This is a genomic window from Micromonospora globosa (assembly GCF_000717585.1).
Classification (GTDB): Bacteria; Actinomycetota; Actinomycetes; order Mycobacteriales; family Micromonosporaceae; genus Micromonospora; species Micromonospora aurantiaca.
In genome coordinates this window covers 1-54,087 of record NZ_JNZR01000012.1, presented here as the reverse complement: position 1 = coordinate 54,087, position 54,087 = coordinate 1, and the positions used below count along the sequence as shown (strand labels likewise).

The following is a 54,087-nucleotide window of genomic DNA, read 5'->3' as shown; positions in this document are numbered from 1 at the left end:
GTGCGCGCCAGCTCGGCGGCGAGCCGGTCCACGATGAGATCCGTCGGCGCCTCGGTCAGGACCCGGCGCGCGCGGCCCTCCGCTCCGCTCATCTTTGCTCCTTTGCACAGGTCGCCGGGCAGATCCGGGGAGTAGTCTCGGGCCACCATGACCGAAGAGCGCAGTCCCCGGGAACCTGAAACGAGTATGTCCGCCGCACTGGACGAGGCGGCAGGCACCTTGCTCGCCGTCTGGGAGGCGGCCCGGGAGCGCACCACCAGCCGGCTGTCGAGTGCCCAGCTACGCGCGATCATGGTCGTCGAGCAGTATGACGGCATCAACCTCCGCCGGCTCGCCACCCTGACCGACATGTTGCTCTCCTCCGCCAGCCGGCTGTGCGACCGGCTCGTCGCGGCCGGGATGCTGGAACGCGAGCCGGGCCGCTACGACCGGCGGGAGATCTCGCTGCACCTCACGCCCGCCGCCCTCCGGCTCCTCGCCGAGCTGCGTGCCGACCGGCGGCACCGGCTGGAGCGGATCCTGGCCGGGATGAGCCCGGAGGGCCGGGCCGCGCTGGTACGCGGCATGCGCGAGTTCGACGAGGTGGGCCGGCGAGGCGAGGCCCCGGTGGCGGAGGGCTGGCCGATGCTGCAACCGTCCGGGGAACGGATCGGCGACCCCGCCCGGCCGTCCGGTGAGCCGCCGGTGGCCCGTACCGCCTGACTCAGCCTGAACGGCCGTCCGGCGCGGCTTCGCGGGCGGCCCGCAGCCGGGTCACCACCCGGGGATGCTCGGTGAGCGCCCGTTCCAGCGTGCCGAGCACCTCGTCCAGCAGCGCCCGGCCGCCCCGGGAGGTCAGCGCCTCCTCCTGCCACCCGACGAAGTCGCGCAGCAGCCGGTCGTCGTCCACCCGCACGGCCGCGATCAGCGCGTCCACCAGGTGCGCGATGCCGGCGGCGACCTCCTCGGCGCTCTCCTGCGGCGGGTTCACCGCGGCGAGCGCGAGCCCGACCAGCTCACGCCGCCGGTGCAGTACCGCCACGTACGCGTCGTCGGGCGGGGGCGGCGGCGACCCGGTGTGCGCGGCCGACAACGGCCGTTCCAGCAGCGCCACCGCGTCCCGGGCGCTGGCGCCCCAGCCCGCCGCGCCGATAGCGGTGGCCCACCGGCCGTCCGGGCCGAAGCCGGGACCACCGGCGAGCACCGGCACACCGGCCGCGCGGCTGGCCTCCACCATCCGCGCCGCCCGGACCAGCCGGTTCGGCTGCACGCAGCTCAGCAGCACCGCGTCCGGGCCGGTCTGGTGCAGGTACGAGACCAGATGCCGGGCCGGCACGCTGGCGCCGAGGAACGTCACCCGCCAGCCGGCCGCCCGGACCACCTCGGTGACGATGCGGGCGGCCAGCGCGTGCCACTCGCCCTCCACGCAGGCCATCACCACGTGCCCGCGTCGCGGTGGGCCGACCGTCGCGCCCAGCGCGTCCACCACCTGCTCGCTGACGTGAGTGGCGGCGTGCTCCTGGGCGACGCTCCACGAGCCGGTAAGCCAGCGCCGGCCGACCTCCCGCTGCGCCACCGCGACCAGGTCGACCAGGACGTCCGCGACCGAGAAGCCGTCCGCCAGCAGGCCGCGCGCCAGCGCCACAGCGCCGGACCGGTCGGCGGCGTCCAGGTGGTCGAGGTACGCGGCGAGCGTCTCCGGCCCGATCCGGCGCCCGGCCGCGGGGGTGGGGCGGTCGGGCGGCGGTGGTGTCACCCGGCCGCCACGGCGAGCATGGCGATGTCGTCGTGGGGTTGCCCGTCCAGCCACTCGTCGACGAGCTGGAGCACCCGGTCCACGAGCGCGGCGGGCGGAAGCCCGGTGCCGGTGGCGAGCGCCTGACGCAACCGGGCGTCGCCGAACATGGCCGGCTCGGTCGGGCCGCCCCGGGCCTCGGTCACCCCGTCGGTGTACGCCAGCAGCAGGTCACCCGGGGCCAGCCGGACCTCTGCGTCGGCGAACCGGGCGTCGGTGAGCGCGCCCACCGGCATGCCGCCGACCCGGATCGTCTCGACGCCGCCGCCGGCACGGACGACGAGCGGAGCGGGGTGCCCGCCACCCGCCACCCGGATCAGCAGCCCGCCGTCCGGCTCACGGCGCAGCGCGCCGAGCAGGAGCGTGGTGAACTGGGCCCGGCGGGCCGCGTCGGGAGCGTCCAGCAGCGCCCGGTTGAGCAGCTCCAGCAGTTCCCGGGGACGCTGCTCGACCAGGCGCAGGGTCTGCAGCGACTGGCGGACCCGGCCGGTCAGCACGGCCGCACCGACGCCCTTGCCGCAGACGTCGCCGAGCGCGAACAGGCCGCCGTCGCCGGTGGGGAACAGGTCGTAGAAGTCGCCGCCGATGCGCAGGCTGTCCCCGGCGGCGCGGTAACCGCCGGCGAGCGTCATCCCGGGCAGGCGGGGCAGCGCCGGCGGGAGCAGGCTGTTCTGGAGCACCCGGGCCAGGTGCGCCTGCTCGCCGTACAGCTCGGCTGCGGCCAGCGCGGCGCCGGCCCGGCCGGCGAACTCCCGGGCCAGGCCGATCTCCCGCTTGTCGAAACCGGGCCGCTCCCGGCGGCGGGCCAGCACCAGCGCGCCGGCCGGGCCGCCCGCGCTGGGCATCGGGCTGATCAACACGGTGCCCGGGCGGCCGAACCCGGCGGGCAGCACCTCGGCCAGGTCGGCCAGCTCGGCGTCCAGCCAGGGACTCGGTTCGGTGAGGTCGCCTTCGAGCGCCTCGACCAGGCCGGGGACGGACTCCACCGTGTGCCAGCCGGCCAGGCCGGTGACCGGGCCGGGATCGCCGGTGGCGTACCGGATCCAGTGCGGCTGGTCCTCGGCGGGCGGAGGCGGGCGGTGCACCACGACTGCCGCGTCGGCCAGGTAGGGCACCGGCAGCGTCACGGCGGTACGCAGCGTCTGCTCGCGGTGCAGGGACAGCCCGAGCCGGCTGCCCGCCTCGGCGAGGAACGCGGTGCGCGACCGTTCGGCCAGCAGCGCGTCGGTGCGCGCGTGTTCCTCGGTGACGTCCCGGACGTACCAGGCGCTGCGGTCGTCGGCCAGGGGACGCCGCAGGCCGCGCAGCCGCCGGCCGTGGTGTTCGGTCTCGAACGCGTCCGATCCGGCGGCGGCCGCGTCGGCCAGCGCCGGTACCCGGCACGCGGCCAGGTCGACGCCGGGCGCCACCTCGGGGAGCAGGTCGGCGGCCATCGCGTTGACGAGCGTCACCACGCCTGCGTGGTCGACCGTCACGACGGCCTCGGCGAGCCCGTCCAGCAGTTCCCGGGCCAGACGGTCGTCAGCCGGTAGCGCGGCCTCGGCAACCCGCCGGGGCCGTCTCCGCGAGGCGTGTCCACCGCCGCTGACCGGCCCCGCGACACCGCCCCGGCGCGCGGCGGTCACCTCCGGTGGCCGGGCGCTTCGGTCGGTCGACCCCTGCGCATGCTGTCGGTGCACCCCTCGCTCGGCGGACTTGTTGCCCGGCGGCAAGCGTACCGAGCGCAGGCACGGAATGCCCGTCGAGGATCATCCCGGCTCAGGTGGTCCGGGCCAGCCAGCCCACCGGCCGGTCGACGATCCGGCGGACCACCGACCCGGCGCCGCCGACCGCCGCGGACTGCGCGCCGAGCACCGCCGGCCGCACAGTGACCGGCGCCCACCCGGCGGTGAGCACCCGGCGGGAGACCTCCGCCTCCACAGTCGGCCGCAGCCAGGGCGCGAGCCGGGCGTATCCGCCCCCGAGCACCACCGTGTCCAGGTCCAGCAGGTTCACCACGCCCGCCACCGCCACCCCGAGGGCGGTGCCGGCGTCGGTCAGGGCGGTCAGCGTGGCCGGGTCACCGGCCTCGGCCAGGTCGCCGAGCCGGGTGGCGGCGGTATCAGCCGGCAGTTCCGCGCCGGGCAGCCCGGCGGCGGCCAGGATCGCCTCCTGGCCCGCGTACCGCTCCAGGCAGCCCTGGCCGCCGCAGCGGCACGGCCGCCCCTGCGGCTGCACCGGGAAGTGACCGATCTCTCCGCTCCAGCCGCGCGCGCCCCGGTAGAGCGCGCCGTCGAGCACGATCCCGGCGCCGATGCCGATCTCGCCGGTGACGTGCAGGAAGCTGCGCGGGCCGGGCGGGCCGGCGTACAGCTCGCCGAGCGCGGCCAGGTTCGCCTCGTTGTCGACCACCAGCGGCGGCACCCCGTCGACCGGCTCGGCCAGCGGGTGCCCGGCCAGCAGCGCCGGCACGTCCACGTCACGCCAGCCCAGGTTCGGCGCGAGCCGGACCAGGCCGCCGTCGCCCACCAGGCCCGGCACGGCGAGCGCCGCGCCGGCCAGGGTCAGCCCGTCGCGTACGGCGGCAGCGCGCGCCTCGGCGGCGAGCGCGGCGAGCCGGGCGAGCGCGTCGGCGGGGGAGACCGGGCGCAGGTCGGCGCGGCGGACCAGGTGGTGCCGGACCGTGCCGGTCAGGTCGACGACGCAGGCCGCCAGGTAGTCGACGTTCACCTCCAGGCCGAGCCCGGCCGGGCCGTCGGAGGCGAGCACCAGGCCCCGGGCGGGACGGCCCGCACCGGTACGCGGCTCCGGCTCCGCCTCGGCGACCAGCCGGCCGGCGATCAGGTCGTCCACGACGGCGGAGACGGTGGCCCGGGTCAGGCCGGTGTCGGCGGCGATCCCGGCGCGCGAGGGCGGCCGGTCGGCGGCGGCGATCCGCCGCAGCACCACTGCGAGGTTCAACTCGCGCAGGCTGCCCTGCCGGACCGCCCCGGCGGTGCTGGCGCTTGTCACCTCTTGACACTGCCACATCGCCGCCATTTAATTCAACCGCTGAACAAATCGCGGACGACACCACCACCTGGAGGTCTGCCATGGCACCCCGCCCCACCCCCGCGGACAAGTTCTCCTTCGGTCTCTGGACGGTGGGCTGGCCGGCCCGTGACCCGTTCGGTGACGCCACCCGGCCCGAGCTGGACGCCGTCGAGGCGGTGCACCGGCTCGCCGAGCTGGGCGCGTACGGCATCACCTTCCACGACGACGACCTGGTCCCGTTCGGCGCGGACGCCGCCACCCGCGACGCCCGGCTGAGCCGCTTCCGCAAGGCCCTCGACGAGACCGGCCTGGTCGTGCCGATGGTCACCACCAACCTGTTCAACCACCCGGTGTTCAAGGACGGCGGCTTCACCAGCAACGACCGCGACGTCCGCCGGTACGCGCTGCGCAAGGTGCTGCGCAACATCGACCTGGCCGCCGAGATGGGCGCGAAGACGTTCGTCATGTGGGGCGGCCGGGAGGGCGCCGAGTACGACGTGGCGAAGGACGTCCAGGCCGCGCTGGACCGCTACCGCGAAGCCGTCGACCTGCTCTGCGAGTACGTCGTCGACAACGGCTACGACCTGCGCTTCGCCCTGGAGCCCAAGCCGAACGAGCCGCGCGGCGACATCCTGCTGCCCACGGTCGGCCACGCGCTCGGGTTCATCTCCACGCTGGCCCGCCCGGAGATGGTCGGGCTCAACCCGGAGGTCGGGCACGAGCAGATGGCCGGGCTGAACTTCGCCCACGGCATCGCCCAGGCGCTCTGGCAGGGCAAGCTGTTCCACATCGACCTCAACGGCCAGCGCGGCATCAAGTACGACCAGGACCTGGTCTTCGGCCACGGCGACCTGCTCAACGCGTTCGCCCTGGTCGACCTGCTGGAGCACGGCGGCCCGAACGGCGGCCCGGCCTACGACGGCCCGCGCCACTTCGACTACAAGCCGTCCCGCACCGAGGACATGACCGGCGTGTGGGCCTCCGCCGAGGCGAACATGCGGACGTACCTGCTGCTCAAGGAGCGGGCCGCGGCGTTCCGCGCCGACCCGGAGGTGGTCGAGGCGCTCGCCGCCGCCCGGGTGGCCGAGCTGGCCACCCCGACGCTCAACCCCGGTGAGGGCTACCGCGAGCTGCTGGCCGACCGGACCGCGTTCGAGGAGTTCGACCCGGAGGCCGCCGGGGCGAAGGGTTTCGGCTTCGTCCGGCTCAACCAGCTCGCCGTCGAGCACGTGCTCGGCGCGCGCTGAGGCGGGCCGCCATGCCGCTCGTCGCGGGGGTCGACTCGTCGACCCAGTCCTGCAAGGTGGTCGTCCGGGACGCGGAGACCGGCGCGCTGGTCCGGCAGGGCCGCGCGCCGCACCCGCCCGGCACCGAGGTCGACCCGTACGCCTGGTGGGAGGCCCTGCAGGCGGCGGTCGCCGAGGCCGGTGGCCTGGGCGACGTGGCCGCCATCTCGGTCGGCGGCCAGCAGCACGGCATGGTCTGCCTGGACACCTCCGGTGAGGTGGTCCGCCCGGCGCTGCTGTGGAACGACACCCGCTCCGCCGACGCGGCCCGGGAACTGGTCGAGGAGGCCGGCGGCGGGGAGACCGGCCGCCGGTTCTGGGCCGAGGCGACCGGCGCGGTGCCGGTGGCCAGCTTCACCGCGACGAAGCTGCGCTGGCTGGCCCGGCACGAGCCGGACAACGCCGACCGGGTCGCCGCCGTCTGCCTGCCGCACGACTGGCTCACCTGGCGGCTCGCAGGCGCGCCCGAGCTGGACGCGCTGCGTACCGACCGGGGCGACGCCAGCGGTACCGGCTACTGGTCGCCGCGTACCGGCGAGTACCGGCTGGACCTGCTGGAGCGGGCCTTCGGCCGGCGCCCGAAGGTGCCGGTCGTGCTCGGCCCCGCCGAGGTGGCCGGGCACCTCGACCCGGCGGTGTTCGGCGGCGGCGCGGCGTCCGGCGCGGCCGGTCCGTCCGGAGGCCCGGTGCTCCTCGGGCCGGGGACCGGGGACAACGCCGCCGCGGCGCTCGGCGCCGGGGCCAGCCCGGGCGACGTGGTCGTCTCGATCGGCACCTCCGGCACCGTCTTCGCGGTGGCGGACACGCCGGCCGCCGACTCCACCGGCGCGGTTGCCGGGTTCGCCGACGCCACCGGCCGGTACCTGCCGCTCGTGTGCACGCTCAACGCCGCCCGGGTGCTGGACGCCGCCGCGACGCTGCTCGGCGTCGACCTCGACCGGCTCGGCGAGCTGGCCCTGTCCGCCCCGCCCGGCGCGGACGGGCTGGTGCTGGTGCCGTACCTGGAAGGGGAGCGGACGCCGGACCGGCCGCACGCCAACGGCGAGCTGAAGGGCCTGACGCTGCGCACCTCGACCCCGGCGCACCTGGCCCGGGCCGCGGTGGAGGGCATGCTCTGCGGGCTGGCCGACGGCCTGGACGCGCTCATCGCACAGGGTGCCCGCGCCGACCGGATCATCCTGGTCGGCGGCGGCGCCCGGTCCGCGGCGGTGCGCCGGATCGCGCCGCAGGTCTTCGGCCGCCCGGTGGTGGTGCCGCCGCCGGGCGAGTACGTGGCCGACGGCGCGGCCCGGCAGGCCGCCTGGGTGGCGCTCGGCGGCGAGACCCCGCCCGCCTGGTCGATCGGCGACACCGAGGAGTACACCGGCGAGGCGGTGCCCGCCATCCGCGAGCGCTACGCCCACGCCCGGGGGTAAGGAAGGGCCCCTTCTTAACGCCTGCGGTAGAGGAGGGGCCCCTTCTTAACACGCGCCCCGGCCGGGGTCGGTGTCCCGGATCCGGCCCGCACCTGATTGGCTGCCCTGCATGAAGGGCACGAGGATCTCCCGGCGCGGGAACACGGCACACCGGTTGTACAGCGTCGTGGTCTTCGTGGTGCTCGCCTCGCTGGACAACGTGGCGATCGGCCTGGTGCCTCCGCTGTACGGGCCGATCTCCACCGCCCTCGACGTACCCCAGCGGATGCTCGGCCTGGTCACCGCCGTCAGCTTTCTGGTCAGCGCGGTGGCGGCGGTGGCCTGGGCCTACGTGGGGGACCGCACCAACCGCAAGCCGCTGCTCATGGTCGGCACGCTGCTCTGGGCGGCCGGCACCGGGGGCAGCGCGCTGGCCGGGGGGTACGCGACGTTCCTGGTCGCGCAGTTCGTCGGCGCGGTCGGGCTCGGCGCGGTGGGCTCGGTCGGCTTCTCGGTGGTCACCGACCTGATCTCGCCGCGCCGCCGGGGCCTGGTGATGAGCTTCTGGGGGCTGTCCCAGGGCGTCGGCACGCTGGCCGGGACGCTGCTCGGCGGCGTGCTCGGCGCGACCGACTGGCGGCGGCCGTTCCTGCTGCTGACCGGCGTGGGCCTGGCCGCCACAGTGGCGTACCTGTTCACCTACGACATCCGGCGCGGGCAGAGCGAACCGGAGCTGGCCGGGGCGATCGACGCCGGGAACGAGTACGACTACCGGATCAGCCGTGCCGACCTGCCCCGGATCCTGGCCCGCCGGACCAACCGCTGGCTGATCATGCAGGGGCTGACCGCCCAGGCCGCGTTCGGCTCGCTGGTATGGCTGCCGGTGCTGTTCAGCCAGCGGGCCGAGGCGCAGGGCTACTCACCGGCCACAGCCGTGGTGGTGGGCAGCGTCTTCGCCACCCTGTTCCAGCTCGGCGGCGTGCTGTCCATCGTGGGCGGTCTGGTGGGTGACGCGCTGCAACGGCGTACGCCCAGCGGCCGGGCCATGGTCGCGGCCGTCGGCATCCTCGCGGCGCTGCCGTTCTACCTGGTCCTGTTCTTCGTGCCGATCCGCATCGACGTGCCCGACGGCGCCGGTTCCGGCGCGGTGGTGACAGCCGTGCTGTCCAGCGTGCTGACCGAGCCGTCGGTGGGGCTGAGCCTGCTCACCGCCGTGGTGGCGCTGGCGCTGACGTCGGCGAACTCGCCGAACTGGTTCGCCCTGATCGCCGACGTCAACCCGCCCGAGCACCGGGGCACCGTCTACAGCCTGGGCAACCTGGTCAACGGCGTGGGCCGGGCGGCGGGCAACGGGCTGGTCGGCGTGGCGTTCGCAGGGCTGCGGGCGGCCTTCCCGCCGCCGCTGAACTACGCGGTCGGGCTGGCCGCGTTCCAGCTCTTTTTCATCCCGACCGGGATCATGTACTGGCTGGCCGCGCGTACGTCGCCGCGGGACATCGCGCAGGTGCACGACCTGCTGCACGCCCGCGCCGACCGCCTGGAGGAAGGAAGGGCCCCTTCTTAACGGTGAGTGTTAAGAAGGGGCCCCTGCTCTACCGGAGGCGTTAAGAAGGGGCCCTTCCTTACACCCGGAACCAGACCGTGACGTCCGTGGGGACCGCGTCGCCGTCCAGCGGCGCGCTCGACACCAGCACCTGCGCGCCGGCCGGCAACGGCGCCGGGTCGGCACCGAAGTTGGTCAGCACGGTGAGGTCGCCGTTGGTGAACGTGAGCACCTCGTCGCCGGAGGTCAGGAACCGCAGCGGGCCCCGGGCCAGCGCGTGCTCGCGGCGCAGCCGCAGCGCGGTCCGGTACAGCTCGTACGTCGAGCCGGGCACGCCGCGCTGCCGGTCCAGCGCGTACTCGGCCCACACCGGCGGCTGGGGCAGCCAGCTCGCGTCGGTCGGCCCGAAGCCGTACGACGGGGCGTCGGCCTCCCACGGGATCGGCACCCGGCAGCCGTCCCGGCCGCGCTCGGTGTGCCCGCTGCGCTTCCAGGTCGGGTCCTGGCGGGCCTCGTCGGGCAGCGTGGTGTGCTCCGGCAGCCCCAGTTCCTCACCCTGGTAGAGGTAGGCGGAGCCGGGCAGCGCGAGCATCAGCAGGCTGGCCGCCCGGGCCCGGCGCAGGCCCAGCGCGGCGTCCGGCTGCGGGTCGTCCACGCCGACGCCGTTGGCCCGGCCGCCGGCGGTGCCGAGCCCGAGCCGGGAGGCGTGCCGCACCACGTCGTGGTTGGACAGCACCCAGGTGGTGGGCGCGCCGACGGAGTCGGTGGCCTCCAGCGAGCGGGTGATCACCGCGTACTGGGCCGGCGCGGTCCACGCGGCCAGCAGGTACTCGAAGTTGAAGGCCTGGTGCATCTCGTCGGGGCGCACGTACCGGGCCAGGCGCTCGGCCGGCTCCACCCACGCCTCGGCGACCAGGATCCGCTCACCGGGGTACGAGTCGAGCACCCGCCGCCACTCCCGGTAGATCTCGTGCACGCCGTCCTGGTCCCACATCGGCGGGCGCGGCTTGTCCACCTCGCTGCCGGAGAGGATCTCCTGCGGCTCCTGCCAGTCGGCCAGGTCGGCCTGCTTGATCAGGCCGTGCGCCACGTCCACCCGGAAGCCGTCCACGCCCCGGTCCAGCCAGAAGCGCAGCACGTCGAGGAACTCCTCGCGCACCTCCGGGTTGTCCCAGTTGAGGTCGGGCTGGCCGGAGTCGAACAGGTGCAGGTACCACTGCCCGTCGGGCAGCCGGGTCCAGGCGGGGCCGCCGAACACGCTCACCCAGTCGTTCGGCGCCTCGGCGCCGTCCGGGCCCCTGCCGTCGCGGATGACGTAGCGCTGCCGTTCCGGGCTGCCCGGCGCGGCGGCGACTGCCGCGGTGAACCAGCGGTGCGCGGAGGAGGTGTGGTTGGGCACCAGGTCGACGATCACCCGCAGCCCGCGGGCCTTCGCCTCGGCGATCAGCTTGTCGGCGTCGGCGAGCGTGCCGAACAGCGGGTCGACGTCGCGGTAGTCGGACACGTCGTACCCGGCGTCGGCCTGCGGGGACGGGTAGAACGGGGACAGCCAGAGCGCGTCGACTCCCAGCTCGGCGAGGTGGTCGAGCCGGGACGTGATGCCCGGCAGGTCGCCGATCCCGTCGCCGTCGGAGTCGGCGAACGAGCGCGGGTAGACCTGGTAGATGACCGCCTCGGTCCACCAGCCGGTGCCCGGGGCCTGCTGCGTCGCGTCGGTGTTCAGCGCCTTACTCCTGTCTGGGTGGTGCGGGACGAGCGAGTTCTTCAGTGTGCCCGGGGCGGCGCTGTCGATTCGCGCACCACCAGGCGAGTGGGCAGGATCACCGGGGGCGGTGTCCCGTCGTCGGTGTCGGGGCCGCGCGGCGCGGGCACCAGGCCGGGGTACGGCTCGGCGGCCCGTACGCCGAGCGGGTCGAGCAGGATGCGGGCGGCGAGCAGCCCCTGCTCGGCGGCCGGCTGGGCGATCGTCGAGAGCCCGAGCACGCCGGCCAGGTCGTGGTCGTCGATGCCCATCACGCTGACGTCCTCCGGCACCCGCAGCCCGGCGTCGCGCAGCGCGGTGATCGCGCCCATCGCCATCTCGTCGCAGGCGGCGAAGATGGCCGTCGGCGGCTCGCCCCGGGCCAGCAGCTCGGTGGTGGCCCGGGTGCCCCCGTCGATGGTGAAGCGCGACTCGACGTCGAGGCTCGGGTCGGGCCGCAGCCCGGCGGCCCGCAACGCCTCCTGGTAGCCGCGCCGCCGGTCCAGGTGGGTGGTGAAGGCCAGTTCGTCGTCCGGGTCGCCGGAGATGTGCGCGATCCGGGTGTGGCCGAGGTCGAGCAGGTGGCGGGTGGCGGTCCGGGCAGCGGCCACGTCGTCGATCCGGACGCAGGGCCACCCGGGCACCTCGCTGCCGGAGCTGATCGTCACGCCCGGCAGGTCCAGCTTCGTCAGCGCGTGCACGTCGGCCGCGCGCAGCGGGGTCGCGACCAGGATGATCGCGTCCACCCGCTTGTGCAGGCTCGCCGTGCGCAGCACCCGCTGCCGGGTCTGCTCCCGGCCGCCGAGGTTGTAGAGCAGCAGGTCGTAGCCGCTGTCCTGGAGGAATTCCTCGACCGCCTCCACCACGGTGCCGAAGAACCATCTGGTGATCCGGGGCACCACCACCGCCACGGTGCCGGTCCGGCCGCCGGCCAGGCGGCTCGCGCTGGGCGACACCGCGTACTGGAGCTGTTCGGCGGCGGCGAGCACCCGGCGGCGGGTCGCGGCCGAGACCGTCGGCAGGCCCCGCAGCGCCCGGGAGACGGTGGCCGTGGAGACCCCGGCCAGACGGGCGACGTCGTCAATCCTGGTCATCGTGAGCTCCCCGCTGTGACCCGGACCCCGCCGCCGGCCGTGCCGGCGGCGGGGCGCCGGATCAACCCTTGACGCTGCCGGCGAGCAGACCTCGCACGAAGAAGCGCTGGAGGGACAGGAACACGATCAGCGGTACGACGATCGACACGAACGCGCCGGCCGTCAGCCGCTGCCACTCGTTGCCGCGGGTGCCGGCCAGCTCCGCGAGCCGGACTGTCATCGGGGCGGTCTCGTCGCCGCCGCCGGCGAAGATCAGCGCGACCAGCAGGTCGTTCCAGACCCAGAGGAACTGGAAGATGCCGAACGCCGCCAGCGCGGGCGTGATCAGCGGCAGCACGATGGTGCGGAAGATCTTCGGGTGGGTGGCCCCGTCGACCCGGGCCGCCTCCATCAGGTCGCCGGGGAGCTGCGAGATGAAGTTGTGCAGCAGGAACACGGCGAACGGAAGCGCGAAGCAGGTGTGCGCGAACCACACCTGGGCGAACTTCTGCTCGTCGACCAGGTCCCACGCGGGGAGGATCTGCACCCCGGCGATGGTGACGCCGGTGGAGAAGAACCGCAGCAGCGGCACAAGGGCCATCTGCAACGGCACGATCTGCAGCGCGAAGATCCCGATGTAGACCCAGTCCCGCCCCTTGAAGTTCATCCACGCCAGCGCGTACGCGGCGAGCGACGCGAAGGCCAGCGGGAAGAGCACCGAGGGGATGGTGATCGCCAGCGAGTTGATGAAGTAGCTGGCCAGCTGCCCGGACGAGCCGCGGCTGAACAGCACCTCCTGGTAGTTCTCCAGCGTGATCTGCGGGTTGCTGAAGAACGTCCACCACCCGGTGGTCTTGATCTCGTTCTCCGGCCGGATCGAGGAGATGAACAGGCCGAAGGTCGGGATCGTCCAGAGCACCGCGATCACGATCGACACGAGCGTGGCGGTACGGCTGTTCAGGCGCTTGCGCACCCGGGCGCCCCGGGTGGTCGGCTCGGTGGCCTGGGCGCCGACTCCGACGGTGGGCGTGGCGGTGGTCATCTCAGCCCTCCCGCTGCTTGCGCAGGTTGCGGATCTGGTAGATCACGATCGGGATCACCAGGACGAACAGGAACACCGCCAGCGCCGAGCCCTGACCGTTCTCCTGGTAGCGGAACGCCTGGTTGTACATCTCGGTCGCGATCACGTTCGTGTCGTAGTTGCCGTTCGTGGCGGTCCGGACGATGTCGAAGACCTTGAGCGTCGCGATGGACAGCGTCACCACCACGACGATCAGCGCCGGCCGGATGCTCGGCATGGTGATCCGCCAGAACATCTGCCACGGGGTGGTGCCGTCCAGCCGGGCCGCCTCGACGATGTCGGCCGGGATGGCCTTGATCGCGGCGGAGAGCACCACCATCGCGAAACCGGCCTGGATCCACACCATGATCACGATGAGCAGGAACGTGTTCAGCGGCGAGTCCAGCAGCCACTGCTTCGGCTCGCCGCCCAGGCTCACCACGATCTGGTTGAGCAGGCCGATCTGGTCGCCCTCGCCCCGGTAGGCGTAGACGAACTTCCAGATGATGGAGGCGCCGACGAACGAGATCGCCATCGGCAGGAAGATCAGGGACTTGGCCACGGCCTCGAACCGGGCCTTGTCCACCAGGACCGCGTAGATCAGGCCGAACCCGGTGGCCACCAGCGGCACCAGGAGCACCCAGATCAGCGTGTTGATCAGGACCCGGACGATCGAGTCCTCGGCGAACATCCAGCGGTAGTTGTCCAGGCCCACCCAGTTGTTGCTGCCGGAGTCCATGAAGGAGAGCAGCGTGGTGCGGATGGCGGGGACCACCAGCCCGATGGCGAGCAGCAGCAGCGTCGGCAACAGGAAGAAGAACGCGAACGTGCCCTCGCGCTGCTTGCGCCGGCGGGGCAGCGGCGCGCCGCTCGCGGAGGCCGCGACCAGCTGCGCCTCCCGGCGCCGGGCGAAGAACGACGGCACCACGTCGAGAAGCAGGAGCAGCCCGCCCACCACCGCGACGAAGGCGATCAGCCCGTACATGAGCATGAGGAACTTCGGCTGCTCCGCCGCGAAGTCGAACTCCATCGACCCTCCCTCAAGGGTTCGGCTAGCAGAGGTGGCCCGGTCCGCGTCCGCGGACCGGGCCACCTGCTAGATCACTTCCAGCTGCCCTCGATGTCGTTCAGGACGGCGGTGGTGTCCTTGCCGTTGATCCAGGCCACCATGCCCTTCCAGAAGGTGCCGGCGCCGACCGCGGCCGGCATCAGGTCCGAGCCGTCGAAGCGGAAGACCGTCTTCTCGTCCTGGAGGATGCCCACGGAGAGCTTGTCCACCGGGTTCGGGACGTTGTTCAGGTCCAGCTTCTTGTTCGCGGAGACCCAGTCACCGATCTTGGCGCGGCTGTTGGCGTACTCGCCGGAGGCCAGGTAGGTCTGCACCGCCTGGACCTCGGGACGGTCGGCGAAGGCCGCGACGAACTCGCCGCCGCCCAGCACCGGCTTGCCCTTCGACGGGTCGATGGCCGGGAAGTAGAACGCGAAGACGTCGCCGTCCTCGGCCACCTTGGTGCCCTCGGGCCACTGGTTGGCGTAGAAGGACGCCTGCCGGTGCAGCGCGCACTTGCCGGTGGTGATCGGCGTGCCCGCCTCCTGGAACGAGGTGGTGGCGATGCTCTTCACGCCGCCGAAGCCGCCGTTGACGTACTTCTCGTTCTTCAGGATGGTGCCGGCCCGGTTGAGCGCGTCGGCCACCTGCGGGTCGTTGAACGGGATCTCGTGGGTGGTCCACTTGTCGTAGACGTCCGGGCCACCGGTGCGCAGCAGCACGTCCTCGATCCAGTCGGTGGCCGGCCAGCCGGTGGCGTCACCGGACTCGATGCCGGCGCACCACGGCTTGGTGCCGCTGGCCGCGATCTGGTCGGAGAGCTTGATCAGGTCGTCCCACGTGGTGGGGACGGTCCAGCCCTTCTCCTTGAAGGTCTTCGGCGAGTACCACACGAAGGACTTCACGTTGGAGCCGAGCGGGGCGCCGTAGAACTGGCCGTTGACGGTGCTGTACTTCAGCCAGTCGGCGGAGTAGTTCTGCTCGGCCATGGCCTTGGTGTCGGCGCCGGCCGGCTTGAGCTTGCCCGAGTCGACGAACCGCTTCAGCAGACCCGGCTGCGGGATGAAGGCGAGGTCGGGGGCGTTGCCGCCGTCCACCCGCACCGGCAGCTGCGCCTCGAACTCGCCGGAGCCCTCGTGGTCGATCTCGATGCCGGTGCAGTCCTCGAACTCCTTCCAGGACTGCTGGAGGCGCTCGTCCTCGATGTCACGGATCGAGGAGTAGATGGTCACCTTCTTGCCGTCGTGACCGTCGTACTTCTCATATGCGCCGCACTCGGCCGAGCCCGCGTTGCTGCTCTTCTTGTCGTTGCCGGTGCCGCAGGCGGCGACGCCGAGCGCCAGCCCCAGGACGCCGGCGACCGCGAGCGCCTGGCGCGATCTGGCAAACGCCATGCCGATCTCCTTCCTTGCCGGCGCGTGGGGGGATCGAACCCGCGCCGGTCCGATGGTCGTCCTCACATGTAAGCGCTTGCATCGTGCCGGGTCCACCCCTGGCCGGACACGGCCCGGTAACAATCCCGAAACCCTGACCACCGGTGATGGGTGCGCTCCCACGAATCTTCCCGGGAACGGAACTTTCTGTCAGGATGTCCGCATCACATTGAAGACTTTCAACATTGGAGGCAGTGGATGCGTAAGCGATGGCTCGCCCTCGGGGCGAGCGCCGCGGTCCTGGCGGCGACCCTTGTACCGGCCGCGCCGGCGATGGCCGCCCCGACGTTCAAGGTCCCGTTCCCGTGCAACCAGTCCTGGTCCGGTCAGACCCGGACCAACCACAGCCCGGCCAACGCGATCGACTTCAACCGCACCGACGACCTGGGCGACCCGGTGGTCGCCAGCGCACCCGGCACTGTCGACGTGGTGACCAACCTCGGCGACACCAGCTACGGCAAGTACGTCCGGATCAACCACGGCGGCGGTCACACCACCTACTACGCCCACCTGAACGCCTTCAACGTCTCCGTCGGGCAGACCGTCGGCTACGGCCGGGTGATCGGGTACGTCGGCACGACCGGCGGCTCCACCGGCCCGCACCTGCACTACGAGCAGCGTCTCAACGGCAGCTCTGTGAAGATCAAGTTCAACGGCGTCCAGGCGCTCTACTGGGGCACCAAGACCTACACCAGTGACAACGGCTGCGGCGGGACGAACACCGGCGAGGGCACCGTCAACACGGCCGGCTCCCCGCTGACGGTCCGCTCCGGCCCCGGCACCGGCTACAGCTCGGTCGGCACGGTGGCCGACGGGGCGAAGGTGACCATCCAGTGCCAGACCAGCGGCACCAGCGTCACCGGCACCTACGGCACCAGCTCGATCTGGGACCGGATCGGCTCCGGCCGGTTCATCTCCGACGCCTACGTCTACACCGGGTACGACGGCTACATCCCGGGCGTACCCCGCTGCTGAACCCGGCGGGCGCGGGGGCGAGCGGCTCCCGCGCCCGTACCGGTCAGGAGTTCAGCCGCCACACCGCGAAGTTCAGCGCGGACGCGAACGTCACCCAGGCCCAGTACGGCAGCATCAGCAGCGTGGCCGGCCGGGAGACGCGCCGGAACAGGGCCACCGTCACCCCGATCGCCAGCCACATCAGCACGATCTCGGCGAACGCCAGCCCGTACGCCCCGGCGCCGAAGAACAGCGGGGTCCAGATCGCGTTCAGCACGAGCTGCACGACCCAGGCCCAGAGCGCGAGGCCGAAACCGACCCGCCGCCAGACCAGCCAGCCGGCGATCGCGATGAGCACGTAGAGCACGGTCCAGACCGGGCCGAACAGCCACGACGGCGGCGCCCAGGCGGGCTGCTCCAGGCCCTGGTACTCGGCGGAGGTGCCCTGGACACCCAGCCCGCCGATCGCGGCGGCGGCGAAGGTGGCGGCGCCGAAGCCGAGCAACGCCAACCACTGGCGGGCTCCGGCGGTGCGCCGGGTGACACTCTGCGACATCTCCATGGCCGAGATGTTTCCGCTCGACGGGCCCGGCAAACGCCCGGGCGCCGCCGGACCCGGACGCGGAAAAGCCGGAGTCACCCGGCCCGGACGTTCCGGTCCGGCAGGACGGAACACCCGGGCCCGGCGACCCCGGCGGGTACGAGAACCGCTGTTACGTGTTGAAGATGCTGACGCCACCCGGGCCGACCAGCAGGCCGACGACGATGAGGACGATGCCCCAGAGGATCTGCCGGCGGAACAGGGCGAGAATTCCGGCGACCACCAGTACGACTGCGAGAATCCAGAGAATCAGCTCCATGTCGGCTGGATACCCGTGCGCCCGATACCGGAAACCTCCCGCTCAGTCGAGCTGATCACCGCCCAGGTGGAAGACGCTGTACGCCTGTTTGATCACCGGGTGGGCCACGTTGCGGACCCGGACCCCGCCCGGTGTGGTGCCGCGCTCGGTGCCGTGGTGGGCGTGCCCGTGCAGCGCCAGCGCGGTAGGTGCGGAGTCGATCGCCTGACCGAGCTGGTAGCAGCCGAGGAACGGGTAGATCTCCAGCGGCTCGCCGGCGAGCGTGTCCGGTACGGGGGAGTAGTGGGTGAGCGCGACGAGCGCGTCGCAGTCCAGCGAGAGCAGCGCGTCGGTGAGCGCGTCGGCGCTCTCCCTGGTGGTCCGCACGAACGCCTTCATCTCCGGCTCGCCGAAGTCGCTGGCGCACCGCCCGGCGAACCCGCCGCCGAACCCCTTCACGCCTGCGACCCCGAGCCGTCCGCCGGGGGTGTCCACCACGACGCCGGTGCCCTCCAGCACCGTGATCCCGGCGTCCTCCAGCACCTTCACCACCTGTGGCACCTCGTCGCACTGGTGGTCGTGGTTGCCGAGCACGGTGATCACCGGTACGCCGAGGTCGCCGAACTCCCGGGCCACGCACCGCGCCTCGGCCTCGGTGCCGTGCCGGGTCAGGTCACCGGCGAGCAGGAGCACGTCGGCGCAGCCGGGCAACTCCTCCAGCGCGGGGCGGAACCGGCCCACCACGTCCTCGTCCAGATGCACGTCGCCCACGGCGGCGATCCGGATCACCATCGAACCTCCCTCACGGCAACTCCTCGACCTGGGTGGGCGCCTGCGTGCGGATCACCCCGATGTCGCTCGTCACGTGGGTGTCCGGGAAGCGCTCGGCCACCCGCCGCAGGATCTCCTCCCGCCGGTGCGGGCTCTCCACCTCGCCGTAGAGCACCAGCCCGTTCTCCCGCCGCACCACCGTGATGCCCTGCTCGGCCACGGTCGGGTCCTCGGCCAGCATGCTCTGGATCTCCGCCTCGACGTACTCGTCGGGGGGAACGTCGCCGGACAGTCCGGTCACAGGGTCTCCCTTCCTCCGGGCGCGCCGCCGGGCAGCACGTCCAGCCGGTCGAGCAGCACCAGGAACGCCTCCGCGTACGGCGAGTGCTGCGTCTCCTTCCGTACCCGTTCCCAGTCGATCTGTTCCCGCAGCGAGCGGGCCAGCGGCAGGGCGCGGGCGAAGTCGCAGTAGTGCTGGGAGAAGCTGAGCAACTTGTGCACCATGAGCTGGCTGGCCGAGAGCACCGGCATGTGGATCGCGTCGACCGGGCGCACGATCGTGTCGGCGAACGTCTCCTCGGTCACCGGCGTCTCCACCGGCCGGTGGATCAGGTCCACCATCCGGTCCTCGTCGTAGACCTTGACCAGCCAGTCCTCCGGCGGGCGCTCGGCGGTGAAGCCGGCCTCGACCAGCGCCTCCAGCGCCCGGTCGACGTCCACCTCGCGGAGCAGGAAGTCCACGTCGTGGTCGCTGGAGTGACCGCCGTGCGCGTACACCGCGAAGCTGCCACCGAGCGCGAACGGGATCTCGGACTGTTTGAGCACGGCGGCGACCTTCTTCAGCGTGTGCACCAGGGTCTCGTCCCCGCGCTCGGCCATCTGCGGCTCCCTCGTCGTCATGTGGGCGGTGGGACCACGATGCGTACCCGGCGGACGCTCCGGTCACACCTGTTGCGGCGCGATCGGCCCGCCAGGGCAGGAAAGCGACATACGGGCCGGTGTGAGCATCGGTCGGATAACCTCGGGAGGGTGGCCAGCTCACTGCGGACGCGGCGGGGCAGGGCCCGACTGCGCACCGTCGCCCTGATCGGCATCGACGGCTCAGGTAAGACCACCCAGGCCCACCGGCTCGCCCAGGCGCTCACCGCGGCCGGCCGTCCCGCCACGTACCACCGCAACGCCGGTGGCCGCCGCTGGCTCGGCCGTATCGCCCAGCGGGTCGGCCGTCCGGACGCGCAGCGGCTCGTCGGGCGCGACGGCCTGCTCGTGGTCGAGTCGGTGCTGCGATGGTTGGCCATCGCGCTCGCGCTGCTCAGCTGCCTGGTGACCGGGCGTACCGCGGTGATGGACAGGTGGTCCGCCTGCCAGTACGCCAGCATCCGGGCACACGGCGGGCAGCGGTGGGAGCGGCTGGCCCGGGCCGGGTACCGGATCTTCCCGGCGCCCCGGGTGACGTTCCTGCTCACCGTCGACCCCGCCGAGGCGTACCGGCGGATCGAGCGGCGCGGCACCGACCACGAGACCATGGAGTGGCTGACCGCCGCGGCCGCCGCGTACCGGGACCTGCCGGAGTACGGCAGCTTCGTGGTGGTGGACGGCAACGGCCCGCCGGAGGAGGTGGCCCGCCGGATCCGGGCGCACCTGAGCGAGTGGCTGCCCGACGACCCGTCAGCCGGTCCCGGCCCGGCTCCGGCCGGCCCGGCTCCGGCCGGCCCGCGCCGCCCGGTCGGTGGCGCCGGGCGGGACGGGCCGGTGCCGGTTCAGGCCCGCCCGTAGACCGGGATGCTCGCGCCGCTGGTGGGCGCGGACTCGGGGGAGGCCAGGAAGCGGATCACCTCGGCGATCTCGGCCGGCGGCACCCAGCGCCCGTGGTCGGCGTCGGGCTGGGCGGCGCGGTTGGCCGGGGTGTCGATGACGCTCGGCAGCACGGTGTTGCACCGCACGCCGCGCTGCCGGTACTCGACCGCGACCGTCTCGGCGAACGCCCGCACCGCGGCCTTCGCGGTGGCGTAGCCGGAGGCGCCGGGGAACGGCGTGACCGCCGCCCGGGCCGAGACGCAGACCAACGCGCCGTCGCCGGACGCCATGAGGTGCGGCAACGCCGCGTGGGTGACCAGGTACGTCGGGCGCAGGTTGAGCCGCAGCATCCGCTCGAAGTCCTCGACCGGGGTCTCGTGGACCAGGGCGCCGGCGGCGTACCCGCCGACGAGGTTGACCACCGCGCGCAGCGGCGCGGCCGGTTCGGCGGTCGCGGCCTCGACCGCCCGCGCGGCCCCCTCGGGCGTCAGCAGGTCGGCCACGACGCGGACCGGGCCGTCGTCCGTCCCGGGCTCCCGCTGGGGTACGACCACCCGCCAGCCCGCGTCGAGGAAGGCGGCGGTGACCGCGCCGCCGAGCCCACCCGTGCCTCCGGTCACCAGCACCGTGCGTTCCGTCATGGACACACGCTAGCCAACCGCCCCGCCGACGGACCGGTGGGCCGTCCGGCCCGTCCGGTCGAGGCCGACCAGGCAGGCCCTGCCGCGCGACGGCGGACCGGCACGTCGGGCGGCAGGAGTGACTCGACCGGAGCGGATGAGGCGGCGGGGCTGCGACAATGGGATCCTTGGCCCGGGGGCGGGCACGGAAGACGGTAAATTTCCCGATACGCGGTGTCATGGTTGACGCTCACGCCGTGTGAAAGTAAGTTTCATCCGTGGCGAAGAGTTCGAAGATTTCTGCGAGTCACGAGCCCGGTGGACTGATCGTCCACATCAGCGGCCTGCTGCCCTCGCTGTCCCCGGCCGAACAGCGGGTGGCCCGGCTGGTCGTCGCCGATCCGGCGGACGCGGCCCGGCGTACGATCACCGACCTCGCCACCGCCGCCGAGACGTCCGAGGCGACAGTGATCCGCTTCTGCCGCTCGGTCGGCATGGACGGCTACCCCCAGCTGCGGATCCGGCTCGCCGCCGAGGCCGCCCGCCGGATCGAGCCGCCGGACGCGCGGGTGGTCGGCGGCGACATCCCGCCGGGTGCCGACCTCGCCCAGATCATCGCCACGATCGCGTTCAACGACGCCCGGGCCGTGGAGGAGACCGCCGAGCAGCTCGACCCGGCGGTCTGCGAGCGAGTGGTCGAGGCGATCGGCGCGGCCGGCCGGATCGACGTCTACGGCGCGGGTGCCAGCGGCTTCGTCGCCTCCGACTTCCAGCAGAAGCTGCACCGCATCGGCCGCATCGCGTTCTACTTCCCGGACGTGCACACCGCGCTCACCTCCGCCGCCCTGCTGGGCCGCGGCGACGTGGCGGTCGGCATCTCGCACACCGGCACCACGTCCGACGTCATCGAGGTGCTGGAGCAGGCCCGGGCGCGCGGTGCCACGACAGTGGCGCTGACCAACTTCCCGCGCTCGCCGATCACCGAGGTCGCGGACCACGTGCTCACCACTGCCGCCCGGGAGACGACATACCGCTCCGGCGCGACCGCCAGCCGGCTGGCCCAGCTCACAGTGGTCGACTGCCTCTTCGTCGGTGTGGCCGCCCGCAGCCGGGCCCGGACGAAGAAGGCCCTGGAGGCCACCGCCGAGGCGGTCCAGTCGCACCGGGTCGGCCCCGGGCGGAGGCGGGGATGACGGCGGGTCGGGTGGAGCGGGACGGCGTGGCGGCGGTGCGACCGGTGGTGCGCGTCGGCGCGCCGACCGAGCGGCGCAACCCGCACAGCGTCGACCTCGACCTGATGTCCACCCGGGACGTGCTCACCGTGATCAACGAGGCGGACCGGCGAGTGCCGGCCGCGGTCGCCGCGGTGCTGGACGAGATCGCCGAGACGGTCGACCTGGCCGTGGCCGCGCTGCGCGACGGGCACCGTGTGCACTACTTCGGGGCCGGCACCTCCGGTCGCCTCGGCGTGCTGGACGCGGCCGAACTGGCGCCGACGTTCAACTCGCCGCGGCACTGGTTCTGCTCGCACCTCGCCGGCGGCCCGGACGCGATGTGGCGGGCCGTCGAGGACGCCGAGGACGACGAGCGCGGTGGCGCCGCCGACGCCGCCGAGTGCGTACGCCACGGCGACCTCGTGGTGGGCCTGGCGGCCAGCGGGCGCACCCCGTACGTCCTCGGGGCGCTCGCCGCGTCCCGGGCGCAGGGGGCCGGTACGGTGCTGCTCTGCGCGAATCCGGAGGCCGAGGCCGCCGCGTCGGTGGACGTCTTCATCGGGGTGGACACCGGACCGGAGGTGGTCACCGGGTCGACCCGGATGAAGGCCGGCACGGCGCAGAAGCTGGTGCTCAACACGTTCTCCACGGCCGTGATGGTGCGTCTGGGCCGGGTCTACTCGAACCTGATGATCGACATGGTGGCCACCAACGCCAAACTGCGCGGCCGCATGATCTCGATCCTCATGGAGGCCACCGGCTGTGCCGAGGAGGTGTGCCGGGTCGCCCTGCGGGAGGCCGACGGCGACCTCAAGACCGCGCTCGTCGCGCTCGTCTCCGGCGCCGAGGTGCCGGCCGCCCGGGCCGCGCTGGCCCGCTCCGCCCACCAGGTACGCGGCGCGCTCGAACTGCTCGCCTCCTGACCGTTCGGCCCGCCCGTACCGCCGATCCACCCGCCCGGCGCATCCGCCAGGCGGGTGCGACGCGTATCACGTGCGGGGAGGGGACGACTCCTCCCGCACGGATTGTTCAACGAGGCGGAGGGTAATCCTTGAGCATGGCTGAACCGACCGGTCCGCAGGCGCGTATCTCGCAGTGACCAGGATCGCAACGACTCGGTGACGCGGCTCGCTGTGTTCATGGAACAGGCAATGGTGCCATTCCATGGGCGAACGGCGATTTCGCAGCTCCGGTGTGCGCCGAAAACGGCGCCCGCGAGCCGCCCGAACCGGGCCGGTAACAGGAAACATGGACCGGGCTCTCAGCTACTACTCAGGCATTCGTGACAGTTTCGACTCACGACATGGAATCCCCGACGCGTCACATCTGTTGTGTAGGTGTCAGCACCTACGGGCACAGCGGAGGTTACGGGGAGGGCTGATGAACGTGGGGATGGCAAGGAACCGGGCAACCGGCGCGAGCGAGGGGACCGTGGCAATCGTGGACAAGAACATCGGCATGCGTACCGACGAGGTCGCCGAGGAGCGGGACCTGGTCGGCGTCTACCTGCACGAGATCTCCCGGACGCCGCTGCTCGACGCCGCCCGGGAGGTCGACCTCTCCAAGGCGATCGAGGCGGGCCTCTACGCCGAGCACCTGCTCGACGAGGATCGGATCCCCGACGGCGTCGACCGGGAGGACCTGGAGCGGCTGGTCGTCGAGGGTGAGCGCGCGAAGGACCTGTTCATCCGCGCGAACCTGCGGCTGGTCGTGTCGATCGCCCGGCGTTACGTGCGCTCCGGGATGCCCATGCTGGACCTGATCCAGGAGGGCAACACCGGCCTGGTCCGGGCGGTCGAGAAGTTCGACTACGAGCGGGGCTTCAAGTTCTCCACCTACGCGACCTGGTGGATCCGCCAGGCGATCAGCCGGGCGATCGCCCAGCAGGAGCGGACCGTACGGCTGCCCGTGCACCTGGTCGAGGACGTCAACCGGATGCGCAACGTGGCCCGGCAGCTCACCCGTGAGCTGGGCGGCGACCCGGAGCCGGAGCAGATCGCGACCGCGCTCGGCGTGACCGTCGAGCGGGTCAACGAACTGGTCCGCTGGTCGCAGGACACCGTCTCGCTGGACACCCCGGTGGGCGACGACGGCGACACCAACCTCGGCGACCTGGTCGCCGACAGCGACGCGCCGTCGCCGGAGGAGATCGTGCTCACCGGCCTGGAGCGGCAGCGGATCGAGGGTCTGCTCAACCACCTCGACGACCGTTCCGCCGGCATCATGCGGGCCCGGTACGGCCTGGAGGACGGGCGGGAGCACTCGCTGACCGAGGTCGCGTCGCGGTTCTCGCTGTCCCGCGAGCGCATCCGGCAGCTGGAGATCCAGGCACTGGGCCGGCTGCGTGAGCTGGCTCGCGCGGAAGGGCTCCAGGCGGCCTGACCTGGTAACAATGAACGGCGAACGGCCGGCGTCCGACAGGGGGACGCCGGCCGTTCGCCGTCTTCGCGGTAGCTCAGACCCGGCCGTAGCCGGCGATCGACATGATGTTCATGCCGCGCTTGCTGACGTTGCGCCCGGCGCTGGGCGCGTCGATGATCTGGCCGTTGCCGACGTAGAGCGCCACGTGCCCGAGCCCGGAGTAGAAGACCAGGTCACCCGGTTGCAGCTCGCTACGGCTGATCCGGGTGGTGGCGCTCCACTGCCGGGCCGCGCTGTGCGGCAGCGACTTGCCGACCGTCCGCCACGCCGCAAGCGTCAGGCCGGAGCAGTCGTAGCTGCCGGGGCCGTCCTGGCCGTAGCCGTAGGGCTTGCCGACGGCGCCGTAGGCGAACCGCACCACAGTGCCGGCGTCACCGGAGACGGCCGGCGGCTTGCCCGCCGAACTGGGGTTGCCGGGCGCCTCGTTGGCCCGCCCGTACGCCTTGCGCCGCATCTCGTAGAGGTCGGACAGGTCCGCCTCGATCCGCGTCTTCGCGGACTTGAGCTGCTTGGCCTGCGCCGCCTCCCGGGCGAGCGTGACGTCCAGCGCGGTCTTCTGGTCGATCAGCCGCTGCTGGTCGGCCGTGAAGCTGTTGATGGTGCGCTGCCGCTGGCGGGTGAGCTGGTCGAGCGTGCCCAGCCGCTCCGGCAGCGTGGCCTGGCCGCCCGGGTCCAGCAGGGCCGCCGCGGTGCGCATGCCGCCGGTCTTGTACGCCGTCGCGGCCAGCACGCCCACGTCGGCGCGGCTGCGTTCGGCCTGTTCCTGCAGCGGCCCGATCCGGGCCTCCAACTTGGCCGCGGTGGCCTTGTTGGTCTTGATGTCCTCGTTGAGCTTGTTGTAGGACTCGACGATTCGCTCCAGCTCAGTCGAGGACTTCTCGATCTGCTTCGTCAGCTCGGCGGGGGTCGGCTCGGCCCGGGCCACCTGCGCCGGGGCGAGCAACGCGGCCGAGAGGCCGGCCACCGCCAGCGAGCGGAGCAGCATCCGTAAGGACGACAAGAGCGGAAAGCTCCTCTCCCACCGGTCGCCGGGCGCGTTCGCGACCCGGCGACACCGGCCCGGGGCCGTCCGGGTGGACGGCTGTCGACCGGGCCGACCTGGACAACCTAACCCGTGATCGCAGTAGTCGGGAGTTCAAGCAGGGGCGAAAGTTGGCAAAGTGGCGGAAAGTGATGAGGGGGAACCGGTGGGTGGATGAGGCGACTCGCCCGATTCGTCGTTCTGGGCGGATGTCGCCAGGCAACGCCAGGCAAAGTCACGACAAAGACGGAAATCGTTCTCTGTTTCCGGCGGGCAGGGCCGGGCCGATGACCCCCGCGACCGCCGAAACCCCGAGGTCAGGTGGCGCGAGGCCAACACAATGAAGCCCGGACGGGAAATCCCACCACGGGATCCCTGCTCCCGGGAGGCCGCCGTGCAGACCGACCGCTCCGCCGCCCAGCCGCCCCGCTCGCCGCGACCGGCCGCACCCAGGCTGCTCTACGCCCGGCCCGGCATCGTCGTCACCGCCGAGCGTTTCACCGTCGGCCGCAACAGCTGGCCGGTGGCCGAGATCACCCAGCTCCGGACCGACCGCGGGCCGCACGACCGGCTCGCGATCCGGGCGGTCGCCGTGTCCGCCGCGATGATCGCCGCGGTGGGCCTGCTGCTCGGCTTCACCGGCGGCCTGCACCGGCTCACCGCCGGGGCGTACCTCATGCTCGGCGCGGTCGGGCTGGTGCCGCTGCTGCTCGTGCTGATCGGCGACCGCGTGCGGCCCCCTTCGCACGAGCTGTGGGGACGGGTGCGCGGCACCGAGGTGCTGCTGTTCAGCAGCGACGACGAGCGGCAGTTCGGCCAGGTCGCCCGCGCGCTGGGGCGGGCCCGGGAGGCGGCGCGGCTGGGCGGCTGGGCCGACCCGCCGGCGGCCGAGCCGTGGCGGCCGGCCCGGTGAGACGCGGTCAGCCCGCGACCGGCTCCGGCGTACGCGACCGCGTCTCGGCGGCCACCCAGTGGCTCACCCGCCGCTCGGCGTAGAACGAGACGAACGGCACGGTGCCGGCGAGCATCACCAGCAGCATCCGCTTCAGCGGCCAGTTCGCCCGGCGCGACAGGTCGAACGTGAGCGCCAGATAGAGCATGTACAGCCAGCCGTGCGCCACGCCGACCACGGCCACCACGCTCGGGTTGTCGAAGCCGTACTTCAGCGGCATGCCGATCAGGACCAGCACCACGAGCGCCACGCCCACGATCCAGGCGATCACGCGGTACCGGGTAAAGGCTCCGCCCACCGTCGTCCGTCCTTCCGCACCGGCCTCAGCCGGGATAGTCGCCGGGCCGGGCGCCCGGATTGGCGTTCAACCAGGATAGGTAGCTGTTGTACGCGGCCAGCTCGGCGTCGTCCGCCCCGTCGGCCGGGGCGGCAGGCGCCCGCACGACGCGCACCGGCCGACGTACCGCCGGGGTGCCGGCGGTCACCGACGGCGCGGGACCGGCCGACGGCGCGGGTCGGTCCGACGCCGCCGGGTCCGCCGACGACGCCGGGTCCGCCGACGACGCCGGGTCGGCGGCGCGCAGCGTCTGGCGGACCTCACGCCACCAGACGAAGATCACGAAACCGGCGAAGACCGGCCACTCGATCGCGTAACCGAAGCTGATCGCGTTCCCCCCGGCGGCGCGGGTGACCTGCCACCAGCCCATGCCGAGGCAACCCGCCACGAGCACGACCATGGCCACGTGGCGGACGATCCACGCCGGTGTCCAGAGCCGATTCATGCCAACGAGAGTACCGGGGCCGCCGGTCGTCTCCGACACGGCGTCGTAGTCCGGGCGGGGTTTGGTGACACGCCCGCTGGGCATCCGAACAGGTGCCAACCCGAACGAGACGAGGGGGCGACGATGACCGAATCGGTACGCCGGGACGCGAGCCCGGAACAGCGGGTCGCGGAGTGGGACGGCGACCACGCCCGTACCGTCGACGCGGACGGCGAGCAACTCGGGGTGGACCCGGTGGAGCTGGGTGACGACGACCTGGTCCGGGAGATGCAGAGCCTGCACCGCACCCGGCTGGACACGCTGCGGCACGCCACCGACTCGGCGCTCGCCAACCACCTGCGGCGCACCGCCGAACTGGAGACGGAGTACCTGGCCCGGCACCCCGGCCGGGAGGTCGACCCGAGCCGGCTGCGGGACGCCTGATGGCCAGCCACGCCGAGCGCGGCATGTCCGCGCCGCCGGAGGTGGTGTTCAACACGGCCACCGATCCGGACCGCTCCTCGGCCTGGCTGCCCGAGCGGCTGCGCAGCTCCGGCACCTGCCGGGTCGAGGTCGTCGACGCCGACGACATGCGGGCCCGGTGGAGTGCCGCGGACTGGTCCGCCGAGATCGACGTGGAGCCGGCCGGCGCGGGCGGTGCCCGGGTGCGGCTGGACCTGGCCGGGCCGGACCACGACCTGGCCGACGAGATCCTGGCCAACCTCGACCGCGAGGTGGCCGACAACCTGACCGCCGGTTGAGCCCGGCCCGCACGACGAGCACGAGGAGGCCGGGTTGACCGGGAGTGGCCTGAAGCAGAAGGTGGCGCGCCTGCGCCAGGCGTACGCACCGCACGAGCACCGGCCGCTGGAGGGCTACCTGAAGGCGATGGGCACGTACGCCGGTGTCACAGCCGCGCTCGTCGGCCTGGTCCGCGCGACCGGCCGGCCGGTGCCCGAGCGGCCCACGCCCGCGGACGTGGTGCTGCTCTCGATCGCCACGCACAAGCTCAGCCGGCTGCTGTCCAAGGACGCGATCACCAGCCCGCTGCGCGCGCCGTTCACCCGCTACGACCACCCGATCGGCAGCGGCGAGGTGATGGAGCAGGTCCGCGACGAGGGCAGCCCGACCCGGCACGCGCTCGGCGAGCTGGTGAGCTGCCCGTTCTGCCTGGCGGTCTGGGTGGCCACCGGGCTCACCGGCGGCCTGGTGCTGGCGCCCCGGCTGACCCGGCTGGTCGCCACCGCGCTGACCGCGGTGGCCGCCTCCGACTTCCTCCAGATGGGGTACGCGGTCGCCCAGCAGGCGGCCGAGGGCGGTCGCCACGAGGCGTGACCCGAGGACACGAAAGGGGGCCGGCGCGCGCCGGCCCCCTTTTCCGTGTCTCCCACAGTCAGGTGGGGGTGGTGCCGTGGTCCTCGCCGGCCCAGCCGCGCGACGCCTCCGGCTCCCGCTCGTCCTCGTCCTCCCCGGTGACGACGTCCCGGTCCACAGCGGTGCGCTCGTGCTCGTTGGCGAAGTCCGGCTCCGGCAGCGTGTCGACGCCCTCCGGGGGCTGGCCGAGCGCCGCCAGGTGCTCGTGGTCGGGGTTGCGATCGGTCATCTCGCGTCCTCTCGGTCTTCCGGGGGGTCAGGCGACCGTGCCGCCCAGCAGATCCGCCGCCTCGTCCGCCGCGTACTCGCCCTGGGGGAGTGCGGCGATCCGGGTGAGCAGCTCCGCGGGGAGTTCGGCGGCCACCGCCCGGCGGTAGATGTCCGCCTGGGTGATCCGCTCCTGGCCGTGGTAGATGTCGTCGAGCAGGTCGTCGAGCGGCCTGGTGTCGGGCTGCTCGGTCACGGGCGCGTCATCGGTCACGCCGACCACCTACCCGGCACCGAACCGGTCAAACTCGCCCCAACCCCGCTCAGGCCGGTGCCGGGAGCGTGGCCCGGCGGGCCCGCACGGCCTGGGCGAGGTGGTCGAGGACCTCGGCGGTGGCGTCCCAGCCGATGCAGGCGTCGGTGACCGACTGGCCGTACGCCAGCTCCCGGGTCGGGTCCAGGTCCTGCCGGCCCGGCACCAGGAAGCTCTCCAGCATGATGCCGGCGATCCCGCGCTGGCCGGCGGCGAGCTGCGCGGCCACGTCGGCGGCGACGAGCGGCTGGTTGCGGTGGTCCTTGCCGCTGTTGGCGTGGCTGGCGTCGACCACCACCCGCTCCGGCAGGCCCGCGGCCCGCAGCAGTTCCAGCGCCCCGGCCACCGACTCCGCGTCGTAGTTCGGCCGGCCGCCCCCGCCACGCAGCACGAGGTGCCCGTCCGCGTTGCCCCGGGTGTGCATGATCGCCGGGGTGCCGGAGACGTCGATGCCGGGGAAGACGTGCGGCACCCCGGCGGCCCGGATCGCGTCCACGGCGGTGGCGATGCTGCCGTCCGGGCGGTTCTTCATGCCGATCGGCATGGACAGCCCGGAGGCGAGCTGCCGGTGCACCTGGCTCTCCACCGTCCGCGCGCCGATCGCGCCCCAGGCCACCGTGTCCGCGATGTACTGCGGGGTGATCGGGTCGAGGAACTCGCAGCCCACCGGCAGGCCCAGCCGCAGCACGTCGAGCAGGAGCGCCCGCGCGGTACGCAGACCCGTGTTCACGTCGCCGGAGCCGTCCAGCGCCGGGTCGTTGATCAGACCCTTCCAGCCCACCGTCGAGCGCGGCTTCTCGAAGTAGACACGCATCACCACGAGCAGGTCGTCGGCGACCCGGGCGGCGGCCTCGCGCAGCCGGCCCGCGTACTCCAGGGCGGCGGCCGGGTCGTGCACGGAGCAGGGGCCGACGACGACGAGCAGCCGGTCGTCGTCGCGGTCCAGCACCCGGCCGACGGCACGGCGGCCCGCCACGACGGCCTCGGCCAGCGGGGTCTCGAGCGGCAGGTGGTGGTGCAGCAGGGCCGGGGTGGTCAGCGGCACCACACGGTCGATGCGCTGGTCGATGACCCGATGGGCGTCCTGGGACGTGGTCACGGTGGGGATTCCTTCCGCCGACCGTGCCCCCGTGCCGGGTCCGGGGGATCGAGCCGGCTGCTCGCATACGAAAGGGCAGGGAAATCGATCCCTGCCCGCCGGCTCGAAGAGGTGGTGACGTCAGCTCATGGTCGAGTCACCGGCTCCTCCAGCCGGCTGCCTAAACCATCGATACGACCGCGTCACGTCGGCCAGCGTACCCGACGCGCGGCGGAAAGCCCGCTGTCGTTCCGAAGTGCGGAACGCGGGGTATGTGATCGGCATGACCACGAGCCACGACCCGAGTGACCAGGAACGGATCGAGTCCCGAGCGCACCTGCTGCCGGAGGAGGCGGCGGCCGGCAGCGACGACGCGGAGGCGCAGGCCGACGCGATCCTCACCGAGTCCGACATCCGCGAGGCGGACCAGAACGCCGCCCCCGACACGGTGCTGGAGCACCGCACGTCCGAGCAGACCGTCACCCCCGTCGAGCCGCCCGACTGAGCCCGGCGCCCCGGGCCCGGCGGGAACCCCGGTAGCTGTCGTCCCGCAGCCGGGCCAGCGGGCCGGTCAGACGCAACCCCGGCGGCACGTTGCCGATCGGGTCGAACGCGAGCGCGGCGTCCTCGGCGGCGCCGCGCTCGTCGTCGAGGCGTACCTCGCCGAACGGCCGCCACCGGCCCACCGCCGAGGCGACCGCCAGCACCAGCCGGGGCTCGTCGCCGGCCACCGCCGCGCCGGCCTCGGCCAGGCCGCGACCCAGGTCGGGTGACTCCGGGTCGGCCAGCACGGCCAGGAACAGCCGCCGCCCGCCGGCCCGGAACGGCATGATCGACGTGTACGTCCCGGTGAAGCGCCGCCGGGGCAGCGGCAGGTTCCGCAGCACCGGCGCGGCGGCGCTGGAACTCCACAGCAGGTCCACCGGCGGCTCCGGATCGCGGTGCAGCCGTACCGCCACGCCCAGCACGTCCGGCCAGCCACCCGGCGTCGGCACGCCCTTGGACAGGCGGATCGTGGCCGGCCACCGGCCCGGCAGGTCGAGCAGCGGCACCCCGGTCGGCGGTCCCGGCGTACCCCAGATCCGGGTCTCGCCGGCGAACGTGCGCCCGGCCGGGTGCAGCAGCCGGGCGTGCCGGAGCCGGGCCAGCGCGGCGGCGGCGCGCTCGACGGCGGAGGGTGTGGTGGCGGCCATGCCCGCACGGGTACCCCGGCGCGCACCGACGATGCTCCGGCGCGCGTGTCACCTTTCCGCCTCCGAGATCGGATAGCGTCGTCTCATGCCCGACAGCGGTTTCCCCTGGCCGATCGAGACGACCCGACTGGACAACGGCCTGCGTGTGGTGGTGAGCGAGGACCGCACCGCCCCGGCCGTGGCGGTCAACCTCTGGTACGACGTGGGCTCACGCCACGAACCGGCGGGACAGACCGGCTTCGCCCACCTCTTCGAGCACCTCATGTTCGAGGGCTCGGTGAACGTGGCGAAGACCGAGCACATGAAGCTGATTCAGGGCGCGGGCGGCTCGCTCAACGCGACCACCAACCCGGACCGGACCAACTACTTCGAGACGGTCCCGGCCGAGCACCTGGAACTGGCGCTCTGGCTGGAGGCCGACCGGATGGGCGGGCTGGTGCCGGCGCTGACCCAGGAGACGCTGGACAACCAGCGTGACGTGGTGAAGAACGAGCGCCGTCAGCGCTACGAGAACGTGCCGTACGGCGACGCGTGGCTGCGGCTGCTGCCGCTGCTCTACCCGCCGGGCCACCCGTACCACCACGCGACGATCGGGTCGATGGCCGACCTGAACGCCGCCGACCTGGCCACCTTCCAGGAGTTCCACAGCACGTACTACGCGCCGAACAACGCGGTCCTCACAGTGGTCGGCGACACAGAGGCGGCGGAGGTGTTCGCGCTCGCCGACAAGTACTTCGGCGGTCTCACCGCGCGCGCCGACATCCCGGCCGCGCCGGACGGCCGCACCGTGCCGGCCACCGGCCGCCCGGCGGTGGAGACGGTCACCGCCGACGTGCCCGCCCCCCGCGTCTACGTCGCGCACCGCACCCACCCGTTCGGCACCCAGGGGTACGACGTGACCACGGTGCTGGGCACCGTGCTCGGCAGCGGCCGGGGCAGCCGCCTCTACCAGCGCCTGGCCGACGGTGAGCGGATCGCCCAGCCGGACCTGGTCGGCGCGTACGGGGTGGACCTCGCGCACGCGCCCGCCCCGCTGATCGCCACCGCCACGGCCCGTCCCGGGGTGAGCGCCGAGCGGCTGCGCGACGGGCTCGCCGAGGTGGTCGACGAGCTGGCCACCGTGCCGGTGACCGCCGCCGAGCTGGACCGCGCCAAGGCGCTGCTGAGCACCATGTGGTGGCGGCAGATGTCCACCGTCGACGGTCGGGCGGACACGCTCGGCCGCTACGCCACCCAGTTCGGCGACCCGGCCCGCGCGGCCGACCGGCTGCCGGCCTGGCTCGCGGTGACCGCGGAGCAGATCGCCGAGCAGGCCGCCGACTTGCTCGGCGCCGCCGACCGGGTGATCCTGACCTACCTGCCCGAGGAGAACTGATGTCGCTGATCGCCACCCGTCCCGGCCCCGGCGCCGCCCGCGCCTACCGGTTCCCGCAGGTGGTCCGGCGGACGGTGGCCGGCGGTCAGGTGGTCGCCGCGCACCTGCCCGGGCAGAACCTCGCCGTCGCGTTGCTGCTGCTCGACGGCGGCGCGGGCCGGGAGCCGGTCGGCAAGGAGGGCCTCGGCGCGGTGCTGGCCAAGGCGCTGGAGGAGGGCACCGCGCAGCGGGACGCCACCGCGTACGCGCTGGCCATCGAGGCGCTCGGCACCGAGCTGGCGACCGGGCTCGACTGGGACTCGTTCCAGGTGAGCGTGCAGGTGCCGGTGGACCGGCTGACCGCCGCGGTGGAGCTGCTGGCCGAGGCGGTCCGTACGCCCCGGCTCGACCCGGCCGACGTACTGCGCGTACGCGACGACGAGGCGACCGCGCTGCGGATGGACTGGGCCAACCCCGGCCCGCGTGCCGACGCGGTGCTGCGGGCCGAGCTGTTCGGCGCGGAGCACCGGTGGGGCCGCCCGCTCTACGGCGACCCGGACAGCGTGGCCGCGCTGGAGGTGGACGACGTCACCGTCTTCCACTCGGAGTGGTTCATCCGCCCCGGCACGCTCGTCGTCGCCGGCGACCTGGAGCGGATCGACCTGGACGCGCTCGCCGCGACGGCGTTCGCCGGCGCCGGCGGCGGCCCGGTGGAACGCGGCGGCCCGATCGACGTGCCGCTGGCCGGGCAGCGCCGGGTCATCCTGGTCGACCGGCCCGGCTCGGTGCAGTCCACGCTGCGGCTCGGCCACCCGTCCCCGCATCGCGCCCACCCCGACCACGTGCCGATGACGCTCGCCGGCACCGTGCTCGGCGGCGCGTTCACGTCCCGGCTCAACCACCTGATCCGGGAGGTACGCGGCTACACGTACGGGATCCGCGGCGACTTCGCCTCGTCCCGGCGGTTCGGCCGGTTCGCGGTCAGCTCCGGTGTGCAGACCGCGGTGACCGCCCCGGCGCTCGTCGAGTCGGTGGGCGAGATCTCGCGTACCCAGCTCACCGGTGTCAGCGAGGACGAGCTGGAGGTGGCGCGTTCCTGGCGGGCCGGGCAGCTCTCGGTCGAGTTGCAGAGCCCCCGGGCCATCGCCGCGGCCCTGACCACGCTGGTCGTGCACGACCTGCCGGACGACTACCACGCGCGGCTGCGGGAGCAACTGCTCGCGGCGACGGTCGAGGACGTCTCCGCGGCGGCCGCCACCTATCTGCACCCGGAGTCGCTGACGATGGTGATCGAGGGGGACGCGGCGGTCATCCGGGACGAGCTGGTCGCCAGCGGTCTCGGCGAGGTGGTCGACCACACGTGACCGGGCGGGGCGGCGGGCCTGTGATTCCCGTCGCCCCGCATCCGCGCGGTGGGAAACGTTTCCCACCCGCACCGCCCGGCTGGGTAGCCTCGCGGGCATGAGGATCGGCATTGTGGGAGCCACCGGTCAGGTCGGTGGCGTCATGCGGCAGGTGCTGGCGGAGCGCGAGTTCCCGGCGGAGCAGGTGCGCCTGTTCGCCTCGGCCCGGTCGGCCGGGCGCACGCTGCCCTGGCGCGACGGCGAGGTCACCGTGGAGGACGCGGCCGCCGCGGACTACCGCGGCCTGGACATCGTGCTCTTCTCGGCGGGCAAGGGGACCGCGAAGGAGCTGGCTCCCCGGGTCGCCGAGGCGGGCGCCGTGGTGATCGACAACTCCTCGGCGTTCCGGATGGACCCGCAGGTGCCGCTGGTGGTGGCCGAGGTCAACCCGCACGCGATCGCGGACCGCCCGAAGGGCATCGTGGCCAACCCGAACTGCACCACGATGGCCGCCATGCCGGTGCTGCGCCCGCTGCACGACGAGGCCGGACTGGTCAGCCTCGTCGTCGCCACCTACCAGGCGGTCTCCGGCGCCGGCCTGGCCGGTGTGGCGGAACTGGACGAGCAGGTCCGCAAGGTGGCCGAGGACGCCGCCGGGCTCGCCTTCGACGGCCGGGCGGTGGAGTTCCCGGCGCCGCGCTCGTTCGCCCGTCCGATCGCCTTCAACGTGCTCCCGCTGGCCGGCTCGATCGTCGACGACGGCTCCTTCGAGACGGACGAGGAGCAGAAGCTGCGCAACGAGAGCCGCAAGATCCTGGAGATCCCCGGGCTGAAGGTCTCCGGCACGTGCGTGCGGGTGCCGGTCTTCACCGGCCACTCGCTGCAGATCAACGCCCGGTTCGCCCGGCCGATCGACCCGGCCCGGGCCCGTGAGCTGCTCGACGGCGCGCCCGGCGTGGCGCTGCGCGACGTGCCGACGCCGCTGGAGGCGGCCGGCCAGGACCCGACGTACGTCGGCCGGATCCGGGCCGACGAGACAGTCGAGCACGGGCTCGCGCTGTTCTGCGCCAACGACAACCTGCGCAAGGGCGCGGCGCTGAACGCCGTGCAGCTCGCCGAGCTGGTCGCCGCCGAGCGCTGACCCGCCAGGGCGTCCGTGCCGGGCCACCCGGCACGGACGCCTGCTCAGCGGGTATGCCCGCCGGGTCGCCGGCCGCCCCGCGCAGGCAGGGCGGGGGTACCGATGACCTGCGGTTCTTCGAGGCCGAACGCGTCCGGGCCCTGCTCGGCGTGCTCGCGTACGCGATCGCCGGTCTGGTGGGCGTGCTGCTGAGCGTGCCGGCGGCGCTCGTGGTGCTCCTGCTGCTGCCGATCTTCTACGGGCTGTCCAGCAACGGCGCCTACGACCTGCGCCGACGGCTGCGCCACCGGCGGTGAGGCACGCGTTACCCCGCCTGGGCTGGCGGGTAGACCGCGGTGCCGACAGCGAGAGGGGAGCACCATGACAACGGTCGGAGAGTTCATGACGACCCGGTTGGTGACGATGGACGGCAACGACACGCTCATGGCCGCCGCGCAGGAGATGCGCGACAGTGCCATCGGCGACGTGGTGGTGACCGACGGCGACAACGTGGTCGGCATCGTGACGGACCGGGACATCACGGTGCGGGGCGTGGCCGAGAACATGGACCCCACCGCGACCCGGCTCAACCAGGTCACCAGCAAGGACGTGGTGACCGTCAGCCAGTACGACGACGCCGTGGCCGCCGCGGACCTGATGCGCACGTACGCGGTCCGTCGCCTCCCGGTGATCGACGACGGCCGGCTGGTCGGCCTGATCTCCATGGGTGACCTGGCGGTGGAGCGGGAACCCCAGTCGGTGCTCGCGGACATCAGCGCCGACGAGCCCAACAACTAGACCTGCCTGCCGCGGTGACGCCGGCTCCCGGTTCGGGGGCCGGCGTCGCGCGTCCGTGCCGTGGCGCCGCGCTCACCCGGTTCGGGCGAGGTTGACCCCGGATCGGGTGGGGACACGAGCCTCGACAGGTAGACCGCGGATCGCGGGAGGAGTGGCCCGGATGGTGGACATGACCACGAGATTCTTCGAGGACCTGGATCGGCGGGGGTTCGAGCCACTGCTGGTCAAGACATCCGGAACGCTCCGCTTCGACCTGCACGAGGGCCCGCACACCACGCACTGGCTGCTGGAGATCGATCACGGCAACCTGCGGGTCCGGCAGGAGGACGGCGAGGCGGACACGGTGGTCGGTACCGAGCCGCGCCTGTTCGCCGAGCTGGTCGGCGGTGAGGAGAACGCCGTCGCGGCGCTGCTGCGGGGCGACATGACAGTCGTCGGCGACCTGCGGCTCGTGTTGCAGGTCGAGCGGGTCTTCCCCGGTCCGCCGGACTCCCGGGGACCGCACCACACGTTCGGCGGGAGGGGTGCCTGATGCCCGGCAGCAACTCCGTCCGGATCCTGGACGGCAACACGTTCGTGGTGTGCGAGGACACCGGCGACATCGAGGCCACACCGAGCGAGCCGACCGGATTGTTCTCGCTCGACACGCGGTACCTGTCGAAATGGGTGCTCACGATCAACGGCGAGCGGCTCAACGCGCTGTCCTACGACGACCTCCAGTACTACGAGGCCCGGTTCTTCCTGGTGCCCGGCATGGCCACGCACTACATCGACGCGAAGCTGTCGGTCATCCGGGAGCGGGCGATCGGCGGCAGCTTCCGCGAGACGCTGACCATCCTCAACCACGACGAGAAGCCGGTCGACCTGGAGATCCGGATGGACGCCGGATCGGACTTCGCCGACCTGTTCCAGGTCAAGGACGAGATCCTGAACAAGAAGGGCGAACACTACGCCGAGGCCGAGTCGGACCGGCTGCGCCTGGGCTACCGGCGGGGCAACTTCCGGCGCGAGACGCTCGTCTCCGCCAACCAGCCGGCCCGCTACGACCAGCGCGGTTTCGCCTGGAGCATCCGGCTGGAACCCAACGAGCAGTGGGAAGCGGTCATCGACGTGCAGACGTTCGCGATCGGCCCCGGCGGCCGGGACCTGCGGATGGGGCTGCGCGCGCACGGCACCGAGCGGCTCGCGCTCCAGCACGACCTGGAGGAGTGGATCAGCCGGGCACCGAAGCTGAACAGCGAGCACGAGGAACTCGCCGCGACGTACCGGCGGAGCCTCGTCGACCTCGCGGCGCTGCGCTTCTCGCCGCTGTCGCTCGGCGGGCAGACGCTGCCCGCGGCCGGCCTGCCCTGGTTCATGACCATGTTCGGCCGGGACAGCATTCTCACCTGCCTCCAAGTGCTGCCGTTCGCGCCGGAGATGTCGAAGACCACGCTGCGGATCCTCGGCGCGCTCCAGGGCACCCGGTTCGACGACTTCCGGGACGAGGATCCGGGCCGGATCCTGCACGAGATGCGGTACGGCGAGACCGCCGCGTTCGAGGAGCAGCCGCACTCGCCGTACTACGGCTCGGTGGACGCGACGCCGCTGTTCGTGGTGCTGCTCGACGAGTACGAGCGGTGGAGCGGCGACGGCGCGCTGGTGAAGGAGCTGGAACGGGAGTGCCGGGCGGCGTTGAAGTGGGTCGACGACTACGCCGACCTGCTCGGCAACGGCTACATCTGGTACGAGCGGCGCAACACCGACACCGGCCTGGAGAACCAGTGCTGGAAGGACTCGTGGGACTCCATCTCGTACGCCGACGGCACGTTGCCGCCGTTCCCCCGGGCCACCTGCGAGGTGCAGGGGTACGCGTACGACGCGAAGATGCGGGCCGCCCGGATGGCCCGGTTGTTCTGGGACGACCCCGCGTACGCCGATCAACTGGAACGCGAGGCGGCGGAGCTGAAGCGGCGCTTCAACAACGACTGGTGGGTCGCCGACCGCGGCTTCTACGCGCTCGCGCTGGACCCGGACGGGCGTCAGTGCGACGTGCTCAGCTCCAACATGGGCCACCTGCTGTGGAGCGGGATCGTGGACGACGAGCGGGCGGCGAAGGTCGCCGAGCATCTGGTCGGTCCCCGGCTCTGGTCCGGCTGGGGGGTGCGGACGCTGGCCGAGGGCGAGGTCCGCTACAACCCGATCGGCTACCACAACGGCACGATCTGGCCGTTCGACAACTCGTTCGTCGCCTGGGGTCTGCGCCGGTACGGCTTCGCCGAGGAGGCCGCCACGGTGGCCAACGGCATCCTCGACGCGGCCACCTACTTCGACGGCCGGCTGCCGGAGGCGTTCGGCGGCTACCCGCGCGAGCTGACCAAGTTCCCGGTGGAGTACCCGACCGCGTGCAGCCCGCAGGCCTGGTCCACAGGGGCGCCGCTGCTGCTGTTGCGCACCATGCTCGGTCTGGAGCCGCACGAGCAGCACCTGGCTGTCGACCCGCGGCTGCCGGTGGGCATGGGACGGATCGAGGTGCTGGACATCCCTGGTCGCTGGGGCCGGGTGGACGCGTTCGCCCGAGGTCGGCTCAACATCGAGGAACTGGCCGACTGAGCCGGCTCAGTGCCCGGGCGGCGACGCCGTGTGCGCCTCGTTCGGCGGGAGCAGGCAGAACTCGTTGCCCTCCGGGTCGGCCAGCACGGTCCAGCGCGGCAGCTCGCGGACGACTGTCGCGCCCGCCTCCAGCACCGCGGCCCGCTCCTCGGCGTCGCCGACCAGGTCGAGGTGGATCCGGCCGGGCTCCGGCAGCACGTCGGCGGGGCTGATCCACAGGTCCGGACGCCGCCCGTGCGGATCGCGCAGCAGCACCGCCTCGGTCGGCGCGAGCGTGCCCTCGGCGAGCTTCACCCGGTCCGCCTCGACCACCGGCAGCCCGGTGACCGCGCTCCAGAACGGGGCCAGCAGGTAGGGGTCGCGGCAGTGGATGACGATCGCGGCGAGATCGGGCATGCCTCGAACCTAGTCGCCCGCGACGGCGGGCAGGACGCTGTCCAGGAACGCGGCGGCAGCCGCGCGCAGGTCGGGCCGGGCCAGGTCGAGCGCGTGCCCGCCGTGGGTGAGCCACAGGTGCGCCGGGTGCCCGGCGGCGAGCAGCCGGCCGGCCAGCTCGACCGGCTGGGCGGCCGGCACCGCCGCGTCGTCGCGGCCCTGGACCAGCAGCACCGGCACGCCGGAGCCGAGGTGGGTGGCGACCGTCGCGTCGACGGTGGCCGGGTCACCGGCGGCCGGCGGATGGCCCAGCAGGTCCGTCCACGGGTCGTCGCCGGGGGCGCGCCGGCGCCGCTGCTCCGGGTCGAGCGGGTCGACGGGGGCCCAGTACGCGAGCACGCCCGCCACGTCGCCGGGCCGGTCCACCCCGCGCAGGCCGAGCTGGAGGGCCAGCATCCCGCCGGCCGAGTCACCGGCCACCAGCAGCGGCAGGCCGCCCGCCGCGGCCCGGGCGGCCCGGGCCGCGGCGCGGACGTCGTCGAGCTGAGCGGGCCAGCGCGCCTGGTGGGAGAACCGGTACGTGCCCTCGACCACGCGCAGCCCGAGCGACGCGAGCGCGGCCCCGTCCTCCTCGGCGCGGGCCCGCCAGCCTCCGCCGTGGATCCAGAGCAGCACCGCGCGTTCGGTCATGACGCCATCGTCGCCGGGCCCGGGCCGGTGCGCGACCCGGGTCTGCCGAGGGCAGATCGGCCCTACGGTCGCGTAACCTACTCGGGGTAAAGTTTCGACATGTCGGAACTCGTGTACCCCCCTGTGATCACCGCCGCGAAGACGATGTTCCGGCTCCTCGACCTGCGCCTGGACGTGTCCGGCAGCGAGCACGTGCCGCACACCGGCGGTGCGGTGCTCGCGTCCAACCACGTGAGCTACCTCGACTTCATCTTCTGCGGCTACGGCGCGCACCCGGCCAAGCGGCTGGTCCGGTTCATGGCCAAGGACAGCGTCTTCCGGCACCGCGTCTCCGGTCCGCTGATGCGCGGCATGAAGCACATCCCGGTCAACCGGGCCGCCGGCGCCGGGTCGTACGCCGCCGCTGTCGGCGCGCTGCGCCGGGGCGAGGTGGTCGGCGTCTTCCCGGAGGCGACGATCAGCCGCTCCTTCACCGTCAAGGACCTGAAGAACGGCGCGGCCCGGATGTCGCAGGAGGCGGACGTGCCGCTGCTGCCGGTCGCGCTCTGGGGCACCCAGCGGCTGTGGACCAAGGGCCGCCCGCGCACGCTGACCCGCCGGCACACGCCGATCACCATCATCGTCGGCGAGCCGATGGACCCGTCCGCCTACCCGGACGCCACGGCCATGACCGCCGACCTGCGTACCCGCCTGTCGGCGCTCGTCGACCGGGCCCAGCGGGAGTACCCGGACAAGCCGTCCGGCCCGGACGACACCTGGTGGCAGCCGGCCCACCTGGGCGGCAGCGCGCCGACCCCGGAGGAGGCGGTCGAGCTGGACCGGTCCGAGCGCCGCACCCGCAGCGCCTCCTGACCGCGCCCGCGCGCCCGGCCGGCCGCTCGTGACGGGGGACCGTCAGCAGGCGGAGCCGGGCTGGCCATGGGCCGGGAAGCCGGACCACGCCCACGGCGACGCCTCGTCCTCCGGCGGACGGTAGTAGTCGTCGCGGGACAGGAACTCCACCGGCAGCGAGCCCGGCAGCGTCACGGTGCCCAGCGTCGGGCCGGGGGAGGCGGCCGCCCGGACGGCGAGGACGTCCCGTTCCGGCGGGGACAGGTCCACCAGTTCGGCGTTGGCGAGCCGGAAACCGGCCACCGAGCGGCGTACCTGCCGGGCCAGGGCGGCCACCTGACCGACCGGGCCGGTCAGCGCCAGCGCCGGCTGCCGGATGGTGCGCAGCGCGTCGCACACGATGCGCAGCTCGCCGATGCCGTCGCCCACCTCGGCCAGCTCCAGCCGGGACGGCCACTGCCAGCGGATCTGCCCGCTGACCAGGCGGGACAGCCGGACCGGACGCCGGTGCCGGGCGGCCGCCCGGCTGTCCCGCCCGGAGACCACCGACAGGTCCGAGCCGGTGCAGACGTACGCCAGCCGGCGCTCGGTCACGGTGATCGTCGCCGGGGCGGGCAGCGACCAGCAGCGGACGTCCTCGGTCGGGCCGAGCAGGTGACCGGCGACGCGCAGGACGTGCTGACCGAGCAGGCGTTCGCCCGGCTCGGGCACCAGCTCGTAACGCCGGTCGAGCACGGGACGGGTGGGGTCGTCGTCGGCGTCGAACCGATGCGGTCCGACGAAGAAGGGTGTGGCGTCCTCCGGCACGGTACGACCTCCCGATGACGGTTGGCGGTACCGGTGAGCCTGCCCGATTCCTGGGGTGACTGTCATGACACCTGTTAGGGGGTCGGCCGGTCGGCCGAAGCCTGCGACCGGTAGATGCCGATATCTTCCGGTCGGACGAGTCCGTCCTCGATCGCCCGGGCGAGCAGCGCCGCCTTCGTGGCGGCCGGACGGCCCGCTCGGGTGTACTTGATCCGCGCACGGTCGACGTACTGCTTCACCGTGTGCTCACTGATCTGCATCCGGCGCGCCACCGACGCCTTCGACATCGACTGGAACCACAGCAGCAGCGCTTCGCGCTCCTTGTCCGACAGGGACGGACGATCCGGGCGGGCGTCACCGACCATCGCGCCGGCCAGCGCCGGCGGGACGTACGGCCGGTCGCTCGCCGCCGCCAGCACCGTCGCCACGCAGTGCTCGCGCCCCTCGTGCTTGGCCAGGAACGCGACCGCCCCGGCGTCCAGCGCGGCGAGCATGGTCTGCGGGTCGCTGTGCTCGGAGTAGACCACCACCCGGCGCCCGGCCGCGCTCAGCTCGGCCAGCTTGTCCAGCACCATCCGGCCGTGCAGGCGCAGGTCGAGCAGCACCACCTCGGCGTCCGGCGCGGCCCGCAGGACCTCGTCCGGGTCGTCGCCGGTGGCCAGCACCCGCAACCGCGGTTCGCCGGCCAGCCAGGCGCGCACCCCGTCGATCACCACCGGATGGTCGTCCACGATCGCCACCCCGATCGGGGTTCCGGCGTTCACGTCCGCCGCCAGCGGGTCTGCGTCCATCTGATCTCCCCGTCCCGCTCGTGCAGGTGTTCCACCGGCCCGTCCCCGCCGGTCGCCGGCTCGTCCGGGCCGTCGTGATCCGGTGTCACCAGGCTGACCACCACCTCGTCCGGGCCCGCCACCACTGTGAGCCGCGCCCAGCCCTCGGCCGCGGCGAGCGCTGCGGTGAGCGGGTCGGCCAGCCCGCGCCGGATCTCCACCGGCAGCTCCGGTGGGGTACCGACCGACACCAGGTCGATCGGCAGTCCGTTGCGCTCGGCCAGGTCGGCCGCCGCGCGCAGTTCGTGCAGCAGCGCGTCCGGCACGTCGTCCGACTCGGCGATCAGCCGGCGCAGCCGGGCCGCGGCCAGCACCGCGCGTCGCCGTACCGCCGGGTCGGCCGGGTCGGCGTCGCCCGCCGCCAGTTCGGCCAGCACCTCCTCGGCGGTGCCGCTGACCAGTGCGAGCCGCGCCTGCCGTTCGGTGCGGGCCCGCTCGGCCGCCTCCTGCTCCGCCGCCACGGCCAGCGTCGCCGCCGCGGTCGCGGCCCGGTCCCGGGCCTGCGCGGTGATCGCCGCCGCGCCGACGAAGACCGCCACCGGCAGGGTGGAGGTGCCGTAGACGTACATCGCGGTCCGGCTCAGGTCGGCCGGGGCGGTCGCCCCGTACAGCACCACCGCGACCAGCGCGATCGTGCCGTGCGCGGCGAGCATGAGCAGCAGCCAGCGCACCGGCCGCTGCCAGAGCACCAGCAGGAAGAACCAGGCCAGGCCGCCCCACACCCAGTTGGCGGTGCTGAACAGGAACCGCTCGCCGGCGCCCGCGACCACCGCCGCGTCGACCACCAGCAGCGCCAGTGCCGGCGGCCCGGCTGCCGGCAGCCCGCCGCGCAGCAGGCGTACCCCGGTTCCGACCCCGACCAGCGCGGTCACCAGCCAGCCCGCCGCCACCACGGCCGGGGCCGCCATCCCCTGCCCGGCCCGCAGCACGGCCGGCAACGCGACAGCCAGGTGCCAGGCCGCGGCGATGACGATCGCGGCGACCCGCGCGCCCCGGTCCGACGCGTCGGCCACCGCGTGCGCCTCGGGCGGGGCGGCTGCCGCCCCGGAGTGCGCAGCCGCCCGCGGCCGGGGCAGCGGGCGCAGCGCGGGGGCGGCCGTCACCGCCGTGCCCGACTCACTCGACATCGGACCACTCCAGCCGAATCCGGGTGCCGGTGCCAGGGGCGGAAGTCACCACCGCCCGGCCGCCCACAGTGCTCATCCGCCCGTGGATCGACTCGCGCAGCCCGTACCGGTGGGCCGGGACCGTGGATGGGTCGAAACCGGGACCGTCGTCGACCACCTCGACCACGACGGTGCCGCCCTCGCGGGCCAGGCGCAGCGACGCGGCTGCCCCCGGCGCGTGCCGCGCCACGTTCGCCAGCGCGGCGGCGGCGCTGTCGGCGAGCGCCGTGGCGACCTCCGCCGGCAGCCGGCACGGCGCAAGCGTGGCGGTCACCGCCGTCCCGGCCAGCACCTCGCGCAGCCGTTCGTCCAGGTCGGCCTCGCCGGCCGCGGTGGTGGTCCGCGCACCCGCCAGGGCGGAGAGGGTACGCAGATCGTCCGCGCACCGCTCGCGCAACGTCGCCGAGTCGGGCACCGCGCCGAGGCCGACCATGGTGAGCGTGCCCAGCACGGTGTCGTGCAGGTCGCGGTTCTGCCGCCGTTCGGCCTCGCGGGCGGCGCGCGCCACCACCGCCTCGTGGGACAACCGCTGGTAGTCGGCGAACGCGGCGTCGGCGCGGGCGATCCGGCGGCGCATCACCGCTGTCATCACCGCCGCGCTGCCGGTCTGCACCAGCAGCGTCCCGGCGTGCGCCCGCGCCTCGACCGGGTTGCCGGCCAGCGTGGTGCCGGTGACGTACGCGGCGGTGACCAGCAGGCCGGCCGGCACGGACCAGTGGGCCGGGGCGGTGGCCTGCGCGTTGATGACTGTCGAGCTGGCCAGCACCGCGATCCAGCTCGCCTCGCCCGGCAGCACCTCCGGCGCGACGAGCCACGGGACGGCGAGCGCGGCGGCGGTGGTCAGCGCCACGTCACCGGCGACCAGCGCGCCGCCGATGCCGTGCCGGAACGCGCGGAACGCGTACCAGACCGACCAGGCGGTCAGCACGACGACCGCGGGGATCAGCAGCGCCACCCGCACCGGCGGCGTACGCACCGCCAGCGCGACCACCGCGCCGACCAGGCCGCAGGTGAGCCGCAGCAGCGCCGGCAGGGTGGTGAAGATCAGGCTGAACGCGTCACCCGCCGGGCGGGCCAGCGGGGCCCGTGACAGAGGCATGGCGGCAGCGACCGGCATCGGGGGGATGTCCTTCCGGCAGCGACCCGGCCGGGTCCGCGCGGCATAGATTGACGCTGGAGAATAACATGGTTTGTCGCAACTGGTCACCCTTGGTGCTTGACGAGTTTCGCTCCGGCGTAAAGCAGCCGGCTCTCCGGCCCGTCGGTCAGCGGCGCGCGGCGGCGAGCAGGTGGGCGCTGGCACCGAGGATCGCGGCGTCCCGCTCGAACGTCTCGGCGCAGGCCACCGCGTCGGCGAACAACCGCTCGTGCGGCCCGGTGCCGAGCGCGTTCAGCAGCGGCCACAGCGGACCCTCCACCCCGTACACCTCCGGGGCGGGCAGTCCGGCCGCGACGAAGTCGGCGACCAGTTCCTCCGGCCGGTGGAAGAACGCGGTGGTGAAGCCGGTGGCCGGGTCGTTCACCCCGGTCTCGTACTGGGCGCGCAACGACCGCCGGTTGTCCTCGTCGAGGCGGCCCTGCACGCTCAGGTCGATCAGCGCGGCGTGGCGGCTGATCGCCGCCGCCACGATCGTCCCGCCCGGCCGGGTCACCCGCGCCGCCTCGCGCAGCGCCGCCACCCGGTCGGCCTGCCGCGGCAGGTGGTAGAGCGGGCCGAGCAGCAGCGTCGCGTCCGCCGCCGCGTCGGGCGACGGCACCGCGCGGGCGTCACCCACCGATGCGGTGACCAGCGGGTACGCCGACCGTGCCGCCGTCACGTGCGCGGGCACCAGGTCGACCAGGTGCACCCGGTAGCCGGCCGCGGCGAGCGGACCCGCGTACGCCCCGGGACCGCCGCCGACGTCCAGCACGTCCGCCGGTGCGGCGGGCAGCAGCCGGGCGAGCAGATCCCGGGTACGCCGTGCCTCCAGCCGGCCCTGCGGCGACCCTTCCAGCCGGTCGGCCTCGACGTAGATCTCGGTGTAGTAGCGACTGATGTCCGGCTCGGCCGGGCGGTGTGCGGGCATCGATCGATGGTCGCCGAGAAGCGGAGCACGGGCATCCGTTTTAGCGGTTGCCCGGCCCGCCTACCCTGCCGGGCATGGCATACCAGCCGGCCATGGTGCCGCCGAAGAAGTCCAAGCGAACCCTGTTCATCGTGCTGGGCGTGGTGCTGGCGATCTGTTGCTCCGGCGGTGTGCTCGGCGGCTTCTTCCTCTTCCGGGCCGTGCAGGAGGCCACCGGCCCGGCGCGGTCCACAGCGGAGACGTTCGCCGAGGCGATCGTCGACCGCGACTATCCCGCCGCGTACCGGCAGCTCTGCACCCGCGTACGCGACCGGGTCAGCGAGGCGGACTTCACCCGGCAGCAGTCCTCCCAGCCGGAGTTCACCGGCTACGACATCACCGGGCTGAACGTGTCGAACAACAACGGCCGGGTGAGCGGGTCGACGACCATCCGCTTCACCCCGGCGGTCGGCACCAACGTCACGCAGTCGTTCCCAATGGTCAAGGAGGACGGGGAGTGGCGGATCTGCGAGTGAGCCCGTAGCGGGCCTCCGCGCGCACCTGATCCACTTGTCGCATGGCCCCACCTCCCACCGCACCGCTTCCGCCGGCCGTCGCGGACCGGCTCGCCCGCGAACGCAACGTCTGGCTCTGCACGCTGCGCCGTGACGGCTCCCCGCACGTCACGCCGGTGTGGTTCGTCTACGCCGACGGCGTCTGGTGGATCGGCTGCGAGGGGCGCAGCGTCAAGGCCCGCAACGTGGCGGCCGACCCCCGCGTCTCACTCGCCCTGGAGGACGGCGTCCACCCGGTCGTCGCGGAGGGCATCGCCCGCCTGCACCGTGCCGGCTTCCCGCCCGGGGTCGTCGCGGCGTTCGCGGAGAAGTACGGGGGATGGGACATCCGGCAGCCGGTCACCCCGGACGGGGACCGCGTGCTGCTGGAGGTGCCCGTCCGGCGGTGGCTGCTCGCCGGAACGGCACGCTAGTTCCCGGCCCCGAAGACCTGGCGGCGCAGTTCGCCGACGCGGTCCGGGGATCCGGCACCGCACGGCGGCACACGCGATCATGCCCGAGACCACCGACGAAACCGGCGGGTCATCGTGGCCCGGATTCCTGTGCCACTCTCTGCGCCATGCGCTTGTCGTCGGGTCTGCGAGTCGCCGCGGTGGTGGCCGGGCTGCTGGCGGTCGGAGCGGCGCTGCTCGCCATGCGGGAGGCGTCGCTTCTGTGGGCAGTGGTCACGCTGGCTGCGCTGGCCGGCCACGCGTTCACCGCCACCGCCATGCCCCGGGTGAAGTGGGGCGTCGGCGCCGGTGCCGGGCTGTTCGCCCTGGTGGCGGTGGCGAACCTGCACCGGTACCGGGAACAGGTGGCGGAGGTGGGCGAGCCGGCACGGGGCCAGGCTGGGGCGGGGGCGTACCTGCTGGAGAGCTGGCAGTACGGCATCGACCGGCAGCGGCTGACAGCCGGGGGCCTGGCTCTCGGCGTACTCCTGCTTGGCGCTGCCGTGTCGGCGTTGCCGGCACGCGGCGGGCGGCGGGGTGTGGTGACGACGGTCCTGGCGGTGGCAGTGCTCGTCTGGTGCGTGGCGAGCGTGGCGCTGACGCCCGGCGAACCGCCGCTGCCCGACCTGTTCGCGGCGGTGTGGCCGGCGTTGCTCGCCGTGCTGGTGACGGCCGGGGTGCTGGCGTTGTCCGGACGGCGGGGCGACCGGCGCGGGCTCCTCCCGGCGGGGATGGTCCTGCTGTCGCTGGTCGCCGTGCGGGTCTGCGCCGATCTCGCCGCCGCCTGGGCGAGCTGGTGGCCGCTGGTCAGGCCCGCCGAGGATGCCTTCCTGCAACCGGGAATCATGATGAGCGTGGGTGCTGCTCCGGGAGGCGCCCTTGAGGTGTCCTCGGCCGTGGAGACGGCTGTCGCTCTCGGCGGCGTGGGGCTGGCGGTCGCCGGTGCACTGCGCGCCCGCCGCGAGACCGCGGGCCGCTGAGAACCCGCGGCGTCCGGCGGGCTGCGCCTACGGGTGCGTGTCGGTGATCGCGATGACCTCGTCGAGGCGGTCCAGCGCGGCCCGGAGGTCGTCGACCTTGGCCTGGATGCGCTCGCGCTCGGCGCGCAGCATGGCCCGCTGCCCGGGGTCGGTGTGCCCGGCGTCCCAGCACGGCAGGAGTTCCGCGATCCGGCTGCTGGTCAGGCCCGCCGCGTACATCTGCTGGATGAAGCGCACCAGCGTGATCGTGTCCGGCCGGTAGAGGCGCTGGCCGGACGCGCTGCGCCTGGGGAAGAGAAGACCCTGCTCCTCGTAGTAGCGCACGGCCCGCACCGACACACCTGCGTCGCGCGCCACCTCGCCGATGCGGATCAGCGGCTCGGTCACGGTGACTCCTCTCACCCCGGTCTCGGCGATGAACACTTGCCTCTGACGTCAACGTCAGGTTTTAGCGTACCGGGCATGGACATCAACAACTCGGTCGCCCTCGTCACCGGAGCCAACCGTGGCCTGGGCCGCGCCTTCGCCCAGCGCCTGCTCGAACGCGGCGCCCACAAGGTCTACGCGACCGCCCGCCGGCCCGAGACCGTGGACCTGCCCGGCGTGGAGGTGCTGCCGCTGGACATCACCAGTCCCGCATCCGTACGCGCCGTCGCCGCTGCCGCCCCGGACGTCACGCTGCTCGTCAACAACGCCGGGATCCAGACCGGAACCGACCTGGTGGCCGGTTCACTGGACGCGGTGCGGCACGAGGTGGACACCAACGTGCTCGGCCACCTGGAGATGATCCGCGCGTTCGCGCCGGCACTCGCCCGCAACGGCGGAGGCGCGATCGTGAACGTGCTCTCCGCCATGTCGTGGTTCGGGACCAGGGGCGCCGGCGCGTACCACCTGACCAAGGCCGCCGCGTGGGCGATGACGAACGGCGTACGCCTGGAACTCGCCGACCAGGGCACGCTCGTGACGGCGGTACACCTCGGCCTGGCCGACACCGACATGTCAGCCGGCTGGCCCGTGGACAAGATCGCGCCGTCCGACCTGGCCGACGCGGCGCTCGACGGCGTCGAGGCGGGTGCCGCCGAAGTCCTCGCCGACCAGTGGAGCCGCGACGTCAAGTCCCGGCTGACGCTGACGCCGGAGGAGTTCAACGCCGCGATGGACCGGGCGTTGGCGGCGCTGGCGGCGGCCTGAGGTGTTTCAGCCGGCCCGTCCGTCGCGCCGTGCACGCGGAGGGCCGGCTGTACGGTCCCGGCCGTGGCCGCCTTCGACGCGGAGCCGTCGGCCGTCGTCGGCGGGGTCGCTGCGCGAAGCGGTCGCCGTCACCCGGCGAGGTGGCCGGTGGCTCGCAGCAGCGCCCGGGAGAAGCGGTTGAGATCGGCACCGGCTAGCTGCGGTGGGGTGAACCAGTCCAGCTCGCTGATCTCCTCGCGGTCCGCGATCGGTTCTCCGTCGGCGATGGTCGCCTGGTAGACCGCGGTGACGTAGGCGACCCGGTCGCCGTTGGGGTAGGTCACCTCGAAATCTGGGCCGCCGAGCACGTCCAGCAGCCGCGGCGGGCAGATCCGAATGCCGATCTCCTCGCGGATCTCGCGCACGGCCGCCTGGGCCGGGGACTCTCCGATGTCGACAGCGCCGCCGGGTACCGCCCACCCGTTCCCGTCCTCGACGTGACGTACCAGCAGGATCCGTGCGCGATCGTCGACGACGATGACCGACACCGACGGCATCTGGATCAACTCGTGGCCGATCATCGTGCGGAGCCGGGCCAGGTGCGAGGAGATGGCCATCAGGGCACGGTAGCCCCTGCGCGTCGCCCCGACCGACTGTGCCGCTGCGCGAAGCGCGATCGGGCGGCAGATCCGGATGCCCGCAGTCAGGCACACCGGTATTCGTTCGGGCGACTCCGCTCTCTGCGGTCCCGAATGACGACCTTGCCGGACCCGACGGTAGTGGTGCAGTCCGGGCCGTGTACGTCGAGGCTGGCGATATCGGTGGTGATCGCGGCCGAGCCGAAGTAAGCGGGATCGAGGACGAAGGCCACACGGGTACCGGCCCCGAGGGGAGCGGAGAACTCCGCAGGTGGCTCGACCGGCCGCAAACCGACGAGGCGCTGCCGAAAGCCGTGGCCGTGTCGCCAGACTTCGACAGTGGTCTGCAGACTCACCGCCGCCGCCGCGGCGCTCGACCAGCGCTCGCTCGTGAGCAGCGAGCCGTAGTAGCCGAGCTTCGGCATGCCCCGGCCGGTCAGGACGTCCGCCTGGTCGTCGGTCACCGAGAAGATGAGGTCAGCGTTGATCTCCGCTACGACGTCGGGCGTGTGGCTCGCGGCGACAATGGTTGCCGGGTGAAACGCGTGTCCCACCACCGCGCACAGCACCCGAGTCGCCAGACGAGGATCGTCCCTGCCCACCCCGAAATACATACCAGGTCGCTCGCGTACGGAGTCGTCGAACTCCAGGACCCTGATCTTCGCGAGTCTGTAGTCAGGCTCCGTCACGCCACCCACGCTATCCAGGCGAGGCCCACGCGGCTATCGGCATGACAGGACGTCTCGTCTTCGGCCGACTTGGCTTCACGGTGGTGAGGTGCGCCCGGCAGGATTCGAACCTGCGGCCTTGGGATTAGAAGTGGTGATGCGGTAGCGAGCTGCAGCCTCTGCTCCTTCTCAAGCTGCACAAACCCTTCCCTCGGTGTCGTTGGCTTGCCCTGGTGTCCTGCATTTCGCACCACGGTTGGCCCCACAAGCATGCCCCGCTTGCATCGGCCCTAGGGGTGGGCCAGTGCTCACTAGGCAGCGTGGCTGCGTCTCGGGCGGGGTCAGCTTCGTGCTTGGCAGGCCAACTTGGCGGGCCCAGACGGCTGTTGCCGCCCATCTATACGATGGCACCGATAACCCATTTTTGCTGGAAGGATGCGACGTGCCGGTTGGGCTTGCAGTTGCTGCCTCTGCTCAGGACATGGATCTGCTGATAAGCGCGGCCAGCTCGTTGCAGGAGGTCAAGATCTCAGAGCGCAGGCCGTTAGATACCGCTGGTGACGGCCTTGCCTTTCCGCTCGATGCCGGCTTGGCGCTTCAAGCATTAGAGGTGGCCGGAGCTGTTGCTGGCTCTGTCGAGGCAATGCGCCTCCTGCTGGAGGCTTGGCGGAAGGTCCGCAGTAAGCGAAGTGGGGATTCTGCGGACACTTCATCTCAGATTTTTATCTGCAACCTGCGAACCGGCGAGGTCATGTATTCCGGCGATCAGTTAGACGCTGCGGTCATTGATGCCGTGTTGTCTAAGGTGGAAAAAGGCTCTCGTGACTGATGGGACACTTCGATCCATCTCTTATGCGGGTCGTAATGGAGACGTCGTCGTTGTTCCCCGACGACGTCTTGCTTGATGCCGGAAACCCCCTGCGAAGAAATCTCGACGGGGTCTTCGATCGTCAGGATTTTTCGGCGCACCTGGTGCGGAGCGAGTTTCATAGGGCAATGGTTGTTGCCCACGAGCAGCGTCATTACCTCGACTATCACCTGACGAATTATGGTAGTTGGGTTTCGAGATTTTGGGGCCAAGTTAAACAAACCGTGCCGGCCTTGCTGGGAATGTCTGGTTCACTCATCGTCCCTATCCACTTCATGGAAGATGAGGTGATGACCTCATTCTACGAAGTGCCGATGCCTATTCCTGACTCTCACCAGTGGCTAGGAGTGCGGCTCGCAGCGAATCATGCGCGACGGGTGAGGAGAGATCATTACAGTGCGAAGCGGGCTCCACACGGGTTTAGTGGTGGAGCGCAGCTAGAGGCTCTTGCGACCACGTTTGAAGTGGGCCCCGCAGAATGGCTGCTGCCGATGAACGAGGCAATCGAGGTTGTGGCATCGATGCCGAGAAACATGGTTCGATGGCGGGAAGAGTATGTTTGGCTGGGCGACATTCTTGCTGCGTTGGATATCGGCCCTCCCCCAGTGCTTCTGGGGGAGGGCGGGCAAGCCGTTAATACGCGGATTTGGCCCCCGATTCTTGTCGCTTCACTCATGGGGCGGTTTGAAAATTTGTTTGCCTCCAAGCTCGATGAAGATCCCGATTTGTGGCATCGCATAGCCCCTTCTAGTCGGTTACTCGATATATTGAAATGGCTTCACGAGCGATGCAGTGGAAAGCTGCGCAGCGTTTCCGACGTATGGAATGCGGTTAACGAGGCTTGCTTGGATCTATATGGGGAAGACGTTGTGTCGGCCATGACGGCCGACACTCAATGGATGAAACGGATTTTGGATGATTTTGTCGGCCGCGCGAATAGCTCGCCACCTGTAGACCTTCTCGCCCATGTGAGAACGCGCCTGCTCGTCGCTGAAGAATTTGCTGCTAACCCCATGCCGTTTATTGACCCCATTGTTGCCTGGACGCAGGCAGATTCGGCATCAACGCGCCTAGTTCCCGAATATCACTTTGCTTCAAGGTCTGGGTTCCGGAACATCCCTGTCGATCTCACGCCATTTGACAGTATGTTTTATCATCCGGTAGCAGGAAAAACCTTCTTCGTGAAGCCGCGAACCAATGCAGTCGTTGGTGAAATGCAGCGGGTGGACGAGGAGTTCAGTGCCGTTGCGCGGTTCTTGGTCCGAGGTGCTGCTTCTCCTTCGTGGGTAGGCCCCGAACGGGAGGCGGTTGCAAGATGGCTGGTAGCTGGCAAGGGCATCTACGTTGTACCCCCGTTCGGCGACGACCTCGATGTGCTGCTGGCTCCGTGATGCCGTGATGCCGTGATGCCGTGTTGGCCGTGCGGCTCGTGCGGCGTCGCTGTCGCTGGTGGTGGGCTGAACCATCTCCGCATCTCCGCATCTCCGCAAACATGGCTGTGCGCTGGGCGAATGCTTGCGGAGATGCGGAGTGCTGCTGAGGGAGATCTCCGCAAGGGATGGTGATCTCCGCAAGATCGTGCGGAGATGCGGAGATCGATGATTCCTGATGGTCTGATCTCCGTAGGGTGTCTTCCCTGGTGGCAGGGGGTTGGTGCGGCGTTGCGGAGTTGCGGAGATGGTTCAGCGGGTTTCAGTCCTGGTGGCGTTCGACCCAGAAGACGGCCCGGTCGCCGCGTTCGTTGTTTCCGGCGCGGATGACGTGGTCGCCGCGCCAGCGTCCGGCTTGACCGGTGAGCAGCCGGCTTTTTGGTAGCCATACCGGGTCGGTCCGTCTTCGGTGTCGGTGCCGTAGTCGGGGCCGACGTCGGGCGGGCAGTAGAGCACCTCGGACTGCTCGCTGAGGGGCTTTAGTGGCCAGTCCCGGTAGACGCTGACCGTGGACATGAAGACGTAGCGACCTCCGACAGGAGCGAGAGCGCGAGCCACGTCGAGAACATTTCTAGGCACGTAGCCCGAGGTATCCACCACGGCATCCCAAGGGCCAGCGGCGGCGAGGGCGGCGACGTCCTCGGGGCGGTTCCGGTCGCCCCGGATGGCCCGCACGGCTTCCAGGAAGGGATCGGAGGTGCCCCGGTTGAACGTCGTCACCTCCCAGCCGGCATCGATCGCAGCCGTGACAATCGCGTGTCCCACAAACCAGGTTCCGCCGAGCACTAGCAAACGCATAGGCCCATCATGCCGAGTAGGGACGACCGGCCGGTCGGCGGAGGGTGCCGGCCGCCAGTTGCCGAGTTGGTCACGTGATTGAGACCAGGCGGCCCGCAAGTGCGCCGCGCCTGCTCGGCCCCGGCCTGCTAACCCGCATCTAGTTGTGCGCTTGCATTTAATCCAGCCGCCCGGCGAGTTCCTCGGCAGACTTTAGGATCGCCGCCATATGCGACTGAGCGGCTGGCTGCTTGTGGATCCCAGCTTCCAGTGCGGCGGGCAGCCATTCCTTCCCCTTCGCTACTTCTAGGTCGGGGCCTGCGAACCGCTCAAGCTCTCCCACGGCTACCGGTACCACCCCCGCCTTGGATAAATCCCTTACGAGAGACTTGGCGGCTGGGCCGGACTGACCTCTATTAAATGCCTGCATCCCGAAGTCCTTCAACAAATGCCATCGACTTTCTCGTGCGCGGATTATCAACCCCAATTCCTTCTTGGTGGCCGCATCATGAAGGGTGTCAGGGTCTTCTTTAAGTTTCTCCTCTATGGCGAGCAGCAACTCTTTCCGGATGTGACTAAGTGGGACACTTTCCGTCGGCTGTCTAAACGGCTGCGTGGCAATCCTGTAGTCCTTGTCAAGCGGGTTCCAGTCGCCGCCAAGGCTCTTTACGAGCCGCTCGATCTTCGGCCTTTCATTGAGAATGTCCAGATCGGGAGTGGCGATCACGGGTACGGTGGCCGCTCTCAGTACTTCTGCCAGCCTAAACATGCCGTCCTTGCCGTACGACGGAAGGAAAAGGACGTCACTTGGCGGCGGTATCGGGTGTCCAGTGTCTTTGGCGCGAGAATTTACTCTTGCATATTCGTCTAATGCTGCTTGATAGAAACGGCAGTCCCGTTCACCCTCGGCTAGTACAACGAGGCGATGAAAAAGGCCGTCGAGGACGTTGCTGTATTGAAGAACTGGATCGTCCCACAACTCGCGAAGTTGCTCATATGAGAGTTGTGAAGCGCTAGTGGTGTTGCCCTCGCGGTTCAGTCGGATAACCGATAGAGGTGCACTTGAGGCAACGAGTCCACCCAGCAGGTTCCTGTCATGAGTTGCGAGGATTACCTGTGTCTGGGATTCTCTGGAGAGTTCCCCCAAGGCCAATCCTAGTGCATAAGCTTGTGGAGGGTGCAGGAAAGCCTCCGGCTCGTCGACTATGACAGTCGGGTGGGCTGCGGCGACAATCGGGATTATGAGCCCTAAGAGGCTCTTCATCCCATCTCCCTGCTCCTCAAGGAGTGGGAGCCTCGCGAGTGCTTCTCTATATGCCCGTTGACTTTGATCACGTGCGGGTGCAGGTATGCCAACCTTGCCAACTCTCAACCTCATCGTGGCGCTGAACTCGTCTAGGGTTAAACTCTGCTGGAATATGCGCTCACATATTCCATTCAGCCTGTGAAGAAGAGTGATGTCGTCCTGAAACCGGTGGAAAGGATGTGTTGGCGGGTCCGCCGGCTCATTCCGCTGCCCGACACCTCCCACTGATCCGAATCGACTTTGCGCGTCTGCATAAAAGATCAGCGATTGAGCACCTGGGCCGAAGCTTGAAATCTGTTCCTCATGCTCCCATTGGCTAGTACTCCAGCCGGGGATTGTGATCACGGCTCGGTGAGGGCTTGTCGGGTGTAGTGGCTGGTCATGGCTTGGGCTTGGTGGCGTCGTCGGCGGATG

61 protein-coding genes and 1 pseudogene (1 of these 62 only partly in view) are annotated in these 54,087 nt (G+C 72.0%); 28 read left to right on the top strand and 34 right to left on the bottom strand.

Features of this window, described 5'->3' with window-relative positions; all coding sequences use genetic code 11:
* On the bottom strand, positions 1–92 hold the start of the coding sequence (locus IF06_RS0113680) for a PP2C family protein-serine/threonine phosphatase (RefSeq protein WP_013288175.1). 1,039 nt of this gene lie to the left of the window's left edge; 92 of the gene's 1,131 nt are visible here — the first part of the coding sequence; its start codon is at positions 90–92; the stop codon falls past the left edge of the window.
* Positions 93–186: 94 nt separating this feature from the next.
* Here IF06_RS0113680 and IF06_RS0113675 point away from each other — a divergent pair, with 94 nt between their 5' ends.
* On the top strand, positions 187–702 hold the full coding sequence (locus tag IF06_RS0113675; RefSeq protein ID WP_013288174.1) for a MarR family winged helix-turn-helix transcriptional regulator: 516 nt from the start codon (positions 187–189) through the stop codon (positions 700–702).
* Between the two features lies 1 nt (position 703).
* Here IF06_RS0113675 and IF06_RS0113670 read toward each other — a convergent pair whose 3' ends face one another.
* From IF06_RS0113670 to IF06_RS0113660, 3 genes are all read right to left on the bottom strand, one after another.
* A complete protein-coding gene (locus IF06_RS0113670; RefSeq protein WP_030271344.1) occupies positions 704–1,735 on the bottom strand; it encodes a cobalamin B12-binding domain-containing protein in 1,032 nt (343 codons plus the stop codon).
* Positions 1,732–3,399, bottom strand: a complete 1,668-nt coding sequence (locus IF06_RS0113665; RefSeq protein WP_030271342.1) for a PP2C family protein-serine/threonine phosphatase — start codon at positions 3,397–3,399, stop codon at positions 1,732–1,734. Before IF06_RS0113665 ends, IF06_RS0113670 begins: the two co-directional genes overlap by 4 nt.
* A gap of 133 nt (positions 3,400–3,532) precedes the next feature.
* A complete protein-coding gene (locus IF06_RS0113660; RefSeq protein ID WP_030271339.1) occupies positions 3,533–4,792 on the bottom strand; it encodes an ROK family protein in 1,260 nt (419 codons plus the stop codon).
* A gap of 53 nt (positions 4,793–4,845) precedes the next feature.
* On the opposite strand from IF06_RS0113660, the gene xylA reads away from it, so the two are divergent.
* The 3 genes from xylA to IF06_RS0113645 all read left to right on the top strand — a co-directional run bounded on the left by xylA (position 4,846) and on the right by IF06_RS0113645 (position 9,030).
* The gene (gene xylA, locus IF06_RS0113655) at positions 4,846–6,033 is read left to right on the top strand and encodes a xylose isomerase (protein ID WP_013288170.1); all 1,188 of its coding nucleotides are present in this window, start codon (positions 4,846–4,848) and stop codon (positions 6,031–6,033) included.
* An 11-nt stretch (positions 6,034–6,044) separates the two neighbouring features.
* Entirely contained in the window at positions 6,045–7,487 is a 1,443-nt protein-coding gene (gene xylB / locus IF06_RS0113650; RefSeq protein ID WP_030271336.1) for a xylulokinase, read from the top strand.
* 109 nt (positions 7,488–7,596) lie between these two features.
* On the top strand, positions 7,597–9,030 hold the full coding sequence (locus IF06_RS0113645; protein ID WP_030271334.1) for an MFS transporter: 1,434 nt from the start codon (positions 7,597–7,599) through the stop codon (positions 9,028–9,030).
* 58 nt (positions 9,031–9,088) lie between these two features.
* Here the strand turns inward: IF06_RS0113645 and IF06_RS0113640 are convergent, their stop codons facing one another.
* From IF06_RS0113640 to IF06_RS0113620, 5 genes are all read right to left on the bottom strand, one after another.
* Positions 9,089–10,732, bottom strand: a complete 1,644-nt coding sequence (locus IF06_RS0113640; RefSeq protein WP_030271332.1) for an alpha-amylase family glycosyl hydrolase — start codon at positions 10,730–10,732, stop codon at positions 9,089–9,091.
* A 41-nt stretch (positions 10,733–10,773) separates the two neighbouring features.
* Positions 10,774–11,844, bottom strand: a complete 1,071-nt coding sequence (locus tag IF06_RS0113635; protein WP_013288166.1) for a LacI family DNA-binding transcriptional regulator — start codon at positions 11,842–11,844, stop codon at positions 10,774–10,776.
* A gap of 61 nt (positions 11,845–11,905) precedes the next feature.
* A complete protein-coding gene (locus IF06_RS0113630; protein ID WP_030271330.1) occupies positions 11,906–12,865 on the bottom strand; it encodes a carbohydrate ABC transporter permease in 960 nt (319 codons plus the stop codon).
* A 1-nt stretch (position 12,866) separates the two neighbouring features.
* Positions 12,867–13,913 (bottom strand): carbohydrate ABC transporter permease, encoded by a 1,047-nt coding sequence (locus IF06_RS0113625; RefSeq protein WP_030271329.1) that lies wholly within the window; start codon positions 13,911–13,913, stop codon positions 12,867–12,869.
* A gap of 71 nt (positions 13,914–13,984) precedes the next feature.
* Positions 13,985–15,325, bottom strand: a complete 1,341-nt coding sequence (locus IF06_RS0113620; protein WP_030271327.1) for an ABC transporter substrate-binding protein — start codon at positions 15,323–15,325, stop codon at positions 13,985–13,987.
* A 237-nt stretch (positions 15,326–15,562) separates the two neighbouring features.
* On the opposite strand from IF06_RS0113620, the gene IF06_RS0113615 reads away from it, so the two are divergent.
* Positions 15,563–16,339, top strand: coding sequence for a M23 family metallopeptidase (locus IF06_RS0113615; protein WP_013288162.1), 777 nt, complete (start codon positions 15,563–15,565; stop codon positions 16,337–16,339).
* A 43-nt stretch (positions 16,340–16,382) separates the two neighbouring features.
* Here the strand turns inward: IF06_RS0113615 and IF06_RS0113610 are convergent, their stop codons facing one another.
* The 5 genes and pseudogenes from IF06_RS0113610 to IF06_RS0113590 all read right to left on the bottom strand — a co-directional run bounded on the left by IF06_RS0113610 (position 16,383) and on the right by IF06_RS0113590 (position 18,807).
* On the bottom strand, positions 16,383–16,880 hold the full coding sequence (locus IF06_RS0113610; protein WP_030271325.1) for a TspO/MBR family protein: 498 nt from the start codon (positions 16,878–16,880) through the stop codon (positions 16,383–16,385).
* A gap of 151 nt (positions 16,881–17,031) precedes the next feature.
* Positions 17,032–17,178 carry a GPGG-motif small membrane protein gene (locus tag IF06_RS33930; protein ID WP_013288160.1) on the bottom strand — a complete coding sequence of 49 codons (147 nt, stop codon included), beginning with the start codon at positions 17,176–17,178 and terminating at the stop codon, positions 17,032–17,034.
* Positions 17,169–17,949 (bottom strand): annotated as a pseudogene (locus IF06_RS0113600) (metallophosphoesterase family protein). The gene IF06_RS33930 and the pseudogene IF06_RS0113600 overlap by 10 nt, the downstream one beginning before the upstream one ends.
* Before the next feature lie 10 nt (positions 17,950–17,959).
* Complete coding sequence (locus tag IF06_RS0113595) at positions 17,960–18,169, bottom strand: hypothetical protein (protein WP_225319459.1); 210 nt, start codon at positions 18,167–18,169, stop codon at positions 17,960–17,962.
* 56 nt (positions 18,170–18,225) lie between these two features.
* Entirely contained in the window at positions 18,226–18,807 is a 582-nt protein-coding gene (locus IF06_RS0113590) for a nucleotidyltransferase (RefSeq protein WP_013288157.1), read from the bottom strand.
* A gap of 150 nt (positions 18,808–18,957) precedes the next feature.
* Between IF06_RS0113590 and IF06_RS0113585 the strand changes: the two genes are divergently transcribed.
* Positions 18,958–19,704: a dTMP kinase gene (locus IF06_RS0113585; protein ID WP_013475421.1), complete on the top strand. Its 747-nt coding sequence runs from the start codon at positions 18,958–18,960 to the stop codon at positions 19,702–19,704.
* Here IF06_RS0113585 and IF06_RS0113580 read toward each other — a convergent pair.
* Complete coding sequence (locus IF06_RS0113580) at positions 19,689–20,366, bottom strand: SDR family NAD(P)-dependent oxidoreductase (protein WP_030271321.1); 678 nt, start codon at positions 20,364–20,366, stop codon at positions 19,689–19,691. The two genes, IF06_RS0113585 and IF06_RS0113580, sit on opposite strands and share 16 nt — an antisense overlap.
* A gap of 257 nt (positions 20,367–20,623) precedes the next feature.
* Here IF06_RS0113580 and IF06_RS0113575 point away from each other — a divergent pair, with 257 nt between their 5' ends.
* The 3 genes from IF06_RS0113575 (at position 20,624) to IF06_RS0113565 (ending at position 23,941) form a co-directional block, all read left to right on the top strand.
* Positions 20,624–21,538: a MurR/RpiR family transcriptional regulator gene (locus IF06_RS0113575; protein WP_013288154.1), complete on the top strand. Its 915-nt coding sequence runs from the start codon at positions 20,624–20,626 to the stop codon at positions 21,536–21,538.
* Complete coding sequence (murQ, locus tag IF06_RS0113570) at positions 21,535–22,482, top strand: N-acetylmuramic acid 6-phosphate etherase (RefSeq protein WP_013288153.1); 948 nt, start codon at positions 21,535–21,537, stop codon at positions 22,480–22,482. Before IF06_RS0113575 ends, murQ begins: the two co-directional genes overlap by 4 nt.
* Positions 22,483–22,951: 469 nt before the next feature.
* Positions 22,952–23,941, top strand: a complete 990-nt coding sequence (locus IF06_RS0113565; RefSeq protein ID WP_030271317.1) for a sigma-70 family RNA polymerase sigma factor — start codon at positions 22,952–22,954, stop codon at positions 23,939–23,941.
* A gap of 73 nt (positions 23,942–24,014) precedes the next feature.
* On the opposite strand, the gene IF06_RS0113560 is transcribed toward IF06_RS0113565, so the two are convergent.
* Positions 24,015–24,980, bottom strand: coding sequence for a C40 family peptidase (locus tag IF06_RS0113560; RefSeq protein ID WP_030271315.1), 966 nt, complete (start codon positions 24,978–24,980; stop codon positions 24,015–24,017).
* Between the two features lie 415 nt (positions 24,981–25,395).
* Here IF06_RS0113560 and IF06_RS0113555 point away from each other — a divergent pair, with 415 nt between their 5' ends.
* Positions 25,396–25,914, top strand: a complete 519-nt coding sequence (locus IF06_RS0113555; RefSeq protein WP_013288150.1) for a DUF6232 family protein — start codon at positions 25,396–25,398, stop codon at positions 25,912–25,914.
* Positions 25,915–25,921: 7 nt separating this feature from the next.
* Here the strand turns inward: IF06_RS0113555 and IF06_RS0113550 are convergent, their stop codons facing one another.
* Positions 25,922–26,251 carry a DUF3817 domain-containing protein gene (locus tag IF06_RS0113550; RefSeq protein WP_030271312.1) on the bottom strand — a complete coding sequence of 110 codons (330 nt, stop codon included), beginning with the start codon at positions 26,249–26,251 and terminating at the stop codon, positions 25,922–25,924.
* Positions 26,252–26,276: 25 nt separating this feature from the next.
* Positions 26,277–26,735 (bottom strand): hypothetical protein, encoded by a 459-nt coding sequence (locus IF06_RS0113545; RefSeq protein WP_030271310.1) that lies wholly within the window; start codon positions 26,733–26,735, stop codon positions 26,277–26,279.
* Positions 26,736–26,858: 123 nt separating this feature from the next.
* Here IF06_RS0113545 and IF06_RS0113540 point away from each other — a divergent pair, with 123 nt between their 5' ends.
* The 3 genes from IF06_RS0113540 to IF06_RS0113530 are packed head-to-tail and all read left to right on the top strand — an operon-like array spanning position 26,859 to position 28,049.
* A complete protein-coding gene (locus tag IF06_RS0113540; RefSeq protein ID WP_013288147.1) occupies positions 26,859–27,158 on the top strand; it encodes a DUF6158 family protein in 300 nt (99 codons plus the stop codon).
* A complete protein-coding gene (locus IF06_RS0113535) occupies positions 27,158–27,475 on the top strand; it encodes a hypothetical protein (RefSeq protein WP_013288146.1) in 318 nt (105 codons plus the stop codon). Before IF06_RS0113540 ends, IF06_RS0113535 begins: the two co-directional genes overlap by 1 nt.
* A 34-nt stretch (positions 27,476–27,509) precedes the next feature.
* Positions 27,510–28,049 carry a DUF1360 domain-containing protein gene (locus tag IF06_RS0113530; protein WP_013288145.1) on the top strand — a complete coding sequence of 180 codons (540 nt, stop codon included), beginning with the start codon at positions 27,510–27,512 and terminating at the stop codon, positions 28,047–28,049.
* 58 nt (positions 28,050–28,107) lie between these two features.
* On the opposite strand, the gene IF06_RS0113525 is transcribed toward IF06_RS0113530, so the two are convergent.
* From IF06_RS0113525 to IF06_RS0113515, 3 genes are read right to left on the bottom strand one after another with little or no spacing between them, the layout of a single operon-like run.
* The gene (locus IF06_RS0113525; RefSeq protein WP_013288144.1) at positions 28,108–28,317 is read right to left on the bottom strand and encodes a hypothetical protein; all 210 of its coding nucleotides are present in this window, start codon (positions 28,315–28,317) and stop codon (positions 28,108–28,110) included.
* Between the two features lie 27 nt (positions 28,318–28,344).
* Positions 28,345–28,578 carry a hypothetical protein gene (locus IF06_RS0113520; protein ID WP_018786980.1) on the bottom strand — a complete coding sequence of 78 codons (234 nt, stop codon included), beginning with the start codon at positions 28,576–28,578 and terminating at the stop codon, positions 28,345–28,347.
* 40 nt (positions 28,579–28,618) lie between these two features.
* Entirely contained in the window at positions 28,619–29,716 is a 1,098-nt protein-coding gene (locus tag IF06_RS0113515) for a 3-deoxy-7-phosphoheptulonate synthase (protein WP_030271308.1), read from the bottom strand.
* Positions 29,717–29,969: 253 nt separating this feature from the next.
* Between IF06_RS0113515 and IF06_RS0113510 the strand changes: the two genes are divergently transcribed.
* Entirely contained in the window at positions 29,970–30,191 is a 222-nt protein-coding gene (locus IF06_RS0113510; RefSeq protein WP_013288141.1) for a hypothetical protein, read from the top strand.
* Here IF06_RS0113510 and IF06_RS0113505 read toward each other — a convergent pair.
* Positions 30,166–30,879, bottom strand: a complete 714-nt coding sequence (locus tag IF06_RS0113505; RefSeq protein WP_030271307.1) for a hypothetical protein — start codon at positions 30,877–30,879, stop codon at positions 30,166–30,168. The two genes, IF06_RS0113510 and IF06_RS0113505, sit on opposite strands and share 26 nt — an antisense overlap.
* An 85-nt stretch (positions 30,880–30,964) precedes the next feature.
* Here IF06_RS0113505 and IF06_RS0113500 point away from each other — a divergent pair, with 85 nt between their 5' ends.
* The 7 genes from IF06_RS0113500 to IF06_RS0113470 all read left to right on the top strand — a co-directional run bounded on the left by IF06_RS0113500 (position 30,965) and on the right by IF06_RS0113470 (position 38,086).
* Complete coding sequence (locus IF06_RS0113500; RefSeq protein ID WP_030271304.1) at positions 30,965–32,254, top strand: M16 family metallopeptidase; 1,290 nt, start codon at positions 30,965–30,967, stop codon at positions 32,252–32,254.
* On the top strand, positions 32,254–33,597 hold the full coding sequence (locus IF06_RS0113495) for a M16 family metallopeptidase (RefSeq protein ID WP_030271303.1): 1,344 nt from the start codon (positions 32,254–32,256) through the stop codon (positions 33,595–33,597). Before IF06_RS0113500 ends, IF06_RS0113495 begins: the two co-directional genes overlap by 1 nt.
* Before the next feature lie 97 nt (positions 33,598–33,694).
* Entirely contained in the window at positions 33,695–34,717 is a 1,023-nt protein-coding gene (locus tag IF06_RS0113490) for an aspartate-semialdehyde dehydrogenase (RefSeq protein WP_030271300.1), read from the top strand.
* Positions 34,718–34,770: 53 nt separating this feature from the next.
* Positions 34,771–35,013, top strand: coding sequence for a hypothetical protein (locus IF06_RS0113485; protein WP_030271298.1), 243 nt, complete (start codon positions 34,771–34,773; stop codon positions 35,011–35,013).
* 64 nt (positions 35,014–35,077) lie between these two features.
* A complete protein-coding gene (locus IF06_RS0113480; protein ID WP_013288135.1) occupies positions 35,078–35,494 on the top strand; it encodes a CBS domain-containing protein in 417 nt (138 codons plus the stop codon).
* Between the two features lie 160 nt (positions 35,495–35,654).
* On the top strand, positions 35,655–36,026 hold the full coding sequence (locus IF06_RS0113475) for an SCP2 sterol-binding domain-containing protein (RefSeq protein ID WP_030271296.1): 372 nt from the start codon (positions 35,655–35,657) through the stop codon (positions 36,024–36,026).
* Complete coding sequence (locus tag IF06_RS0113470) at positions 36,026–38,086, top strand: glycogen debranching N-terminal domain-containing protein (RefSeq protein WP_030271294.1); 2,061 nt, start codon at positions 36,026–36,028, stop codon at positions 38,084–38,086. The genes IF06_RS0113475 and IF06_RS0113470 overlap by 1 nt, the downstream gene beginning before the upstream one ends.
* 6 nt (positions 38,087–38,092) lie before the next feature.
* On the opposite strand, the gene IF06_RS0113465 is transcribed toward IF06_RS0113470, so the two are convergent.
* A complete protein-coding gene (locus tag IF06_RS0113465) occupies positions 38,093–38,482 on the bottom strand; it encodes a VOC family protein (protein ID WP_013475432.1) in 390 nt (129 codons plus the stop codon).
* Between the two features lie 9 nt (positions 38,483–38,491).
* Positions 38,492–39,151, bottom strand: coding sequence for an alpha/beta hydrolase (locus IF06_RS0113460; protein WP_030271293.1), 660 nt, complete (start codon positions 39,149–39,151; stop codon positions 38,492–38,494).
* Positions 39,152–39,250: 99 nt separating this feature from the next.
* Here IF06_RS0113460 and IF06_RS0113455 point away from each other — a divergent pair, with 99 nt between their 5' ends.
* Entirely contained in the window at positions 39,251–40,003 is a 753-nt protein-coding gene (locus IF06_RS0113455; protein ID WP_013288130.1) for a lysophospholipid acyltransferase family protein, read from the top strand.
* Positions 40,004–40,045: 42 nt separating this feature from the next.
* On the opposite strand, the gene IF06_RS0113450 is transcribed toward IF06_RS0113455, so the two are convergent.
* From IF06_RS0113450 to IF06_RS0113430, 5 genes are all read right to left on the bottom strand, one after another.
* Positions 40,046–40,789 carry a hypothetical protein gene (locus tag IF06_RS0113450; RefSeq protein ID WP_030271290.1) on the bottom strand — a complete coding sequence of 248 codons (744 nt, stop codon included), beginning with the start codon at positions 40,787–40,789 and terminating at the stop codon, positions 40,046–40,048.
* Positions 40,790–40,863: 74 nt separating this feature from the next.
* Positions 40,864–41,580, bottom strand: coding sequence for a response regulator transcription factor (locus tag IF06_RS0113445; protein WP_013288128.1), 717 nt, complete (start codon positions 41,578–41,580; stop codon positions 40,864–40,866).
* Positions 41,550–42,746, bottom strand: coding sequence for a hypothetical protein (locus IF06_RS0113440; RefSeq protein ID WP_030271288.1), 1,197 nt, complete (start codon positions 42,744–42,746; stop codon positions 41,550–41,552). The genes IF06_RS0113445 and IF06_RS0113440 overlap by 31 nt, the downstream gene beginning before the upstream one ends.
* Complete coding sequence (locus IF06_RS0113435) at positions 42,736–43,902, bottom strand: ATP-binding protein (protein WP_030271286.1); 1,167 nt, start codon at positions 43,900–43,902, stop codon at positions 42,736–42,738. The genes IF06_RS0113440 and IF06_RS0113435 overlap by 11 nt, the downstream gene beginning before the upstream one ends.
* A gap of 148 nt (positions 43,903–44,050) precedes the next feature.
* On the bottom strand, positions 44,051–44,851 hold the full coding sequence (locus tag IF06_RS0113430; RefSeq protein WP_030271284.1) for a class I SAM-dependent methyltransferase: 801 nt from the start codon (positions 44,849–44,851) through the stop codon (positions 44,051–44,053).
* A gap of 74 nt (positions 44,852–44,925) precedes the next feature.
* On the opposite strand from IF06_RS0113430, the gene IF06_RS0113425 reads away from it, so the two are divergent.
* The 3 genes from IF06_RS0113425 (at position 44,926) to IF06_RS0113415 (ending at position 46,816) form a co-directional block, all read left to right on the top strand.
* Entirely contained in the window at positions 44,926–45,366 is a 441-nt protein-coding gene (locus IF06_RS0113425; protein ID WP_013288124.1) for a hypothetical protein, read from the top strand.
* Positions 45,367–45,407: 41 nt separating this feature from the next.
* Positions 45,408–45,818 (top strand): pyridoxamine 5'-phosphate oxidase family protein, encoded by a 411-nt coding sequence (locus IF06_RS0113420; RefSeq protein ID WP_030271282.1) that lies wholly within the window; start codon positions 45,408–45,410, stop codon positions 45,816–45,818.
* 146 nt (positions 45,819–45,964) lie between these two features.
* Positions 45,965–46,816, top strand: coding sequence for a hypothetical protein (locus IF06_RS0113415; protein ID WP_030271281.1), 852 nt, complete (start codon positions 45,965–45,967; stop codon positions 46,814–46,816).
* A 27-nt stretch (positions 46,817–46,843) separates the two neighbouring features.
* Here the strand turns inward: IF06_RS0113415 and IF06_RS0113410 are convergent, their stop codons facing one another.
* Positions 46,844–47,203: a MerR family transcriptional regulator gene (locus tag IF06_RS0113410; RefSeq protein WP_030271280.1), complete on the bottom strand. Its 360-nt coding sequence runs from the start codon at positions 47,201–47,203 to the stop codon at positions 46,844–46,846.
* 75 nt (positions 47,204–47,278) lie between these two features.
* Between IF06_RS0113410 and IF06_RS0113405 the strand changes: the two genes are divergently transcribed.
* Entirely contained in the window at positions 47,279–48,007 is a 729-nt protein-coding gene (locus IF06_RS0113405) for an SDR family oxidoreductase (protein ID WP_030271279.1), read from the top strand.
* Between the two features lie 128 nt (positions 48,008–48,135).
* Here the strand turns inward: IF06_RS0113405 and IF06_RS0113400 are convergent, their stop codons facing one another.
* Entirely contained in the window at positions 48,136–48,603 is a 468-nt protein-coding gene (locus IF06_RS0113400) for an NUDIX domain-containing protein (RefSeq protein WP_030271278.1), read from the bottom strand.
* Positions 48,604–48,689: 86 nt separating this feature from the next.
* On the bottom strand, positions 48,690–49,313 hold the full coding sequence (locus IF06_RS0113395) for a hypothetical protein (RefSeq protein WP_052166164.1): 624 nt from the start codon (positions 49,311–49,313) through the stop codon (positions 48,690–48,692).
* Between the two features lie 460 nt (positions 49,314–49,773).
* Here IF06_RS0113395 and IF06_RS33600 point away from each other — a divergent pair, with 460 nt between their 5' ends.
* Both IF06_RS33600 and IF06_RS33595 read left to right on the top strand, forming a co-directional pair.
* Positions 49,774–50,121, top strand: coding sequence for a hypothetical protein (locus tag IF06_RS33600; protein ID WP_143025355.1), 348 nt, complete (start codon positions 49,774–49,776; stop codon positions 50,119–50,121).
* Between the two features lie 35 nt (positions 50,122–50,156).
* Complete coding sequence (locus IF06_RS33595; protein ID WP_143025356.1) at positions 50,157–51,551, top strand: hypothetical protein; 1,395 nt, start codon at positions 50,157–50,159, stop codon at positions 51,549–51,551.
* A gap of 291 nt (positions 51,552–51,842) precedes the next feature.
* Here IF06_RS33595 and IF06_RS0113390 read toward each other — a convergent pair whose 3' ends face one another.
* Both IF06_RS0113390 and IF06_RS33095 read right to left on the bottom strand, forming a co-directional pair.
* Positions 51,843–52,388 carry an NAD-dependent epimerase/dehydratase family protein gene (locus IF06_RS0113390; protein ID WP_232236679.1) on the bottom strand — a complete coding sequence of 182 codons (546 nt, stop codon included), beginning with the start codon at positions 52,386–52,388 and terminating at the stop codon, positions 51,843–51,845.
* A gap of 157 nt (positions 52,389–52,545) precedes the next feature.
* Positions 52,546–54,087 (bottom strand): AAA family ATPase (locus IF06_RS33095; RefSeq protein ID WP_232236678.1); only part of this gene is annotated, 1,542 nt, incomplete at its 5' end.

Coding starts and splice junctions, on each gene's coding strand:
- IF06_RS0113580 (WP_030271321.1), bottom strand. CDS start 20,366: ATGACGGAACGCACGGTGCTGGTGACCGGAGGCACGGGTGGGCTCGGC.
- IF06_RS0113510 (WP_013288141.1), top strand. CDS start 29,970: ATGACCACGAGCCACGACCCGAGTGACCAGGAACGGATCGAGTCCCGA.
- IF06_RS33600 (WP_143025355.1), top strand. CDS start 49,774: ATGGATCTGCTGATAAGCGCGGCCAGCTCGTTGCAGGAGGTCAAGATC.
- IF06_RS0113480 (WP_013288135.1), top strand. CDS start 35,078: ATGACAACGGTCGGAGAGTTCATGACGACCCGGTTGGTGACGATGGAC.
- IF06_RS0113525 (WP_013288144.1), bottom strand. CDS start 28,317: ATGACCGATCGCAACCCCGACCACGAGCACCTGGCGGCGCTCGGCCAG.
- IF06_RS0113620 (WP_030271327.1), bottom strand. CDS start 15,325: ATGGCGTTTGCCAGATCGCGCCAGGCGCTCGCGGTCGCCGGCGTCCTG.
- IF06_RS0113470 (WP_030271294.1), top strand. CDS start 36,026: ATGCCCGGCAGCAACTCCGTCCGGATCCTGGACGGCAACACGTTCGTG.
- IF06_RS0113635 (WP_013288166.1), bottom strand. CDS start 11,844: ATGACCAGGATTGACGACGTCGCCCGTCTGGCCGGGGTCTCCACGGCC.
- IF06_RS0113595 (WP_225319459.1), bottom strand. CDS start 18,169: ATGCTGGCCGAGGACCCGACCGTGGCCGAGCAGGGCATCACGGTGGTG.
- murQ (WP_013288153.1), top strand. CDS start 21,535: ATGACGGCGGGTCGGGTGGAGCGGGACGGCGTGGCGGCGGTGCGACCG.
- IF06_RS0113660 (WP_030271339.1), bottom strand. CDS start 4,792: ATGGCGGCGATGTGGCAGTGTCAAGAGGTGACAAGCGCCAGCACCGCC.
- IF06_RS0113475 (WP_030271296.1), top strand. CDS start 35,655: ATGGTGGACATGACCACGAGATTCTTCGAGGACCTGGATCGGCGGGGG.
- IF06_RS0113455 (WP_013288130.1), top strand. CDS start 39,251: ATGTCGGAACTCGTGTACCCCCCTGTGATCACCGCCGCGAAGACGATG.
- IF06_RS0113590 (WP_013288157.1), bottom strand. CDS start 18,807: ATGGCCGAGCGCGGGGACGAGACCCTGGTGCACACGCTGAAGAAGGTC.
- IF06_RS0113440 (WP_030271288.1), bottom strand. CDS start 42,746: ATGTCGAGTGAGTCGGGCACGGCGGTGACGGCCGCCCCCGCGCTGCGC.
- IF06_RS0113645 (WP_030271334.1), top strand. CDS start 7,597: ATGAAGGGCACGAGGATCTCCCGGCGCGGGAACACGGCACACCGGTTG.
- xylA (WP_013288170.1), top strand. CDS start 4,846: ATGGCACCCCGCCCCACCCCCGCGGACAAGTTCTCCTTCGGTCTCTGG.
- IF06_RS0113420 (WP_030271282.1), top strand. CDS start 45,408: ATGGCCCCACCTCCCACCGCACCGCTTCCGCCGGCCGTCGCGGACCGG.
- IF06_RS0113445 (WP_013288128.1), bottom strand. CDS start 41,580: ATGGACGCAGACCCGCTGGCGGCGGACGTGAACGCCGGAACCCCGATC.
- IF06_RS0113540 (WP_013288147.1), top strand. CDS start 26,859: ATGACCGAATCGGTACGCCGGGACGCGAGCCCGGAACAGCGGGTCGCG.
- IF06_RS0113630 (WP_030271330.1), bottom strand. CDS start 12,865: ATGACCACCGCCACGCCCACCGTCGGAGTCGGCGCCCAGGCCACCGAG.
- IF06_RS0113615 (WP_013288162.1), top strand. CDS start 15,563: ATGCGTAAGCGATGGCTCGCCCTCGGGGCGAGCGCCGCGGTCCTGGCG.
- IF06_RS0113435 (WP_030271286.1), bottom strand. CDS start 43,902: ATGCCGGTCGCTGCCGCCATGCCTCTGTCACGGGCCCCGCTGGCCCGC.
- IF06_RS0113390 (WP_232236679.1), bottom strand. CDS start 52,388: ATGCGTTTGCTAGTGCTCGGCGGAACCTGGTTTGTGGGACACGCGATT.
- IF06_RS0113460 (WP_030271293.1), bottom strand. CDS start 39,151: ATGACCGAACGCGCGGTGCTGCTCTGGATCCACGGCGGAGGCTGGCGG.
- IF06_RS0113500 (WP_030271304.1), top strand. CDS start 30,965: ATGCCCGACAGCGGTTTCCCCTGGCCGATCGAGACGACCCGACTGGAC.
- IF06_RS0113465 (WP_013475432.1), bottom strand. CDS start 38,482: ATGCCCGATCTCGCCGCGATCGTCATCCACTGCCGCGACCCCTACCTG.
- IF06_RS0113405 (WP_030271279.1), top strand. CDS start 47,279: ATGGACATCAACAACTCGGTCGCCCTCGTCACCGGAGCCAACCGTGGC.
- IF06_RS33595 (WP_143025356.1), top strand. CDS start 50,157: ATGGAGACGTCGTCGTTGTTCCCCGACGACGTCTTGCTTGATGCCGGA.
- IF06_RS0113610 (WP_030271325.1), bottom strand. CDS start 16,880: ATGGAGATGTCGCAGAGTGTCACCCGGCGCACCGCCGGAGCCCGCCAG.
- IF06_RS33930 (WP_013288160.1), bottom strand. CDS start 17,178: ATGGAGCTGATTCTCTGGATTCTCGCAGTCGTACTGGTGGTCGCCGGA.
- IF06_RS0113535 (WP_013288146.1), top strand. CDS start 27,158: ATGGCCAGCCACGCCGAGCGCGGCATGTCCGCGCCGCCGGAGGTGGTG.
- IF06_RS0113545 (WP_030271310.1), bottom strand. CDS start 26,735: ATGAATCGGCTCTGGACACCGGCGTGGATCGTCCGCCACGTGGCCATG.
- IF06_RS0113400 (WP_030271278.1), bottom strand. CDS start 48,603: ATGGCCATCTCCTCGCACCTGGCCCGGCTCCGCACGATGATCGGCCAC.
- IF06_RS0113565 (WP_030271317.1), top strand. CDS start 22,952: ATGGCAAGGAACCGGGCAACCGGCGCGAGCGAGGGGACCGTGGCAATC.
- IF06_RS0113495 (WP_030271303.1), top strand. CDS start 32,254: ATGTCGCTGATCGCCACCCGTCCCGGCCCCGGCGCCGCCCGCGCCTAC.
- IF06_RS0113490 (WP_030271300.1), top strand. CDS start 33,695: ATGAGGATCGGCATTGTGGGAGCCACCGGTCAGGTCGGTGGCGTCATG.
- IF06_RS0113625 (WP_030271329.1), bottom strand. CDS start 13,913: ATGGAGTTCGACTTCGCGGCGGAGCAGCCGAAGTTCCTCATGCTCATG.
- IF06_RS0113485 (WP_030271298.1), top strand. CDS start 34,771: ATGCCCGCCGGGTCGCCGGCCGCCCCGCGCAGGCAGGGCGGGGGTACC.
- IF06_RS0113430 (WP_030271284.1), bottom strand. CDS start 44,851: ATGCCCGCACACCGCCCGGCCGAGCCGGACATCAGTCGCTACTACACC.
- IF06_RS0113425 (WP_013288124.1), top strand. CDS start 44,926: ATGGCATACCAGCCGGCCATGGTGCCGCCGAAGAAGTCCAAGCGAACC.
- IF06_RS0113675 (WP_013288174.1), top strand. CDS start 187: ATGTCCGCCGCACTGGACGAGGCGGCAGGCACCTTGCTCGCCGTCTGG.
- IF06_RS0113505 (WP_030271307.1), bottom strand. CDS start 30,879: ATGGCCGCCACCACACCCTCCGCCGTCGAGCGCGCCGCCGCCGCGCTG.
- xylB (WP_030271336.1), top strand. CDS start 6,045: ATGCCGCTCGTCGCGGGGGTCGACTCGTCGACCCAGTCCTGCAAGGTG.
- IF06_RS0113415 (WP_030271281.1), top strand. CDS start 45,965: ATGCGCTTGTCGTCGGGTCTGCGAGTCGCCGCGGTGGTGGCCGGGCTG.